This is a genomic window from Brytella acorum, from assembly GCF_029309905.1.
Taxonomy (GTDB): domain Bacteria; phylum Pseudomonadota; class Alphaproteobacteria; order Acetobacterales; family Acetobacteraceae; genus Brytella; species Brytella acorum.
Window position 1 is genome coordinate 518,389 of sequence record NZ_JARBJP010000002.1, and the last position, 56,199, is coordinate 574,587.

Below are 56,199 nucleotides of genomic sequence, written 5' to 3' on the forward strand. Positions count from 1 at the left end.
ATGGCGGCTGGGTTCAGGGGCGTGAACGTCACGATTCCTCACAAGGAAGAGGCGTTTCGCCTCGTCGATGCGCTGACCGCCGCCGCCAAGCGGGCGGGTGCCGTGAACACCATCCGTTTTGAGCCCGATGGCACGATGAGAGGGGACTGCACGGACGGCACGGGCTTCGTCGCCAATCTGGAAGCCCATGACTGCGCCATGAGCGGTCAGGCGCTGGTTCTCGGAGCGGGAGGCGCCGCGCGCGCCGTCATCGCCGCATTGCTGGATGCGGGGTGTGACGTGCTCATCGCCAACCGGACGCGCGATCGCGCTGAAAGCCTCGTCGCGGCACTTGGCGGAGGTACAGTGATCGACTGGGACCGCTGGCCGGATGCTCTGGCCCGTTGCACGTTGCTGGTCAATGCAACGTCCCTGGGACTGGCGGGCCATCAGGATCATGACTGGACCGCGCCGCTGCGGGAGGCGCCCGCCGGAATGACGGTCGCGGATATCGTCTACGTGCCGCTCGAGACGCCGTTACTGCGCGCCGCGAAGGCGCGCGGACTGAAAACGGTGGATGGTCTGGGAATGCTCATTCAACAGGCTCGTGCCGGATTCGCGGCGTGGTTCGGCACATGGCCCGACGCGGATGCCGAGACGCGGGTTTTGCTCCTGCGCGGCCTGAACGAAGGCGGGCAGGGCTAGGGCGCATGCGCGTTCTGGGCCTGACCGGAGGCATGGGCGCTGGGAAAAGCACCGTGGCGCGCCTGTTGCGTCGGGCGGGATGGCCCGTATTCGATGCGGATATGGAGGTTCATCGCATGCAGCGGCGCGGTGGGGCCGCCGTTGCGGCGATCGCGCGACTTTGGCCCGATACAGTGCTTAACGGCGCCGTGGATCGCGTCGTGCTGAGAAAGCGCGTGATCGGACATCCCGAGAATATGCGCGCTCTCGAGGGCATTATTCATCCGCTGGTCAGTCGGTCGCGCGAGCGGTTCCTGCGGCGCTGTCGGCGTCGTCATGTGCGGTGGTGCGTGCTCGACATCCCGCTTCTGTTCGAGGTCGGGGCTGATGGCGAATGTGATGTCGTCATGGTCGTAACCGCGCCTGAAGTTCTGCGCGTTCAGCGGGTCATGCGACGTCGCTTGCTGACGCGTGAGCAGGCGCTTGCGCTCATCAAACGGCAGATGCCGGATGCGGAGCGCTTGCGTCGGGCCGACGTCGTGGTACGAACCGGCCTTTCAAAAGGGAAAACCTGCGCGCAGGTTTTCCGTCTTCGCAAGCGACTGGAGGCCATGCCGTGAAAAGATCCATCCTGTTCGATACCGAGACAACAGGGTTGGATCCGGCAACGGGCGATCGCGTGATCGAAGTCGCGGCTCTCGAACTCGTCGACGATCTGCCGACGGGCGAATGCTATCATGTGCTTATTGATCCCGAGCGCGACATTCCTGAAGAGGCCTCCCGGGTTCATGGCTTCAAACGCGAGGATCTGATCGGCAAGCCGAAATTCGCGGAGGTGGCGGACGGCTTCCTGACATTCGTGGGTAATGATCCTCTGATTGCCCATAATGCGCGCTTCGATTTCAACTTCATGAACGCGGAACTGGAAGCCTGCCAACGACCGATTCTATCCGCCGCTCGCATGGTCGACACGCTGGAGATGGCCAAGAAGCGCTTTCCCGGACTGCCCAACAGTCTGGACGCACTATGTCGTCGTTTCGATATCGATCTTTCGGCGCGAACGACGCATAATGCCCTGCTGGACTGCAAGCTGCTGGCCGAGGTGTATCTGGAACTCATGGGCGGTCGTCAGCGCGGGCTCGGGCTGGTCGATCAACGCGGTGGAGGCGGCTCGGCAGTCTATCAGCGCGATCCGGCGCGCAAGCCGCGGGTCATGGCGCCACCGTCGCCGGAGGAATGCGCGGCACATGAAATTTTTGTCGACGGTCTCAAAGATCCGATCTGGCTGCGTTGAGCGCTGTGCGTATTCTTTTCATCACCGCCAATCGCCTCGGCGATGCCGTCATTTCTACCGGGCTTCTGTCCGAACTGCTTCGACGCCATCCGCAAGCCGAGGTGACCGTCGCGTGCGGTCCGGTCGCCGCGAGTCTGTTCGAACCTTGCCAGCAGGTCGTGCGCGTGATCGCATTCACCAAGCGCCGATGGGATCTTCACTGGTATGATCTATGGCGCAAGTGTGTTGGCACGCGCTGGGATCTGGCGGTCGATCTTCGAGGCTCCGGCCTGACGTTCGCACTCAGAAGCCGGGTCCGCCGCATTCTGCGTGGAGGCCGCCGCCCGGGACGCAGGCTCGGCCATGTGGCGTCGCTTTTTCATCTGCATCCGGTGCCGCTGCCCGTGACATGGAGCACGGACGCTCAGAGAAGAACGGCTCAAGGATTCCTGCCCAGGAGTTCCCGTTGGCTGGCGCTTGCTCCGACGGCGAACTGGGATGGCAAGATCTGGCCACCTGAACGCTTCGTGCGCGTTGCCCAAACGCTGGAGCGCGAGGGGCTGCGTCCCGTTCTGTTTTACGGCCCCGGTGCAGAAGAACGAAAACGGGCGCAACCGGTTCTGGACGCCCTGCCGGACGCCATCAATCTTGGCGGTGCGCGCCCGATCGGGGAAGTGGCGGCGCTCCTGGGCCAATGCGCGCTGTTTATCGGTAACGATTCCGGTCTCATGCACGTCGCGGCTGCGACTTCCATTCCGACTCTTGGCCTGTTCGGTCCCTCCAGGGCGTCGGAATATGCGCCCGGCGGTCTGAACGCCTCGTTCGTCGAGGCACCTGGCATAGAGGGTGTGGCGCCGATCGACGGATTATCGGTGGATACGGTGCTCGCGGCCGCCAGAACCCGCCTTTCCTTGCCAAGACAGTATGATTGACCGATAGACGCAGCATGTTTTCCGCGCGCCTATCAACTCCTCGGGATGGATCTCCCTTGCGGATCGCTCATGTCATGGCGGGTTCCGCGCATGGGGGGGCCGAGCTTTTTTTTGAACGTCTCTGCGCCGCGCAGGTCGAGACCGGAGAGCAGGTCACGGCGTTCATCCGCCGTGACGAGGGACGGGAGGCCCGTCTGGCGGAGAAGCATGTTCCGGTCGAGCGCTTCCGGTTCGGTGGTCGTCTGGATTTGGTGACGCCGCGTGCCCTGCGCCGGGCTCTCACGGGCTTCGCTCCCTCTGTCGCCGTCGCATGGATGAGCCGCGCCGCCCGCGCGCTTCCCAAAGGTTCGTGGGTCAATGTCGGACGACTGGGCGGGTATTACGATCTGTCCAATTATCGAACCTGTCGCCATCTGGTGGGCAATACGCGCGGACTGGCGGCATGGATGGTCGCGCAGGGCTGGCCTGCCGAACGCGTGCATTACGTGCCGAATTTCGCCGACGATCTCGCGCTCACGGCTCCGGAGCGTCCGGCCTTTCTGCGGGCGCGTCGTCCCTTCGTGCTGGCGCTGGGGCGGCTGCACCGGAACAAGGCGTTTGATGTCCTGATCCGTGCGATGGCCCATGTGCCGGATGCTGAACTGGTGATCGGGGGCGAGGGGCCGGAGCGTGACGCGCTGACGGAACTGGCGCGCAAGGAGGGGGTCAGCGACCGCGTGCACATGCCGGGCTGGATTCAGAACAGCGGGAGGCTGCTGAAGGCCTGTGACGTGCTGGTGTGCCCATCGCGCGTCGAACCGCTCGGAAATGTCGTCATCGAGGCCTTTTCCGCCGGGCGTCCCGTCATCGGGGCCGATATCCAGGGCCCCCGCGAACTGCTTGCGGGCACGCAGGACGGCCTGCTGTTTCCTTCCGAGGATCATCGTGCCCTTGCGGCAGGGATCAAGGCCGTCATCGAAGACCCTGCTCTTGCGGACGATCTGGCGCGCAACGGACGGGCGCGGTTCGAGCGCGAGTTTTCGGCCCCGACCGTCCTTGCCCGCTGGTCGCATTTCCTGCGGCGCGAGGCGGTCTGATGTGCGGGATCGCAGGGATGGCGTGTCGTCCCGGCATCCGCCCGGACGCGGCGCGGCTCGACGCCATGTCCGCGGCGCTGTGGCATCGCGGACCCGACGGCGCCGGAGCGCTGGATACGGAAAGCGTTGCGCTGCGGCACAGGCGGCTGTCGATCGTCGATCTGCAAGGCGGAGCTCAGCCTCTTCGGCTCGACTCCCGCGCCCTGGTCGCCAATGGGGAGATCTATAACGACCTGGATCTTCGCGCCTCCATGCCGGATGTCCGTTTCGGCACGGGGAGCGATTGCGAGCCACCGCTGGCGCTGTGGCCACGCGAAGGGATGCGCTATGCGGCCATGCTGCGGGGCATGTATGCGATCGCACTGACCGATATGGCGTCATCTGACGGCGAGCTCGTGCTGAGCCGCGATCCTTTCGGGATCAAGCCACTTTATCTGGCCGCGTTCGACGACGGCATTGCCTTCGCTTCCGAGGCGCGAGCTCTTCTGGCTGGCGGCTTTGGCAAACGCGAAGCGCTCCCGCAGGCGCGGGACGCCCTGCTCGCGCTCCAGTTCGTGCCTGGCGATGCGACGATCTATCCCGGCATTCGCCGTCTGCGCCCGGGAGAGACGGTGCGTATCAGTGGCGGGCGGATCGTGGACAGGCACCGTCTGCGGGCGTTTCCTGACCGGACGCCTCCTGACGGAATGTCGCACGGGATGAGCGAGACCGAGGCGCTCGCGCGTCTCGATGAGGCACTTCTCGACAGCGTTTCTGCGCATGAGCGCGCCGACGTGCCGTTCGGACTGTTTCTTTCGGGGGGCGTGGATAGCGCGTCCATCCTCGCGGCAATGAAAAAGCTGGGGCAGGATCGTCCCTGCGCCTGGACGGCCCGTTTCGATGCGGGGGCGGTCGATGAGTCGGCGGAGGCGGCCCGGCTGGCGCGGCTGGCAGGCGCGGAACATCGTGTTTTCAGCATTACGGAAGAGATGTTCTGGGCTGACCTGCCCCGGATCGTCGGCGCGATGGACGATCCCGTCGCCGATTATGCAATCGTTCCCACATGGTTTCTGGCGCGCGAGGCGGCCCGGGATGTGAAAGTCATCCTGAGCGGCGAAGGAGGCGACGAGCTGTTTGCGGGATATGGACGCTACCGACGCGCCATGCGGCCATGGTGGCGCGGGGGGCGCGCGCCTTATCGGCGTGGCGCGATGGAGCGGACGGGCCTGTCCGGCGGGGAAGCCTGGAAATCGGCCCTCCGCGTTCAGGCAACGGCGCGGGGGCCGGAGGCGCGCCTTCATGCGGTGCAGGCTTTGGATGTGGCGGAATGGCTGCCCAATGATTTGCTGATCAAGCTGGACCGATGTCTCATGGCTCATGCCGTGGAAGGGCGCACGCCCCTGCTCGATCCCGTGGTCGCGCGGATTGCGGCGAGTCTGCCGACACATATGAAAATACGCGACGGCCGTGGCAAATATCTTCTGCGGCGATGGCTTGAAGACAATCTGCCCGGCGTCGATGCTTTCGCGCCGAAGCAGGGATTTACCGTGCCGGTGGCCGCGTGGATCGCGAAACGGTCGCAGGGGCTTGCCCCTCTCATGGCGCGGACCGCCGCTCTTCAAACGGTGGGATCGCCACAAGCGATCAGCGCCGTCGTGCGGAACACGGAAAAGCGCCGTCACGGAAAAGCGGCGTGGCACCTTCTGTTTTACGCCTTGTGGCATCGAATTCATATCGAAGGTGTTGCGCCGGACGGCGACGTGTTCGAAATCCTGACGGCATGTTGAACCGCTTTTTGGCGGGCAGGGGAGGAAGAGCCTATGCATTATGATCTGATCGTTCGACATGGCACCTGCGTATTGCCATGGGGCTCGACGCAGACGGATCTCGGCGTGCGCGATGGGCGCATTGCCAGCCTCGACGTGGCCATCACCGATACGGCGGAAGAGGAAATCGACGCGCGTCACCTTCATGTCCTGCCCGGCATGATCGACAGCCACGTGCATTTCCGCGATCCGGGCGATGGCAGTGTCGAATCCATGGCGACGGGCACGCGCGGCGCGGCGCTGGGCGGGATCACGCTGACATTCGACATGCCGAACACCAGCCCCCCCGTGGTATCGGCGGAAGTCGTCGCGGAAAAGGCTTCCCGCGTAGCCACAAGCTGCCTTGTCGATATCGGGTTTTATGTCGGCGCCACGCGAGAGAACACGCCCGAACTGGGAGCGCTCGAAAAGCTGCCGGGCGTGTGCGCCATCAAGGTCTTCGCGGGATCGTCAACCGGCTCGCTGATGATTGAGGACGATGCGGGGATCGAGGCGGTGCTCCGGCATGGTCATCGTCGGGTCGCGTTTCACTCGGAAGACGAATATCGCCTGCAGGAGCGCCGCAAGCTCTTCGAGGTTGGCGAGCCCTATGAAAATCACATGAAATGGCGCGACGAGGAATGCGCTTTTCTTGGCACGCGGCGCATCGTCGCTCTCGGACACAAGACGGGTCGTCCGGTTCATATCCTGCATACCTCGACGGCCGAAGAACTCGCTTTTCTTGCGGATAACCGCGATATCGCCTCCGTCGAGGTGCTGGTGAACCACCTCACGCAGGTTGCGCCGGAATGCTATGAGACGCTGGGTGGCCTCGCGGTCATGAACCCGCCGCTGCGTGACAGAAGGCACTGGGAGGCGAGCTGGGCGGCGATCCGTGATGGGCGGGTGGATGTCGTATCCTCCGATCATGCGCCTCATCCGCTGGCGAACAAACTCAAGCCCTGGCCGACCTGCGCGGCGGGACTGACCGGCGTCCAGACCATTCTGCCGTTGATGCTCGACCATGTCGCGGCGGGGCGGCTTTCCCTCGAAAGGCTTGTGGATCTGATGTCCGCCGGTCCGGCAAGAATTTACGGACTTCTGACCAAGGGCCGGATCGCTGTGGGATTCGATGCCGATTTCACGATCGTCGATCTCAAGGCGCGGCGCGAAATCCGCAATGACTGGATCGCCAGTCCGGTCGGCTGGACTCCGTTTGACGGCCAGACGGTCACGGGCTGGCCGATGGCGACGATCGTGCGCGGACGTCAGGTCATGCGGGATGATGAAATCGTCAGTGGCCCGATCGGGCGTCTGGCCCGATTTGCGCCGTAAAGGCTGATTAGATCAGGGGCGCCAGAGCCTCGTCTGGCGCCTTCCGATGGTGAGCGTTTTTCAAGATGGCACCCATGCCCCGTTTCTCGATTTCCAGATCCATGTCTTTCACGCGGCCAGCATGGCGGCAACTCTCCGCCGCGTGTGTGGCTGTCCTTGCTGGCGGCTTCGGCACCGTCGCCCATGCCGATCCTCTGGCCCATTGCGGAAGCGAACCCGACGCCCCGGCGCTTCCTGTGGGAGATGCGGAGCATTACAACGCCAGTGTTGACCGTTTTAAGGCCTATGAAGCGGCAGCCCGCGTCTACAACAAATGCGTGAGTGCAGCGGCCAGCAAGGAGGAAGCGGCCATCAGCGACGAAGCGCGTGATCGTATCGCCAAGATTCACGCCCAGAGCGTCGCCGTCCAGAAGCGCATCGCGGCGAACTTCACCAAGGGCACCGCGACTTTGAAGGCGGGCGCTCAGAAACTGTCCCCGAAATAGCGTTTCGGTACCTGGCGGCTTACTGCCCCATTCGGGCCCTGTTCTGTTCCGGCGTCAGGGCCGTCGGTCCTTCGGCGGTCTGGCGTGCGACGTTGGGCGTGAGGTCAGGGCGTGCGTAGCAGTCGGTGCCTTCGAAGCTGGTGGTGCAGTAGGGCTGCGGGGGAGGCGGCCCCTTGGGCTGGGCGCAAAAATCTTCCTCGTCATACAGATAGGCCGAGTTGCAATCCCGTCCTGTGATGGCGGATGCGATCTGGTCAGGCGCGCAGGCCGTCAGCATGGCAGGAAAGGCCATCAGGCACAGGCCGAGACCAAGGCGTATCCGCACGGTTTTTCTCCGGTTCATCTGCCGGATCTATGCCTGAAAACCGTAAACAGACGGTTAGCGAAATGGGCAGCGATGTCGGATGCTTAAAAACACCGATAAGCCCGTTTGCCGCGAAACGCGCGCGCCTGTATGTTCTGCGCGATTGACACGCGAGAGGGGCAGAGTGGCGGACGACATTTTCAGTGAGGCGCGCGCCGAATACCGGGCCCAGAGGGGTCGCGCGATGGTGCGGCGTTACGGCGCGGCGGTTGGCGGTGTTCTGGCCATCGCCGCAATCGGCGTGAGTGTCTGGCAATGGCAGGCCTACGATCATCGCAAGGCGCAGGCGGCAGCTTCCGGACGCTATTTCGAGGCGGTTCATGCGCTCGAGGTCGCGGGTCCGGGGGGCGACGCGAAAGGCCTGACGGCTCCCCAAAAGGCCGTGGAGGCCACGTTTGCCGATCTGGCCACGCATGCGCCGCGTAACACGCGTGGGCTGGCGGCTCTGCGCCTTGCGACCTTGCGGCTGGCCGATCATGACGAGGCTGGCGCCATCAGCGCCTGGGACGGCCTGATCGGCGATCCCGACGCCGATCCGGACCTGCGCTCCATGGCGCGGATCCTGAAGCTGAACGCGACGATGTCTTCCGCGGAACCGGCCGCGCTGCGCAAGGGTTATGAAACGCTGGCAAGCAGCGCGGGTCCATGGCGCGCTCTGGCGCAGGAGGGACTCGTGGCTCTCGATCTGCGTGACGGTGCGACCGCGGACCAGCAGAAAGAGGCGAGGAGGCTTCTCAAGCAGCTTTCCGTCTCGGGCGAAGCTCCTGAAGGTGTGCGTCAGCGCGCTTCCATTCTCTTGCAGACCTATGGCGGAGCAGGCTGATGAAGCCGAATTTACGAACGAACGGTGCTTCTCCCCTGGGAGGGCCTGTGTTTGGCCGTCGCATGTTTCTCGGCGGCACACTCGCCTGTGCGACGGCGCTGACGGCCTGCGACGATGACAAGAAGGTCATTCTGGCCGGGCGTCGCGTCGATGTGCTGTCCACCGGCGCAGGGCTGACGGTCGATCCTGACGACAAGACGCCGATCACGCTTCCAGCGCCGCAGACGGTCGCGGAATGGCCAATGGCCGGGCGCGTGCGGGACCATGTCTCGGTCAACGCTCAGTGGGAGGGCGCGCATCTTCGTTGGGACCGCTCGATCGGCGCCGGGGTTTCCGAGCCCAGCTTTCTCTCGTATGCCGCGCTTGGCTCCAATGGACGTGGTGCCATCCAGGGCACACCGATCATTGCTGACGGCCGCGCGTTCACGCGAGACGCCCAAGGGCTTGTTCGCGCCTGGACATGGCCAGCCATGGGCAGTCTGTGGAGTTTTGTCCCCAAGCCGAAAAAATCGCGCTCGACCGATATCGGCGGGGGGCTCGCGGTGCAGGGTGATGTCCTGTACATCGTGGACGGCGTGGCGGAAACGCTGGCTGTCGATGTCTCGACCGGCCATGTCCGCTGGCGTGTCGATATCGGCACGCCGGGTCGTTCCGCGCCGACCGTGTCCGATGGGAAAGTGTTCTTCACCACCATCGAAGGACGGCTTTTCGCGCTCGATGCCGCGACCGGCAACCAGCTCTGGACGTATTCTTCCAGCGATGCCGATACGGTTCTGTTCGGGCAACCCGCTCCCGCCGTGGTGGATGGCGTCGTCGTCGCCGGTTTCGGGAGCGGCGACCTTGTCGCCCTGCGCGGAACGTCGGGCGAAATGGTCTGGAGCGACAGCCTCGGCGGGTCGAATGGTCGAGGCGCCATGCTCGACCTCTCCTGCATTCGTGGCGCCCCTGTCATTCAGGGCGGTACGGTCTACGCCGTCAGCATGTCGTCAGTTCTCGTCGCGATCGATCTCCGCTCGGGACGGCGGCTTTGGGAACGGGAAGTTGGCGGCCAGAACATGCCCGTCATCTGCGACGACTGGATGTTCATCATTTCCGCCGATCAGCAGCTCGCCTGTCTCGATCGTCTGTCTGGCCATGTCCGCTGGATCACGCAGCTGCGCCGCTTCGTGCGTGAGGTGAAGCAGAAAGACGCCATCGTCTGGACCGGCCCTGTGCTGGCGGGCGGTAAGCTCGTCTGCCTGTCAACGTTCCCGGCAGAGGGCATGCGGATTGTCGACGCCATCACCGGCGAAATCGAGGGCATGGTCAAGACGCGCTCTCCCTGCGTCATCCCCCCCATTGTCTGTGACGGGAATGTCCTTGTCCTTTCCAACGACGGACATCTCAGCGCTTATGGATGATCATGATCTCCCGCGGGATCTTCCCGTGGTCGTCATTGCGGGACGTCCGAACGTCGGCAAGTCGACGCTGTTCAACCGGCTTGTCGGGCGCCGTCAGGCGATCGTCTCGGATATGCCGGGCGTTACCCGCGACCGCAAGGAGGGCGAGGCGCTCCTGCGGGGGCGGCGCGTCCGCCTGATCGATACGGCGGGGCTTGAAGAAGCAGCCCCGGACACCTTGTTCGGACGCATGCGCGCATCCTCCGAGCACGCGGTCGGCATGGCGGACCTGGTATTGTTCTGCATCGACGCCCGTGCGGGCGTGACGCCAGCGGATGCGCATTTCTCGGCCTGGCTGCGCAAGCAGAACAAGCCGGTTCTTCTGATCGCGAACAAGGCGGAAGGCGCGGCCGCGACAGCGGAGGCTCTGGAAGCTTTCTCACTGGGTCTGGGGACGCCCCTGGCCCTGTCCGCGGAACATGGCGAGGGTATCGCGCATCTCATGGGCGAGATCGCGGACCGGCTGCCGCCCGCGGAGGTTCGACGCGTTCATGCGGACGCGGACGAGCAGAGCGGTGAAGACGAGGGGCGTCCCGCCGGTCCCCTGCGCCTAGCGATTGTGGGTCGTCCGAATGCGGGCAAGTCAACGCTCCTGAACTGCCTGCTGGGCGAGGAACGGATGATCACCGGCCCCGAGCCGGGGCTGACGCGAGACTCCATTGCCGTCATGCTTCATGACGAACATGGACCCATTCAGGTTGTCGACACGGCCGGGTTGCGTCGCAAGGCGCGGATTGAGGCACATCTCGAAAAGGTCTCGACCTCGGCTTCGATCGAAGCGCTTAAAATGGCGGAGGTCGTCGTTCTGACGCTGGACGCCACGCTGGGCGTTCATGAGCAGGACCTCCAGATTGCCAGGCTCATCGAGCGTGAAGGACGCGCTTGTGTTCTCGCGCTCAACAAGTGGGACGCGGTCGAGGATCGCACGGCGACGCGCAAGGCGATTTCCGACCGTATCGAGACGTCCATGGCGCAGATGCGCGGACTTCCCGTCGTGACATTCTCGGCGCTTACGGGGGCCGGGATCAACAAGCTGCTCCCGGCGGTGCGCCACGCGCATGAGGTATGGAACAGTCGCGTTACGACCGGCGAACTGAACCGCTGGTTCGAGGAAGCGATGGAGCGGCACGCGCCGCCGCTCGTCAATGGCAAGCGCCTGAAGCTGCGTTACATGACCCAGGCCAAGGCGCGGCCGCCGACCTTCATCCTGTTTGGCACGCGGGCCGAGATGTTGCCCGAAGCCTATAGCCGATATCTGGTGAATGGCCTTCGGGAAACGTTCCATCTGCCGGGGACACCGATCCGTCTGCAGACCCGCGGCACCAAGAATCCCTATGCGGAGAAGAAGTCATGAACGCGATCGCCGCGTCCGAAACGGCTCTCGTCCTGATCGAATATCAGAACGACTTCATGTCCGAGGGGGGTGTTCTGCATGAAGGCGTTCGCGGCGAGATGGCCCGTACAAAGATGCTGCCACACACCAAGACGCTTGTGGAAAAAGTGCGGACGCTGGGCATCAAGGTTGTCTGGGTGCCGATTTCCTTTGCTCCCGGTCATCCGGAACTGGGTGCGTCGCCTTACGGTATTCTTGGCAACGTGAAGGCGGCGAATGCCTTTGTGGCTGGAGAGTGGGGTTCGGCCATCGTCGATGAACTTACGCCTCATGAGAGCGATCTGATCGTTGCTGGCAAGCGCGGGCTTTGCGGGTTTGCCAGCACGAACCTTGATTTCATTCTGCGTCATAATGGCGTCAAGCGCATTGCGCTGGGTGGTTTCCTGACCAATTGCTGCGTCGAGTCCACGATGCGGACGGCGTATGAATATGGATATGACGTCATCACGCTGACGGACTGTACGGCCACGTTGAGCGAGACCCAGCACGAAGCCGCCGTGAAGTTTACCTATCCGATGTTCTCGACGCCTCTGGATCACGAGGCGTTCCTCGCGCTCTATCGGGCATAGGGCGATAGAGCGCGCCTTCTTCTATCCGTGAATGAAGACGGAGGCGAGGAGGACGAAGCCGAGACCCAGAAAAGCGATCAGTGTCTCGACGACAGACCAGGTTTTCAATGTTTGTGGCACAGTCAGGCCAAGATATTCCTTGATCTGCCAGAAGCCGGCGTCGTTCATGGGGCCGAAGGCGACGGACCCGGCGCCGGTCACGATAACCATGAGTTCGGGGGATACCCCGTGGGAATGGGCCAGGATGGGGCCCGCTATTCCCGAGGCCGTGCTCATGGCAACGGTCGCCGATCCGGACGCGATCCGGACGATTACGGCCATAAGCCATCCCAGCACCAGAAGCGGTACATGAGCGCTCAGAGCCGCGTCGGTGATGGCCTTGGATGCTCCGCTGTCCACCAGTTCCCGCCCGAAGCCGCCGCCCGCACCGACGAGCAGCATGATGAGCGCTGTCGGACCGAGGCATTCATTCGAGAAACGCAGGATCGTCTCGCGGGAGAAGCCTCTGGCCAGACCGAGAACGTAGAATGACATGATGACGGCGATGACGAGGGCGATGTCCGTGTTGCCGACGAAATGCAGGAACTGGTTCAAGGGGCTGCCGGAGTGGGAAATTGTGTCCGCCATGGATCCGATCAGCATGATCACGACAGGCGAAAGGATCGTTGCGACGGTAATCCAGAAACCGGGCAGATTCTCGGGGATGTCACGGTTCACGAACTGTGCGGCGAGGGGGTTTTCACCCTCGATCCGAATGCGTGGCGTTATGAAACGCGCGTAAAGAGGCCCGGCGATCATCGCGATCGGCGTACCGATCATGATTCCGTAGAGAATCGTGCGACCCGTATCGGCATGGTAGGCGGAAAGTGCCAGTAAGGTGGCCGGATGGGGCGGAAGAACTGCATGGGTGACGGAAAGGGCTGCCCCCATGGGAAGTGCGACGCGCAGCAGAGGCACGTCCGCGCGCGCGGCAAGGACGAAGGCCAGCGGGATGAGCAGGACGAATCCGACTTCGAAAAAGACCGGCAGCCCGACGAGCAGGCCGATCACCATCATGGCCCAGTCCACACGTTTCTTTCCGGCCACGCTGGCGACCGTCAGGGCGATACGGTCGGCTCCGCCCGACTCGGCCAGCATTTTGCCGAGCATGGTGCCGAGCGCGATGACGATGCCGACATGCCCCAGAACATGCCCGGCGCCATTTTCGAAGGATGCGACCACACGGTCCGGCGGCATGCCCGATGCCAGCGCGAGCGCGAGAGATACGACGAACAGCACGATGAACGGGTTCAGTTTGAACCGTGCGATCAGAATGATGATGGCAAGGATCGCGGTTGAGGCCAGTGCCAGGGCGAAAGCTGTGCTCATGACGCTCCGTTAACTCGACGCTGCGGCCGGTTTGACTGTGACCGTACGAAACACGGCCGTGTGAGATGTCTCTTGTTCATATCGCGGGTTATGTTCACTGCAAAAGCGCAGACGTCATCACGAAAGGGAAAGACGGTGCTGATCCGGACAGACGAACATCACGATCTTGAAACCGAAACCGGCCCGATGCGGGTCCATCTGGCGAGGCCCGTGCGGGATGGCCTGTTTCCCGCCGTCATTCTCTATTCGGAAATCTATCAGGTGACCGCGCCGATCGAGCGACTGGCGGCCATGATCGCGGGGCAGGGGTATCTGGTGGCGATCCCGGAGGTCTATCACGAATATGAGCCGGCCGGGCGCGTGCTCGCCTATGACAAGGAGGGCACGGATCGCGGCAATCATCTCAAATATACGAAACCTCTTTCCGCTTTCGATGGCGATGCCGCCGCCACGATCGAATGGCTGAAAACCCATCCTGCCAGCAGCGGAGATATCGGGGCGTTCGGCGTCTGCCTGGGCGGACATCTCGCTTACCGCGCGGCGCTGCATCCGGCCGTGAAAGCGACCGCCTGTTTCTATGCGACCGATATCCATACCGGCACGCTCGGAGAAGGCCGACACGACGATTCTCTCCTTCGCGCCGGTGAGATCAGAGGGGAACTCATGATGGTGTGGGGACGTCACGATCCGCATGTTCCCTATGAGGGAAGGCGCGCCATTCGTGATGCTCTCGAAGCGGCCGGAACGGCGCTGGAATGGCACGAGGTCGATGGACAGCATGCGTTTCTGCGGGATGGCGCGCCGCGATTCGATGCGGCCCTGTTTCTTCAGGCGATGTCGTGGACCAACGCGCTTTTCCAGCGCAGTTTTATCGCGCGCCCATGAGCGCGCGCCCGATAGAGGACGACACGCCCCCGCCGCCTTTGCCCCCCCATTCAGGTCTGCATGGCGCGAGGCGGGCGCAGGCCATGGCGGCCGTGGCCCTGTCCGTTCTGCTCTCGGTGCTCGATTACGCGGTCGCGAATGTCGCGCTGCCGGGGATCGCAAGAGACCTTCACGCTACATCCTCCCAATCGATCTGGGTCATCAACGCCTATCAGCTGGCCTCGCTGTCGATGCTTCTGCCTCTGGCCTCGCTGGGCACACGGATCGGTTTCGATCGCATGTGCCGTATCGGCATCGGTGTTTTCCTGTTTGCGTCCGTCTGCTGCGCGTTATCGCATTCGTTGCTGGAACTGGCTCTGGCGCGGGCGCTTCAGGGTGCGGGTGGCGCCTGTATCATGAGCGTCAATATCGCGCTGATCCGCTTCATCTACCCCAGAGAAGAGCTTGGACGCGGGATCGCACTCAATGGTCTGGTCATAGGAACGGGCGTGGCTCTGGGGCCGACCGTCGGTTCCATCGTCCTGTCATTCGCGAACTGGCCATGGATCTTCTGGGTCAATCTTCCGCTGGGATTGGCGGCGTTTGCGCTGGCGACGCTGGCGCTGCCCGCGACGCCGCGTTCTCCTGTCCCCGTGGATCGGGTGGGGGCGGCTCTGACCATCCTGGCCTTCAGCACGACGGTCATCGGCGCCGATGACCTGGTGCATGGCGGGGGCGTGCTCGGCGCGTCGGCCTTTGTTTTCGGCATATTGTGCTGGGTCGGTCTTCTACGTTACCAGCGCAATCTGCATCATCCCATCGTGCCCGTGGATCTCCTGGGGCGCGGCGAATTTCTCGTCGCGTTTCTGATCGGCATGCTTGGTTTCATCGCTTCCAATTTCTTCATCATTGCCATGCCCTTCACGCTCGAGTCCCTGTTTCATCGCCCTGAAACGGTCACGGGTTATCTGATCACGCCCTGGGCCGCCGGTGTGGCGATATTCTCATATGCCGTGGGTAAATTCGCGGATCGCGTTCCCGCCGCCATCCTGTCGAGCGCCGGTCTGTTCATGACGACGATCGGCTTTGTCCTTCTCTGGCGGCTTCCTCTGGATGCGACGAACTTCGATATCGTGTGGCGTACCGGGCTTGCGGGGGCGGGTTTCGGTGTGTTCCAGCCGCCGAACAACCGCGCGATGATGCTGAGCGCGCCGCGCGGACGCGAAGGCGGGGCGAGCGGTCTCGTTTCCGTCGCCCGTCTCGGCGGACAGACGCTGGGCGCTCTGCTGGTCGCGTCGGTCTTCGTTTATAGCGCCAACGCCTCACGTCTGTGTCTGTTTTTGGCCGCATGTGTCGCCATGACCGGTGTGGTTCTGAGCGCGACGCGCCTGCTGGAGGGACGTGTGGCCTCGCGATAAAATATGGTATACGCTCTCATTCGTTGCGTTAAAGAAATTAAAAGGCAAGGGGGCGGCATGAAGATCAGAAGATTGTCACGATGGGCTTTCGTCGTGGCGTTTGGCGCTCATGCCGGTTTCGCTCTAGCTGCGGCGCCGATGGCCGAGCATCCCCAGGCGGAAACGCAAACTCTTGATCTTGCCAAGCGTGCGATCGCCCTGCGCTCGGTCGCGGGTCCGGGGGACGAAACGCCTAAAGTCGCGGCTCTTTTCGCTGATGCGCTCGTCAAAGGCGGATTCCGGGCGAAGGATGTACAGATCATCCGCGCCGGGAGCACGGCCTATCTGATTGCACGCTGGCCCGGCACCGATCCGACACTCAAGCCCGTCGTCCTTCTCGGCCATATGGATGTCGTTGAGGCGCAGTCCAAGGACTGGCAGCGCGATCCGTTCACGCCCGTCGTGGAGAATGGCTATCTTTTCGGCCGGGGTTCGACCGACATGAAGCTCGACGACACGCTGGCTATCGCAACGCTTTCGGAGCTTCGGCGGCAGGGCTTCAAACCACGTCGCGGCATTGTCGTGGCTTTCTCAGGCGATGAGGAAACCACGATGAAGACCGGCGCGCTCATCGCGGATCGGCTGCGTGATGCCGAACTCGTTCTGAACGTGGATGGCGCCAATGGCGTGCTCGATGAGCGGACCGGAAAGCCTGCCTATTTCACATGGGAAGGCGCGGAGAAAACCTACGCAGATTTCGAGATGACCGTCACCAATCCCGGTGGTCATTCGTCCGAACCGCGCGCGGTCAACGCCATTGACGAGCTCGCCTCAGCGTTGCTGCGTCTTCAGGCGTATCGGTTCAAGCCGGAACTCAACGCCCTGACCCGCACCTACTTCGAACACGCGGCGCAATGGGAAAAGCCGGAAACCGGAGCAGCCATGCGGGCTTTTGCCGCCGATCCCGGCAATCAGAAAGCGATAGATGTTCTGTCCGCGGACCCGTCGATGATCGGCAAGATCGGCACAACCTGCGTCGTGACGATGATCCGGGGCGGCCATGCCTTCAATGCTTTGCCGCAGCGGGCAACAGCCAACATCAACTGTCGGATTTTTCCGGGTCATCCGCGTCTGGCCATCATGCGGGAACTCTCGGACGCGGCGAAGGACCCGCAGATCCAGTTCCGGGATGCAACCGAAGGATCCGTGGCGACGGACGCGTCTCCGATCCGTCCGGATGTCATGAACGCCCTGCGCATGGCGGTCGAGGGCGTGTATCCGGGATTGCCCGTGGTGGCCGCCATGTCCTCGGGAGCGAGCGACAGCATGTGGTTTCGGGCGTTGGGCGTGCCGAGCTACGGGATCAGTCCGATCTTCATCAAAAATTCGGACGAATTCGCCCACGGCCTGAACGAGCGTACGCCCGTTATGACGATCCGCCCATCGCTCGACATCCTTCTTTCGACCATATCGTCGCTGACGCGGTGAGCACGGTCAGGAAAAGAGTTCCGTAAGCTTCTGCATCATGGTGCCGCCCAGTTCTTCGGCGTTGTTGATGGTCACGCTGCTGCGGTAGTAGCGCGTGACGTCATGTCCGATGCCGATGGCGACGAGTTCCGTGTCGCGGGAAGCTTCGATCTTTCCGATCACCTGACGGAGATGATCCTCCAGATAGGATGCCGGATTGGCCGAAAACGTGCTGTCATCGACGGGCGCGCCATCGGAAATCACCATGAGAATGCGTCGATGTTCCGGGCGTCGGCGCAGACGCTTCCAGGCCCAGAGCAGCGCCTCGCCGTCGATATTCTCCTTGAGCAACCCTTCGCGCAGCATCAGGCCGAGATTGCGGCGCGAGCGTCTCCACGGGGCGTCCGCGGCCTTGTAGACGATGTGTCGCAGGTCATTGAGCCGTCCGGGGTTTTCCGGTCGTCCGGTCGCGACCCAGCGTTCACGACTCATGCCGCCTTTCCAGGCGCGTGTCGTAAAACCGAGAACCTCGACCTTCACCGAACAACGCTCCAGCGTCCGCGCGAGGATATCGCCGCACATCGCTGCAACCGTGATGGGTCGGCCTCGCATCGAGCCGGAATTGTCGATCAGCAGGGTGACGACGGTGTCACGAAACTCGGCCTCGCGTTCCAGCTTGTAGGAAAGCGGAAGCGTCGGATTGACGATAATGCGCGCCAGACGTGCGGCATCGAGAATGCCTTCTTCCTGGTCGAACTCCCATGCACGGCGCTGCTGTGCCATCAGGCGGCGCTGGAGACGATTGGCGAGACGCGACACCAGGCCATGCAGGCTGAGAAGCTGCTGATCGAGTTGTTGGCGAAGACGGGTCAGTTCCTCGGCGTCACACAGTTCCTCGGCTTCCGCTTCCTCGTCGAACGCGGTTGTGAAAGCCTTGTAGCCGGATGCATCGCCCTCTGCTCCGGCGTGTTCTCCATCGGGGGAGGATTCTCCGGCGGCCTCTTCGGCACCACCATTATCCTGTTCCTGCTCGCTTTCACTGTCGGCAACATCCGCGGAAGCGCTCTGTTCCATCTGGTAGCCGGAGTTCTCGTCGGGCTCGCTCTCCTGAGGCGCTTCGGGCGAATCCTCTTCGTTCTCTCCGGGAGGCGTCTCGTCCTCGGGGGCTTCCTGGCTGGATTCGCCGTCGTCACTGCTCTCTTCATCCGGTTGCTCGGCCTCGATGAGATTGCAGGCGCCCAGAAATTTCTGCACGGCCCGCGAAAACGCCTTCTGGTCGTCCTGATGGGCGGCCATGTCCGCAAGCGCCTGTTGCGCCTGAGGTGTGAGCGCGCGCCTCCACTCTTCGAGAGCCGGTCCGGCCTGTCGGGGCGACGGACGACCCGACATGGCCTCACGCGCCAGAAGCCCGAGCGCGACCGGTGCCGGCATGTCGTCCTGCTTGCGCATGCGTCCGCAGCCGAGTTCCTGGCAGTTCTGGATCACATGCTGATCGAGATTGGCGCGCATGCCCGCCATGTGGCGCGAACCATAAATCTCGCAGCGGACCTGTTCCACGGCGTCATAGACTTCACGGGCCGTTTCGTCCGTCGGCGTCAAGCGCGCGTGAAGATCCGCGTCATGATAACGGATGCGCAGCGCGGCCGCGTCGGCCGCACCACGTACGCGATCTTTCTCGCTCTCATGCAGGATGCGCGAGACATAGGGGAGACGCACGGTCGGCGCGCCAGCCGCATTGTGCGAGGCGGCGGGACCTGACGGGTTCGCGAAGGTCGCTTCGGCGTCGACGCGGCCGCCAACCGCGCGAAGCGTCGCCAGCGTGATGCGTCGGAAGCGCTCGCCGCGTTCCAGATCTGGCGCGTCGTCGTCCTTGGGGCCTGCCATGGCGACTATGTCCTCAGGCTTTCAGCGGATTCTTGTCGAAGCAGCGCTGATAATATTCGGCGACGATCGGGCGTTCCGCTTCGTCGCATTTGTTGAGAAAGGTCAGACGGAAGGCGAGGGCGAGATCGCCGAAGATCTTCTCGTTCTCACCCCAGGCGATTACCGATCGAGGCGACATCAGGGTAGAGAGATCGCCGCTCATGAAGCCCGCGCGCGTCAAATTTGCGAGCGCCACCATGCTGTCGAGTTTCTTGCGTTCTTCCGGATTGGCGGCATCGACCGCGAGCTTGGCGGCAACGATCCCGACTTCCTGTTCATGAGGCAGGTAGTTCAGGGACACGACGACGTTCCAGCGATCCATCTGTCCCTGATTGATCTGCTGGGTGCCGTGATACAGGCCGGTCGTATCGCCGAGGCCGACCGTATTCGCCGTCGCGAAGAGCCGGAAAGAAGGATTGGGGCGGATGACACGGTTCTGATCGAGCAGTGTCAGATGGCCTTCGGTTTCGAGAACGCGCTGGATGACGAACATCACGTCCGGACGACCGGCATCATACTCGTCGAAAACCAGAGCGCAGGGATGTTGCAGACACCATGGAAGGAGACCTTCGCGGAATTCCGTGACCTGCTTGCCGTCACGCAGGACGATGGCGTCCTTTCCGATGAGATCGACGCGGGAAATATGACTGTCGAGATTGATGCGCACGCTCGGCCAGTTCAGGCGAGCGGCGACCTGCTCGATATGGGATGATTTCCCTGTGCCGTGAAAACCCTGGATCAGCACGCGCCGGTTGAAAGCGAAACCGGCCAGGATGGCCAGGGTGGTGTCATGGTCGAAGCGATAGGCCGTGTCGATGGCAGGAACGTGTTCCGTGCGATCGGAGAAGGCGGGGACTTTCATATCGGAGTCGATTCCAAACACCTCGCGGGCCGAAACCATCCGGTCCGGTGCGCCGAGGATGCTCGTCGGCGGTGCGTCCTGCGTGGCACCTCCGAGGGCGGCAATCGGTGCAGAGGCGCCGTCGGTCTTGAAGCTGCTCATGATGTGTCCGGTTTCCTGTGACTGTTGGCCGCGTCTTCGACGCTCCCTTCGCAAACATCGAAGATAGGCATGCATTGCCCATGCGGCTAGAGGCGCCGTGAAGCATACGGGGAGCGAAAGGCGTAATAACCCGCCGGATGTGCACTCTCAGCCGGCTTTGACGGCGTCGAGGTCGGCGCTTTGTTCGAGATGGACGCGCACAATCGTGTAGGCCGCCACGACCGCCTTGAAGCGCTCCTCGGCCGCGCTGTCACCACCATTGGCATCAGGGTGATGTTGGCGTGCGAGGCTTTTGTAACGCGCTTTCAGCTCTTCCATCGCAACGGGCCAGTCCAGTCCGAGCGTTGAGAGCGGGGTGCGCAGAACGTCGGGTGTCGCGGACCGCGCCTGGGGCCGGCTTCGCCGCCGTTCGGCGCGCTTGCGGCGCTCGGCGCCGAGGAGATCGAGCGGATCAAGCACCTCTTCCTCGTTGAAAACCTGACCGCCGCGTGTTCCGAGCTTCCAGGACGGACGTTGCCATGAGACGTCCGCCCGTAGATGGTTTTCGATCTGACCGGGCGTCATGCCCTTATAAAAGTCCCAGTTGGCGTTGTACTGGCGGACATGTTCGAGACAGAACCAGAAGTAGCTGCGCAGCGTATCGCGGCTGCGCGGAGCCCGATATCCGGCGTTCGCGGTGCAACCTGGCATGTCGCAATACGTCTGGGGAGCTTCGGGATCCGGATCAAATGCCCGGTGGCGGGTGGATTTGCGCTGCATGATCGGTTTTATGTGCTTCACGCATGCCGCGTTGCAAGGAGTGATACCAAAATGACGCAAACCCTCGGCGCGACGGAGGCGCTGGCCCCGCGCGCGCAGCGAATCGTCAACATCCTGCGTGAGAAGCTCTCGCCATCGGTTCTGGAACTGAAGGACGACAGCAAAAAACATGCCCATCATCATGCGCGCATCGAGGCGGGAGAAGATGGCGAGACGCATTTCGTGATCCGGCTGCGGAGCGCGAAATTCAACGGGATCACGCGCGTTGCACGTCACCGGCTGGTCAACGAGTTGCTGGCAGATGAGTTTCGGTCCGGGCTACACTCGGCTTCCTTCATCCTTCAGGACGAGAAGAGCGCATGAATGCGCTCTTTGGCAGAGCACGTCTTTCTGCGGCGGTGACCGTCTTCCTGCTGCTTGCCGGATGCGCCACAAGCGGCACGAGCGGTCTTTCCGTCTCGGAACGCTCGGATGCCGCGCGCATCGCCGGATATCTGAACCGGACCACTTCCCTGCAAGGAGGCTTCACCCAGACCGGACCGCAGGCCGGAAGTGAAAGTTCCGGGCGGTTCGTCTATGCTCCGGGCGAGTTGCGCCTTGATTACGACGAGCCGCACGTGATGCACCTGATGGCAGGGGGCACGAAAATCGTGCTCAGGGATGAGGCGAACGGTTCCGTCACGCGCCTTTCGCTGGCGCGGAACCCTCTGGGCCTTTTGCTGCGAACGCCCGTGAGTTTCGATGCTCCGGTCAAGGTGACGTCCGTGCGACGCCTCCAAGGGGTTCTACAGCTTTCGGCGGCGGAGGCCGACAACCCTTCCCAGGGGTTGCTGACCCTCCAGTTCGCCGATGATGGACAGGCCCTCCGCCTGATCGGCCTCGACGGTGTCGATGCTCGCGCTCATCACATCGTGCTGCGCTTCTACGATCTTGCGGATGGCGCATCGGAGCCTGTCGGTCAGCCTTCCCGGCGTTGAGTGCCGGGAAGGGGAACGCTCAAAAACTTCGATCCGGGACAATCGGCCGGAGCGGCATTTCAAACACGGACTCCCATGCGCGGGCGAGGGCCTCGTCAGCTTCCTCGATCGTGATTCCCGGGTGAAAACGTGACAGGCTCGTCACACCATATTCCGTAATGCCGCAGGGTACGATGCCATTGAAGTCATCGAGATCCGGGTCGACGTTCAGAGAAATTCCGTGCCAGCTGACCCATCGGCTGATGCGAATGCCGATGGCCGCGATCTTGGCTTCCTTTTTCGTGTGGGGATCCAAAACCCACACCCCGACCCGGTCCGGATAGGTGGCGCCAGCAATGCCGAACGCGGCGAGGGCGGTCATGATCCACTGCTCAAGCCCTGTTACGAACGCCCTGAGATCGCGCGGTGGAATATGTCCATGCGCGCGTGTCAGATCGAGCATGAGATAAATGATTCTCTGTCCGGGGCCGTGATAGGTCCATTGACCGCCGCGCCCTGCTTCATAGGTCGGAAGGCCCAGCGGATTGATCAGATGTTCCGGTTTCGCGGATGTGCCTGCCGTAAAAAGACGCGGGTGTTCGAGGCTCCATATCAGCTCGGCGGCGCTGCCGTCGCGTATGGATCGGACATATTTTTCCATAAAACCAATGGCTTCAGGATATGAGATCAGAGCTTTCGATCTCCGCCATAGAATATTCCCGGTTTTTTCGGGTGTGGTGATTGCGTGTGGTTCGTCCATCGGCTATAGCCCCTCTCGTCCGAGCGGTAATGCCCAAAAGCAGACCGCTTGTCACGGTGCGGCCGTGGCGGAATGGTAGACGCGCAAGCTTGAGGTGCTTGTGGGGGAAACCCTGTGGAAGTTCGAGTCTTCTCGGCCGCACCAGTTTCTTCTGAAAAAATGAGAAGAATAAAGCCTCCCTCTCGTTGTGGGAGGCTTTCGGCGTTTGCGGCGCGGATGGCGGAACCCTCTCGCGGCATGGAACGTTGTTCGGCCATCCTGTTGCCAGATTCATGGGCTGTGTTAAGGGTCAATGGCCGGTTTCGATTGCAGATCGGGTCCGTTCTCTGAACGACCAGGATCTTTGGGCCATAGAGGTAAAACGTCCGCCGGATTTGTGAGGCTTTGCGCTGTCCGGCTTCCAAACGAGGTGAAGTCTTGTGATCAAGCCACTTAAAAAAGCTGTTCTGCCCGTAGCGGGTCTGGGGACGCGTTTTCTTCCCGCGACCAAGGCCATGCCAAAGGAGATGCTGCCGGTCGTCGATCGTCCGCTGATCCAGTACGCGATCGATGAGGCGCGTGAGGCCGGGATCGAGCAGTTCTGCCTGATCACCGGGCGCGGCAAGGATAGTCTGATCGATTATTTTGACGTCGCATTCGAGCTTGAGACCACTTTGCGCGAGCGCGGCAAGCAGGCCGCGCTGGACGCTCTGGCCCCTTCCGCGATCGAGGCCGGGTCTCTGGTGGCCGTGCGTCAGCAGGAGCCTATGGGTCTTGGCCATGCGATCTGGTGCGCACGTGCGTTTATCGGCGACGATCCGTTTGCGATTTTGCTTCCGGACGATATCGTCAAGAGCAATCGCGGATGTATTGCTCAGTTGGTCGATGCGTACAACACCACGGGTGGCAACGTCGTTGCGGTCACGGAAGTGCCCAATGAACACACCAACCGCTACGGCATCCTCGAAGTCGGCCATGATGATGGACGGATGGTCGAAGTCAAGGGGCTTGTGGAGAAACCAGACCCTAAAGACGCCCCTTCGAATCTTTCGATCATCGGACGTTATGTCCTCACCTCGGGCGTGATGAAACACCTCGCAAAGCTCGAGCGCGGTGCGGGCGGCGAGGTTCAGCTGACCGATGCCATGGCCAAATTGATCGGGCATGAACCGTTCCATGGCCTGCGTTACGAAGGCACAAGGTATGATTGTGGCGATAAGGCGGGCTTTCTGGAGGCCCAGATTGCGTTTTCAATAGATCGTCCAGATCTTGGTCCGGCAGTGAAAGAATTCATTAAGAAATATGTCTGAAGTCATTTGGTGACGGGACGTATGGTCCAGTAGAGTCCTGGACTGATAAATGTGTTCAAGGCGTCGCGCCCGAGAATAAATCAGGGCGCGACGGCTGCATCTCAAGCCGTGATCGTCTGAAAAAAAAGAAGCTCCCGACGATTTATCGGCGAGGTGTCTGGTCGGATCAGGGTGTTTTCAGGTGTCAACGACGCAGCGCGATTATCCCTTCAATGCGTTTCTGGAGCCCGGGCAGATCGTCATGCATCCGGAGCATGACGAATGGGGGAAAGGGCAGGTCCAGTCGGTGATCGGGGCACGTGTGACAGTTAACTTTGCGGATGTCGGCAAAGTCCTCATCGATGCGTCTCGGGTGACGCTGACCGTCATCGGTTAATGGGGTCGGTCGTGTCATTGCTTGCCCCGCGACGCCTGGCTTCTATGACATTCGATTTCATTCTGCCGCCCGTCTGCCATTGTTGTGGCGCGGAGACCTCCGGTTCCGGCGCGTTTTGCGCGGAGTGTTTCATGCATCTCCGGATCATCGGGCGGCCCTGTTGTGTTTCCTGTGCGGTACCGGTGCCCGAGAAGGCGTTTCTGGGTCACTCGGGGCGTTGTGCGGTATGCGAAGCATGCCTACCCCCCTGGAGACAGGCGCGCGCCGCTTTCGTTTATGATGAGTGGTCAAGAAAGCTGATCTTGCCGCTGAAATATGCGGACCGGACGGAAAACGCGCGCCTCCTCGCGTCGTTCATGAAGCGCGCGGGCAGTGATCTGCTGATCGGGAACGACCTTCTGATCCCGGTTCCGCTGCATTGGACGCGCCTTCTGCGAAGGCGATATAATCAGGCCGCCCTGCTGGCGCGTGCTCTGGCGCGGGGCAAGGGGATGCCAACATGCATCCCTGACGTATTGAAACGGGCCGTCATGACGCAATCTCTCGCGCGGCTTCCGTCGCGGGAAAGGGCTCGAGAAGTTCAAAAGGCGATCGTGGTAAGGCGTCAGTTTGTACCGGCAGTCGAAGGCAAGCGTGTTCTTTTGATCGATGATGTCCTCACGACGGGGGCGACGGCTCGGGTTTGTACTCTTGCCCTCCTTGACGCGGGCGCCACATCCGTTGATCTGCTTGTCGCCGCGCGTACAGAACGGTTCGCGTCGGAAAGCGAAGGGGAAGATGGCCAGAGTTGAAATCTATACGCAGCCGGGTTGCCCCTACTGCGTCCACGCGGTGGATATCCTGCGCGATAAAAACGTCGCCTTTACCGAAATCAACGCGCCACGAGGGACCCACGAACGAGACGATGCGATTCGTCGTTCCGGTGGCGGCACGACGGTTCCGCAGATTTTCATCGATGAAAAAGCCATCGGTGGCTGTACTGATTTGATGGCGCTCGACCGATCCGGGCTTCTGAACGAGATGCTGGGCATTGCATGATTCGGTTTCAGCTTCGATGTGGATCCGGCCATGAGTTTGATGGGTGGTTTCGGACTGGAGCTGATTTCGATTCTCAGGCGGAAAAACTCCTGATCGAATGTCCATGCTGCGGAACGACCCGTGTCGAGAAAGCCTTGATGGCACCGGCGCTGGGTCGCTCTCATGGACCGGCCGCTCAGGCCGCGCCGCAGGACATGGCGCATGCGCTCCTTCGACATATGCGAAGATATGTCGAGACGCAGTGCGATAATGTGGGCGAGCGTTTTGCCGATGAGGCGATCGCGCGGCGAGATCTTGTCGACGGTGGCGAAGAATTGCCCGCGAAGGGTATCTACGGCACTCTGAATGACGAAGGTCGGGAACGGCTTAACGATGAGGGAATCGATTATGTGGCCTTGCCGTGGGGTAAGCGGTCGGATGCTTGAGTTTGCGTCGAGACGCTCGAAAGGGCTGTGCCATATCTTCCTTGCGATGCTCTTCATGGCCGGATGCGGGCTGACACCACGATCGGCCTGTGCGCAGACACGGGGTAATCCAGTGCTCGACGTAGAAGGCTACTGGCTGGCCCAGGACCACGATGGGGTGTTCCTCATCGGACATTGCGGCGGAGAACTCTGCGGCAAGCTGGTTGGCATGCAGTACGAAGGGGAGATGCCCAAGGACGTGAACGGGCGTCCGCAATGCGGACTCATGATGTTGACGGGTTTCAGAGCGGAGGAACATGGACACTGGGGCGGCCATATTCTCGACCCACAGACCGGCAAAGTTTATGACTCCAAAATCTGGTCTCCCCAACCGGACGTTCTGAAGCTGCGCGGTTACATCCTTGGCATTACACTTTTCGGCGAGACCCAGACGTGGACGCGTTATCGTGGTACGATTGGGGAAGCCTGCAAAATGCCAGCCTGATTTCACTGCCGGCGATGCCGAGAAAAGACGGACGGGCAGGGGCGTTATCGAGGAAGTCCAACATGCATTCTGCCCATTTGACGCGTCGACTGATGATCGCGGGAACGTTTGGCCTGGTCTGCGCACGCAAGGGCGTTGCGCAGACGACATCGGACAGCATTCCGTCTTCGCTCCCCGCAAAGGCGTCCCGCACAATCTGCTTCGTCGGTGGTTATACCAAACACTGCCCTCCAGGTGTGGAAGGGAATGGCGAGGGCATCGCCGTTTTTGAAATGGATCGACAGACCGGCGTTCTGACGCCGGTGACGACCTTTACCGATATTGCCAGTCCGTCGTTCATCGTGCTTTCGCAGGATCATCGCTTCCTCTACGCGCTCAGCGAAATCAGCGATTACAACAAGGCCGGACACGGTGCGGTCACCGCCTTCGCCGTGGACCGGAGCGATGGTTCGCTCAAAAAGCTCAATACCGTCAGTTCCGGCGGCGCCGGACCGGCTCATCTGAGCGTTCATCATTCCGGTCGCTATGTCCTGGTCGCGAATTATAATGGCGGCTGCGTCGCGGTTCTGCCCATTCGTCCCGACGGCTCTCTGGGAGAGGTGACAGACGTCGTGCATAACTCGGGGCCGCGACAGCCGGAGAGGGCTGCCGATAATCCGCAGGGAAATTTTGCTGTCTCGGATCATTCCGGGTCTCATCCCCATATGATCTCCAGCGATCCGAGTGGCCACTTCGTACTGGCGGACGATGCCGGACTGGATAGAATCTATGTGTGGCATCTGAATCTGGCGACCGGCAAGCTCGAACCCGCAGCGAAGCCCTATTATGACATGACGCCGGGCTCGGCTCCCCGTCACTTCGTTTTTTCGCCGAACGGCAAGCTGATTTACAATCTGTGCGAGCAGGACTCGAAGGTGATCGTATCGAGCTTCGATCCGGCGACGGGGGCGATATCGAATCTTCAGTCGGTCAGCACCGTGACGTCGCATTTCCGCGGAAGCACGCTCGCGGCGGAGATCATCATTTCCGCGAACGGGAAATTTCTCTACGCATCCAATCGCCTGGGCGATTCTCTGGCGGTTTTCACCATCGCGGAAGACGGCACGCTCAAGCTTCAGGACGAAGCCTGGATGCATGCCGATTATGGCCGGGCCATGATGTTGGATCCGTCCGGTTCTTTCATCTTCTGCGCCAACCAGCGCAGCGACACCGTGACGTCTTTCAAGGTCGATCCGCATACAGGTGAAATCGCTTTTACCGGACAGTTTACACCGGTCGGCAGTCCGACGACCTTTGCGTTTCTGGACACGGTGGGCTGATCTCGCGGAAGTTCCTGCGGAGCGCATGCCCGCAGGAACGCGTTCGTCGAGGTCTCAGCCGCGTGTGAACATCGCGATATAATTGATCGACGTGTCGCGCGTCGTCCGCCACATCGTCGGCGTGAAGCTCATGCCCGCGATATCGGTCATGCGCAGTCCCGCCGCACGTCCCATGGCGGCGAGTTCGTCGGGCTTGATGAACTTCTTCCAGTCATGCGTGCCTTTGGGCAGGAGGCGTGCGATGTATTCGGCGCCGATCTTGGCGACGGCCAACGCGCGCAACGTGCGGTTCATGGTCGATACGCAGACCATGCCGCCGGGGCGGGTCAGGCTCGCCAGCAGATGCATGAACTGTTGCGGGTCCGTGACATGCTCGATGACTTCGAGAGCCGTCACGACGTCAAATGTCTGCTTCTCGGCACAAAGCTCTTCCGCACTCCCGCAGCGATAAGACAGGTCTCCCGCACCGGCTGGCAGAGGGTAGGTGGCGACATGCGCGCGGGCGGCCTCGATCCCGTCGGGAGATGCATCGAGCCCGCAGACCTCAAATCCGAATTTCGCGAAGGCTTCGCTCGCCAGTCCCGCGCCACATCCGATATCGAGCAGTCGAAGCGATTTGTGTCCGACGTCTTGCAGGGGCCGGACGCGTTCTTCCACCCAGCGCGTCCGCAGCGGGTTCATGTCATGGAGCGGACGCATGGGCCCTTGGGGGTCCCACCAGTCGCGCGCGAGCTGTCCGAAGCGTGCGATTTCCTGTTCCGAGACCGAGGACGATGTAGTTTGTGACATTGTGTAACCTTGTTGACATGTCTGCCATATGCGCTCCGCACTGGACGAGATGCCTTGAAATCGGTAATGGACCCGGCCTTTCCCTGCCTTCATTGTCAGATCCGGCGAGCAGAGTCCGGGTATGGCGAAAAGACCCTGTCCGTTTCGTATCGGAGCCAAGTGCACGATGTCTACGCCCCGCACCCGGATCGTCATGAAGTTCGGGGGTACTTCCGTTGCTGATCTCGATCGTATTCGCGCTGTGGCCGAGCGCGTAAAGCACGCTTATGACCAGGGCCATCAGGTTGCCGTCGTCGTGTCGGCGATGGCGGGCGTGACCAATCGCATGGTCGGTTACTGTGAAAGCCTCGATCCTCTCTTCGACCCTCGTGAATATGATGCCGTCGTCGCGAGTGGCGAGCAGGTGACAAGTGGTCTGACGGCGATCGCGCTGCAAAAGCTGGGCGTTCCAGCGCGCTCATGGCTCGGGTGGCAGATTCCCTTGCGCACGGATGAGGCGCATGGGAAAGCGCGCATCGAGGGGGTCAACGGCGCCGCTCTGCTGGCCAGCATGGCGTCCGGCGAAGTGCCGGTCATTGCCGGATTTCAGGGCATCGGTCCGGACGGACGCATCGCGACGCTGGGGCGCGGCGGCTCCGACACATCGGCCGTGGCCGTGGCGGCGGCCATCAATGCGGATCGATGCGACATCTATACCGATGTGGACGGCATCTACACGACCGATCCGCGGATCGTGAAGAAAGCCCGCAAGCTGGAACGCGTCTCCTTCGAGGAAATGCTCGAGCTGGCGTCCGTCGGGGCCAAGGTTCTTCAGACACGCAGCGTTGGCCTGGCGATGAAGGAAAAGGTACGGGTGAGGGTGCTCTCCAGCTTTGAACCTCCGTGTGACGATGCGGGCTCGCTGGTGGTGGACGAGGACGAGATTATGGAAAAGCAGGTTGTTACGGGCATCGCCTATTCGCGCGATGAGGCCAAGATCTCGATCCGGCGTATTCCGGACCGTCCTGGCATCGCCGCTGCGATCTTCACGCCGCTGGCGCGCAATGGCGTGAATGTCGACATGATCGTCCAGAGCACGGGCGCCGATGGCATGACCAACCTGACGTTCACGGTTGGGAAGGCCGACGAGGCCCGGGCGCTCGAAGTTCTCGAGGGCTGTCGCGCCGATATTTCCTATGGCGAGCTGGCGCGTGACAGCGATGTCGTGAAGATCAGCGTCGTGGGCATGGGAATGCGCTCGCATGCGGGTATTGCCAGCACGATGTTTCAGACGCTCGCGGATCGCGGCATCAATGTTCAGGTCATTTCGACCAGCGAAATCAAGATTTCCGTGCTGATCGGCGCGGAATACACGGAACTTGCCGTTCGCACGCTCCATACGGCCTTCGGCCTGGATGCGCAGTAAAATGGAAAACGCCGTGAACGATGTGAATCGCCGCGCGATCGCCCGCCGCCAGCTTCAGGACCTGTGGCAGGCCGGATGCGATTTTCTGGGTAGCGAGGTCTCCATCCTCGGCGGAGCGATGTCCTGGGTCAGTGAACGTCATCTCGTTTCCGCGATTTCCAACGCGGGTGGTTTCGGGGTGATTGCCTGTGGCGCCATGCAGCCGGAACGCCTGGCCGAGGAGATCTCGGCCACGAGGGCGCTGACGGATCGACCTTTTGGCGTGAACCTGATCACCATGCATCCTGAGCTGGAGAAGCTCGTCGCTGTCTGTCTTGAGCATGAGGTTACGCATGTGGTTCTCGCCGGTGGCGTGCCTTCGGGCGCGACGATCAGGCAGGTCCGTGACGGTGGCGCGCGGGCCATCGCGTTCGCGCCCGCGCTGGCATTGGGCAAGAGGCTCGTAAAGCTTGGCATCGAAGCACTCGTGATCGAGGGGTCGGAGGCTGGCGGTCATGTCGGTCCCGTTTCGCTCAATGTCCTTGTCCAGGAAATTTTGCCCTATGTCAGTGACGTGCCGGTGTTTGTGGCTGGTGGTCTTGGCCGTGGTGATGCCATCCTGAGCTATCTGGAGCGAGGCGCGGCAGGTGCTCAGCTCGGAACCCTGTTCGCAGCCTCCGCCGAGAGCATCGCCCATGAGCATTTCAAGAAAGCCTTTATTCGTGCCAGCGCACGGGACGCCATAACCTCCAGTCAGCTCGACGAGCGTTTCCCGGTGATCCCTGTTCGTGGCTTGACGAACAGCGGAACCCGTCGCTTCATGGCGCATCAGGCCGACGTTCTGGGCCGCTTCCAGAAAGGCGAAGTGTCCCGTGAGGATGCACAGCTTGAAATTGAACATTTCTGGGCGGGCGCCCTGCGACGCGCCGTGATCGAAGGGGACGTCGAGGAAGGTTCCGTGATGGCGGGGCAGAGTGTTGGCATGGTAAAAACGATCCGTCCCGTGCGCGACATCATCGATTCGCTTGTCGAACAGGCGGTTGACGCCCTGATTCTTCGCGATGAGCGGATGTCGGCGCGCCGGGTGCCTGAACTTGCGGCTGGATGACGCCGACGGACGCCAGCCCGAACCGGCTCCCAGGCCGTAAGGGGGACGATGTGCATCAGGAGAATGATCCGGACTCCCTGGGCGCCGTTCTGCGTGCCAGACGCGAAGAGCTTGGCCTGTCGCTGACCCAGGTCGAAGCGTGGCTTCGTATTCGCGTCGTCTATATCGAGGCGCTCGAGAGCGGCAAGATCGCGACGCTTCCGGGTACGGCATACGCGGTCGGTTTTCTGCGCACCTACGCGGATGCTCTCGGTCTCGACGGTGCCGCGATGGTTTCCAGGTTCCGTCAGGGCAGTCCAGCGAGCATGGAGCGCGTCCCTCCGCTGAGCTTCCCGCAGCCAGTCAGCGACCGGACCATACCATTGGGCCTGTGGGTCGGAATTGGTCTGGTTGCCGTGGTGGCGGCCTATGCGGGTTACTATCACTTTTCAGCGGTCCCAGTCGAAACCGCGCGTTATGTTCCGCCCGCGAACGAGCTTATGCCGGGCGTTACGGAAAAAGGTACGACGTCTCCGCAGATTGCGTCGGTACTGCCCGAACGCGGTGAAGCTCCGACTCCACGGAGCGCACCGACGACAGCCGCCGCAGTTCCGGGCACCCCGGTTTCAGGTGCCACGGCTCCAGATCCGGGCCCGTCCACACCGGAAACGGCATCCTCGCCGTCCGCACCGGCGACGGGTGTGCCGCCATCGGTTGCTCCTGCCGTGAACTCTGTCCCGGCGGTCATGCCGCAGGAAGCGGCGTCTTCACCCGTGACATCGACCCTTTCGCCGGATGCGATTGTCGTCGAGGCTTCGGCCGACTCCTGGGTGCAAATCAAGGATCATAATGGCGGCGTCGTCCTGAACCGGGTCCTGAAGGCTGGAGAAAACTGGCAGGCGGATGGTTCGGGCGCGCCCTATCGTATGACGGTCGGCAACGCCGGCGGCATCACGCTTCGCGCCGGTAACGTGACGACGGGACCGCTCGGTCGGGCTGGTGCGGTTTTGCGAGGCGTGCCCGTCTCCGCTTATGATATCGTTGGCGGCAAATTCGCCGGGGCGACGCCGGACACGACGTCTGTCCCTGCCCGTCCGGTCGCCGCCGAAAATACCGTCCCCCGGAGCCGTCCGGCACCAGCGGCGACTCCCGCCACGAATTCAAGCGAAACCGACCGCCTGAATGCGGGGCAACTGGAACATTTGGCGCAACCGCGCTAGAGCATCGTCCGAACTGCCGCGAATGGCACATCTCTCGCTCTGGCCCTGGGCCGGATCGCCCGTCTGGAAGGACAGATCATGAGCAGCTATCGCCCGTATCAGCACATTGAACGTCGCAAATCTCGCCAGATCCACGTCGGCAAGGTCGCTGTGGGCGGAGATGCGCCCGTCTCGGTCCAGACGATGACCAACACCCTGACGTCTGATGCCCAGGCGACGATCGAACAGATCCGTCGTTCGGAACTGGCCGGGGTCGATATCGTGCGCGTGTCCTGCCCGGATCAGGACAGCACGGCGGCGCTCGCGGAGATCGTGCGCGAAGTGAACGTGCCGATCGTGGCCGACATCCACTTCCACTACAAGCGCGCCATCGAGGCCGCGAAGGCCGGTGCGGCCTGCCTGCGGATCAATCCCGGCAATATCGGCAGTCCCGAGCGCGTTCGTGAAGTCGTCAACGCGGCGCGCGATTACAACTGCTCGATCCGTATTGGCGTCAATGCGGGGTCGCTGGAAAAGCACCTGCTTGAAAAATATGGCGAGCCTAACCCCGAGGCGCTCGTTGAAAGCGCGCTCGAACACGCGAAAATCCTTCAGGACCACGACTTTCACGAGTTCAAGATCAGCGTGAAAGCCTCGGATGTGTTTATGGCGGTGACAGCTTATCAGCAGCTTGCCGATGCATGCGATCATCCGCTGCATATCGGCATTACCGAGGCCGGGTCGAAGCGTGCCGGCACGGTCAAGTCGTCGATAGGTCTTGGCAACCTGCTCTGGGCCGGAATCGGCGATACCATGCGTGTTTCGCTTTCCGCGGCGCCCGAAGAGGAAGTGCTGGTCGGCTGGGATATCCTGAAGTCGCTCGGCCTGCGTCATCGAGGCGTGAAAATCATTTCATGTCCGTCCTGCGCGCGTCAGGGCTTCAATGTCGTGGAGACGGTGCAGACGCTTGAAGACCGTCTGGCGCATATCAAGACACCGCTGACCCTTTCGATCATCGGCTGTGTCGTCAATGGTCCGGGTGAGGCGCTCATGACGGATATCGGCGTGACGGGCGGCGGATCGGGGCGGCACATGGTGTATTCCGCCGGCAAGCAGGACCATACGATGGATGCCAATGGCATGATCGAGCATATCGTCGAACTGGTCGAGCAGCGCGTCTCCGATATCGAGGCTGGCAAGGTCGCGGATACCACGGCCAAACAGATGGACCCGGTTGCCTGATCGATGAGTGGACTTCAGCCCGCTCGCGGCACACATGATCTGATCGGTGAAGAAGCGCGTCGTCATGCCCATGTGGTCGATACGGCGCGACGCGTGACGGCGACTTACGGCTACGAAGAATGGGCCACGCCCATCTTCGAGGACACGCGCGTGTTTTCCCGCACGCTGGGCGACACTTCGGACGTGGTCACGAAGGAAATGTATACCTTCGAAGATCGCGGCGGCGAGAGCCTGACGCTGCGTCCGGAAGGCACGGCGGCCATCTGTCGTGCACTCGTCACGAATGGCCTGACGCAGACATTGCCGCAGAAAGTTTTTTATAACGGCCCGATGTTTCGCTACGAGCGCCCGCAAAAGGGGCGCTTCCGGCAGTTTCATCAGATCGGCGCGGAGTATCTGGGGACTTCGGACCCGACGTCAGATGCCGAAACGATCGCTATGGGTTACGCGATCCTTCGTGCTCTGGGACTTACGGATTCCGTGACGCTCGAAATCAACACGCTTGGCGATGTCGAAAGTCGTACGGTCTGGCGCGAGGCGCTGGTCGGTTACTTCCGCGCGCATAGAGACGCTCTTTCTTCTGAAAGCCGCGACAGGCTGGAAGCCAATCCGTTGCGCATCCTGGACAGCAAATCCGAGCAGGACCGCGCGCTTCTCGAGGATGCTCCCGCGTTCGGTGATTATCTGAATGGCGAATCCAAACGGTTCTGGGACGGGCTACGACGCGGACTCGCTGCTTTTGGGGTGCCGTTCGTCGAAAATCCCCGGATTGTTCGCGGTCTGGATTATTATAGCCACACGGCCTTTGAGTTCACGACCGACAAGCTTGGCGCGCAGGGTACGGTTCTGGCCGGAGGCCGATATGAAGGGCTCGTCTCGGAGATGGGTGGTCCGGCGACACCGGCCATCGGCTGGGCTGGCGGCATCGAACGTCTCGCGCTTCTTCTCGACGAGACACCCGCGCAAGACCACGGGATCATCGTGATCCCGATGGGCGACGACATGCTGAATGCCGCGATCCGCGTGGCGCAGTCCCTGCGGGAAGTCGGGCTTCGCGTCGAGATGGAAATGCGTGGCTCGGTCAAGAAGCGTATGGAACGCGCTGTGAAGTCGGGCGCCTCGTATGTTGTTCTGCTTGGGGATGATGAGCTTGCCCGCGGCAACGTGCAGCTTCGAGAACTTGCGACACGAGCCCAGCGCGAAGTGGCGATTCCTGAACTGCCGCGCGTCCTGACGTCAGGGATCTAGTCCGTGGCATTTGACGAGCGTCTTCAGCGCATCGTTGCGCGCTATGACGAGTTGCAGGCGCTGATGGCCGATGCGAGCACGGGCGAGGCGTTCGTCCAGGCATCTCGCGAATTTTCGGAACTCGAGCCTGTCGTGCAGGCCATTCACGCATGTCAGGATGCGGAGGCTGAACTTCGGGAGACCCAGGGTCTTCTGGAAGATCCTGAGATGCGGGCGCTGGCCCAGTCCGAGATCGCGGGTCTGGAGGACCGGCTTCCGTCCCTTCGCCAGCAGGTCCGACTAGCCCTGCTTCCACGTGACGAGGCCAACGAGCGCAGCGCCATTCTCGAAATCCGTCCCGCAGCCGGTGGCGATGAGGCCGCGTTGTTCGCGGCAGAACTGTTCGGAGCCTATAAACGGTTTTCAGATCTGCATGGCTGGCGTTTCGAGACGATGGAATATGCCGAAAGCGATCTCGGTGGTTTGCGCGAAGGCATCGCGACGATTTCGGGACGGTCGGTTTTCGCGCGCCTCAAATACGAATCCGGCGTTCATCGCGTGCAGCGCGTGCCCGCGACCGAGAGTCAGGGCCGTATCCATACCTCGACCGTGACGGTGGCTGTTCTTCCCGAGGCGGAGGAGGTTGACGTTGCCATCGACGAAGGCGATCTGCGCATCGACGTCTACCGAGCCTCGGGCGCGGGCGGTCAGCACGTCAACAAGACGGAGAGCGCTGTACGCATCACGCATCTTCCGACCGGCGTCGTCGTGGCCATGCAGGAGGAGAAAAGTCAGCACAAGAACCGTGCGAAAGCCATGAAGATCCTTCGGGCCCGCCTTTATGAACGGGAGCGCGCCCATGCCCATGCCAGCCGTGCGGCCGATCGGAAATCGCAGGTTGGCACCGGAGACCGTTCGGAGCGTATTCGCACCTATAATTTCCCGCAGGGGCGGGTGACGGATCATCGTATCAATCTGACGCTCCACAAGATCGATCGCGTCATGATGGGGGAGTTTGACGAAATCGTGGATGCCTTGACGCAGGATGAGCAGGCCGCGCTGCTCGCCGATCAGGGCATCTGATCCTCTTCTTTCAACTGACCGTCGCCTTCAGCTGATCGGCGCCGCGCAGACTTTCGTGGCGCCCGCGTGATGGGTCACGGCATTGGGGTCATTAGGGTCGAGCAGATAGAAATCCGTGAAGTTGTTCGTGCCGTACGCCATGAAGACGCGCCCGTCCGGATTGTTGAGGACGCCTTCGCTGCTGACGCGATGGGTTTCTTTCTCGCCGCGATCGTTCGTAATCGTGATCTCGCCGCACAAAGCATAATCGTGATTCAATCGTCCAACCGGCGTCATGACTTTCTTGACGATACGATCGCTTTTTTCGTCGAGGCGAAAAACCGCGGCCAGATTGCCGTCGATGTAAAGGCGGGAAACTTCGGAGATTTCGACATCGGCCCGATCGTCAATCACCGTGAACTCTCCTGCATGCGCGGCTTGTGTGGCACAAAGCACGATGAGAGCGGAAAAAATCGATTTCATGCCGCCTCTTATAGCGCGTAAGCATGAGAGAATGAGCCTGAAAAAATTTAATCTGAGGGATTTGATTGCTGATGCCGCCGACCTTCTGCGTCAGGCGGGTATCGAGGATTCGCGTCGCGAGGCCCGCTTTCTGGCCGCCTGGGCTTTGCAAATCGATCTCACAGCCCTTCTGACGCGTGACGTCATGTCCGAAGACGCCGCAAAGCGCTTTCAACAGGCCGTGGATCGTCGCCGCATGCGCGAGCCCATGGCGCTCATTACCGGACGGACAGGGTTCTGGACGCTTGATCTTGCCGTTTCCCCGGCCACTCTGGTGCCTCGCGGCGATTCCGAAACCTTGATCGAGGCCTTGCTGGAGGCCCGTCCGGAACGCCAATCGCGTTTGCGTATTCTTGATCTGGGGACGGGCACCGGATGCCTTCTTCTTGCGGCGCTGGCAGAGTATCCGAATGCGTTCGGTGTTGGTGTGGATCTGTCGGCGGACGCGGCGGTTCTGGCATCTCGCAATGCGGCAGGGAACGGATTGCGGGAGCGCAGCGCTTTTCTATGTGGTCATTGGGCGGATGCACTACAGGGACGTTTTGACGTGGTTCTGAGCAATCCGCCTTATATCGAAACAGACGTCATTTCGTCTCTCATGCCGGAAGTGCGAATCTTTGAACCAGCCAGTGCGCTCGACGGGGGAACGGATGGTCTGGATGCGTACCGGCTGCTGATTGGGGCTTTGGGACGCCTTCTGACAGATGACGGGCTCGCGATTTTCGAACTCGGTCAGGGTCAGGACGAGGACGTCGCGCGCCTTGCCCTCGACATGGAACTGAGGGTTAGAGGTGTGCGCAAAGACCTTGGCGGAATTGGCCGCGCCCTTCTGATTGAAAGGACTGCTGGACCGGCGGTCGAATTTAAATAACGGTTGTCAAAAAGGCATGTTCCTGTTAGACGCGTGAAGAACGGAGTGTCTGGTGAGCGCGGCTTGGTCGCAGATCCTGGTTCCCGTTCGGTTTGCGTCAGGGCGGTCTGAAAAATCGTTTTCTCTCGGCAAATCATAAGGTCCGGCTTGGTGCCCGACCTCTCAGGTTTACAAACCAGGGTCGTTAATTCCCGGCAGTGCCGTCGTCGGTTTTCATGCCTGATTGAACGTAACTGCGAAAACGAAAGTGCTTCGGCAGATTCATGAACATGAAACGTATGAGAAGGCCCCATCACCGTCCAAGCGGCGGGGGCGGTGGGTCACGTCAGAGTAACGGGCAGACGCCTCTCAACAGAAACCATGTTTTCGATAGTAATGGTCCCGACCTCCGCGTTCGTGGAACGGCGCAGCAACTATTCGAGAAATATCTTCAGCTTGGGCGGGATGCGACCGGTACAGGCGACCGTATTCTCGCTGAAGCCTATTTTCAGCATGCCGAGCATTATTTTCGCATTCTCAACGCGATGAATCAGGCTGCCCAGCAAAGTCAGGTCGAGCGTCAGGAACGTCATGCGGCGCGCCAGCGTGCGTATTCTGAGCAGCCAGGCGACCGCCGTGGCCCGGACGGTGAAGAACAGCCATCCAATCATGTTCCCGAGGAAGAAGAGGCTGTTTCCGAGGCAACGGCGGACTGATTTTCACAATAAACTGCGTTGTAAACATCCGCCTTGTCTTGCCATTCGGTACGGCAAGGCGGATGTTTACGTTTGAGGGACTTTCTATCGCCGCTCTTCAGAAGCGTCCTCTGAAGCGGCCCGGAAGCGCCCAGAGTGCGTCGCCACTCAAATGAAGATCGAGTTTGTAGCGGTCTGCCGCGCGATCTCTCGTGCTGGAGAGCAGCCTATCCCGCCAGTGACGGAGATCCCCGCAGTCTGTAGTGAGAGACACGTCCGTATTTTGTGGAAGTCCCGCCATGCCACCAAGCATGGATGACCACTCCATATCCGGCATGCGCTGATGGGCGCCAGCGTTCTCGTACGCCCAGGGTTGCGTTCGGGTGCGCTGGAGACGCCTTATGCCGGCGTCATGGTCCGCATAGCGGAGATGAAACAGAAAGAGGGGTGCGTTGAAGTGGGGCAGGATGTTCGCATTGTGAAATCCCGGAGCCCAGACAACGGGCTGGCGAATAAGAACGCATTTGCACATCGCACTTGAGAAGCGAAGCCAGCGGCGTTGGAGTGATACGAGTCGGCTCCAATCGATGGGCGTTTCTTCGGTGTCCACGTGGATCACATCGAAACCTGTCGCTGTGGCGATCGGTTCGGGCCAGCATGCGGCGAAAGTTACGAGATCGGGAAAGAGAGCGGGGTCGGCGACGAGTAGTTCGTCCACATCGACATAGATGACGGCGTCGTACCACTGGAGAAGCGCTGCACAGTAAAGAGAAATGGCCGTCGCGCGTCGGTCATCATCCTGCGGCGATCTTGGTATTCTAAGCACATTGATTCTGCCAAGATCGTGCGTCGATCCATCGTCGGAACCATGATCGATCACATGGCACGCGCTTTCGCCGACCTGGGCCGCATAATGACTCCGCCAGACGGGCAGAAGCTCGGCTTCGTTATAGGTCATTGTGACGACGGCGAGGGGCGCTTTCATGGCGGGAATGTACGGCGTCGCGCCATGCCATGATAGCGTTGCGGCGTTATTTTTTCGGTATTTGAAAAGAGAAGGACCGGCCGGATGGTAGCGGCGGACGGATTTGAACCGCCGACCAAGGGATTATGATTCCCCTGCTCTACCGCTGAGCTACGCCGCCATCGCGACCGGTGGCAGGGAATTAGATGGCGAGAGGTTTGATGTCAACCGCTCACGCCGAACTTTTGAAACGGGAATTTTCAATGCGTGAAAATGGCTCTGAAAGTGAGCCATTTCGAAGGGTTGCGGGGGGCTGTGCGACCGCGCGGGTCTTTGGTCTGCCTCAGGGATCTGCTGAAAGGTGGCGGAGGTCAGTCCGCCAGCTTTCCCATTTTGGAATGTCGACGACCATAGCCAAGATAGACCGCGATGCCGACGCCGACATAAGTCATGAGGAGCCCCGCGGGGACCGGATTGCCTTTGAACAGGGCGTTGAATACGTCGACGAACAGGGGAACGGTCATCACAAGCGCGAAGAATATCCCAAGCGCGGGGGCGGTTCCAATCCAGATTCCACCGATGGTGATCCCGCCCAGAGGTACGGTGAACGGACGGTCCATGTCGGGACGGGCATTCCGCTGCCAGATTACGGTGAAACACACGATCCCGAAAGCGGATGCGGTTCCGAGACTTACGAGATCACTGATGATGTCTATTGGCAGGACGGCGGAAGCGAACGCGACCATGCAGGCGACGAGAATGGTGCCGATCACGGGCGTCTGGAAGCGCGGATGTACACGTCCGAACAGCGGGGATACGAGCCCGTCATGCGACATCGTAAAGAAGATGCGAATCTGACCATACATCAGCCCCATCAGAACCGAGCACAGACCGACGGTCGCGCCAATGTTGACGAGTAGGGCAAGCCATGGCTGGTGCATGGCCCGCACCGCCACGGCCAGGGGATCGGCCACGTTGAGGTCTCTGTACGGAACGACACCAATCAATACGGACGCGACAGAGATATAGACCAGCGTGCAGATGAGCAGACTGCCGATAATGCCGATCGGTACGTCCCGTGTCGGATTGCGCGCTTCCGACGCCGCGGTCGAGACCGCTTCGAAGCCGACATAGGCAAAGAATATGACGGAGGCGCCGCGAAAGATGCCGGGAATGCCGAACCGGAAACCGCCTTCCGAAGGGGGGATGAACGGGTGCCAGTATTCAGGGTGAAGGGCGAATAGGCCAAAGCCCATGAAGACGAAGAGAACGCCGACCTTGACACAGACGATAATCGTGTTGATCCGGGCGGATTCCTGCACGCCCTTCGCAAGGAAAGCTGCGACGAGGGCGATCGCGAAGACCGCAACGAAATCGAGCCTCCAGCCGGCTCCGATGGCCTCGCCATTACTACCGGGGAGCGTCTGGAGCGTCGCCTGGCTCAGAGCCGCCGGAACATGCAATCCGAATCCGGACAACAGGCTGGTCGCATAGCCTGAAAGTCCCGACGCGACTGCCGCGCAGGAAATTCCGTATTCCAGAAGAAGCAGCCATCCTACTGTCCACGCCGCCCGTTCGCCCATGGAGACGTAAGCATAGGAATAGGCGGAGCCGGATACCGGCATGCATGACGCGAGTTCACCGTAAGAAAAAGCCGTGAAGAGGCATGCGAGCGCCGCCACGATGAAGGAGAGCAGGATCGACGGCCCGGCATACTGGGCGGCCGCCGTGCCCGTCATGACGTAGATACCCGCCCCGATCGTGGACCCGACCCCGAGCAGGACCAGTTGCGTTGCGGTCAGGGAACGTTTCAGACCGTGCGTCTGAAACTCGGTCATGATCTGTTCGAGAGGTTTGCGACGCGCGGATTCCGGCCGCGCCGAGGGGTGGGGTGCCATAAGGGTCAGGCCTGTCGCAAATCTGTCATGGGCCTAACATGCCGCAACGTTGCGGCGAGGGAAACAGAGACTCGCGTCAGAACACGAGTAATACGATCGAAATGAAACCTGCGCCCAGGCAATAGAATGCGAAGGGCGTCAGCGCCCAGCGATCGTGACCCCGGAAATACCGCAGAAGGGTCAATGTACTGATCACGGCCGTGACACCGGCCACGATCGCCGCCAGACAGGACTGGATCATGACGTCATGGGGTATGGTTACATGCCGAAGCTTGAACGCCTGATGAACCGTCGCGGCCAGAATGGCCGGCTGTGCGAGCAGGAAGGAAAATTTGGCTGCGGTCTCGTGATCGAGGCCGCGCAGCAGACCGCCGTTCATGGTCACGCCGGAGCGTGAAATTCCCGGGAAGAGCGCGAGACATTGCCACAGGCCGATCGTCAGGGCGTCTCCAGCCGACATATCGGAAATCGCGCGCTGGGGCTGACGGCCTTTCAAGCTTCTGAGCCATTCCGTTGCAAATAGCAGGAAGCCGTTCACCATCAGGAAAACGGCAACGATGAGCGGTGCGCCGAAAAAAGAGCGCAGCCTGTGCTCAAATACGCCTCCGACCACGACGAGAGGCAGAGTGCCTACGACCAGCAGGACCAGAATCCGGATCGACTGCTCCCGTCGCGCCTGGCCGTGACGTCCCAGCGCACCACCGATGATCGCAATCCAGTCGCTGGCGAAAACCAGCAGGAGGGCGACCAGCGTTCCGAAATGCAGCATCGTCAGGAACGGCAGGAAAAGGGGATCGTTTTCATCGATATGCCAGTGGAGAAGGGCAGGGATGAGAACGGCGTGACCAAGGCTGCTGATCGGGAAGAGTTCGGTAACACCCTGCAGAACGGCGAGAAAAAGGGCCTGGGCAAGTGTCATGGCGATCCGTTTGGTTCAGGGGCCCGGATGGCGGGCCATGCGTCGGACATGATACCGACGGATGCGCTCTCTCGTGCACCACGCACGCGAATGCTGCAACCCCGCTTGACCGTCCGATGCGGGCACGCGAAGACCCATGAAGATTGATTGCGCGAGGAGACGAGGCAAATGGCTGCTGGAAAGCGGGGCGGGGCGATTCTCGCGAGTGCTCTCGTGCTCGGGGTTGCGTGCGGCTTCAGTATTTATGCGGACGCGCAGAAACACGGTCGCATTGCGGGGGGGACGGAGCTGCATGCCCGTTTCAACTCGGCTAATGGGCTGCACGCTGGCGCCAAGGTTCTTCTGGCGGGGGTTGAGGTCGGGCGGGTCCGTGACATCACCCTCGATCCGGCGACCCAGCTTGCCGATGTCGCCTTCGTGGTCGATTCCCGGCTTCACCTGCCGAAGGATAGCGTTCTTGGAATCGTCGCACCGACGATGACGTCCGATAACGCTCTGGAGATCACGCCGGGCAAAGCCGTTGAATCGCTGGCGGCGGGTGCGGTCATATCGGACACGCGCGATCAGCTTTCGCTGGAGCAGCAGGTCAGCAATTATATTTTCGGAGGCGCGCTGGGCGGGGGTTGAACGCGGTCAATCGTTCAGCGGGTAGGAGGCGAGCATCCGGCGCTGCTTGCGCCAGGCCCGCAACATCGTGAACGCGCCGCATGTTTTCCAACCTCGCGCGCGGTTCGCGGCGCCGATGCGGAATGTGGCGCTGTAGTGCTCGAACTGCGCGCGATAAGCTTCCCACAGGGTCGTTCTGCGGTCCCATATATGGGTCGCCTCCGACCCGACTCCGTTGATCTCTATAATCTCGAAGTCTTCTCCCCTTTTCAGCGCATCGATCGAATCGGCTTTGACATCGATGCGGCCGAAGTGGAAATCCGGAATGTCCTTGATCAGGGCGTCCAAGCGCGCGGTCAATTCCGGCGTGGTATCGGCGCGGCCGTCGCGAAATACGGATCCCTTGCAGTGGTTGCCGGTAAAGACGAGTTCGACTCTCTGCCCGGGAGCCGGAACGTGATGGCGCCGGTCGCCGAGGCGCGGAAGGTAAATTTCGGGAACGAGGCTCATCCGGCGATCGCGCATGATGAGTTGCTCGATGGATGAAACGCCATCTCCCATGACGTGGGGAACGTCCTTGTAGGTGATGGACGTAATGCGTCCGTTCGCTTCATCGGGGTGCCGGATGTAGAAAATGCCGGCTTCGATCGGGCGATCGATAAGCTTCTGAAGCACGATCCGCACGCTGCCGGGGTATTGCGCCAGAACCGATGCAAGATCTTCAGGGTGACGGACGAGTTTCACGCCGGTGCCATTGCAGCCGATATCCGGCTTGACGACGACGGGGAAACCAATCCCGGCGTCTTTCATCGCGGTGCGCGCGCGCACCTCATCCTGCTCGCGATGGCGTTTGTCGAGCGTGATCGCGATGTAAGGAGCGATCCACTGCCGGGCCAGGGGACCCGCGAGGTCGAGAATGTCGGTCTTGCGTTCACCGCACAGTCCCCCGGTTTCGATGTGGGGATTGGCGGCGCTGGGGATGCTGAAATCACCATATCGGATGCCCATCGCAATCCAGTAAAGTACGATGGGTGTGTAGAACACGGAACCGGGCCAGAACTCGAAAAGCGAAAGCGGATGGGCCGTCGCGTCCGCGTCTGGCTCTGGCGCGTTCAGGTCCTCGGTGGTGTCATAAATCTGTAGCATCGCCCCATCAGTCGCTGAAACTTTGAAGCCGCGCAATCAGCCGACTCACAAAAATGATCGTTATGACGAAACCAGCCATTCCCACCCAACGCCAGCCTTGCAAGTGGGCTTCCATCCAGTTGCCGACATGTTCTGATACGGTGAAAAGGATGGATGTCCAGACCAGCGTGGCTCCGACGGCACTGAGCGCGAAGCGCCCCAGTGGCGCCCGGAAGAACCCACAGGCCGTGTAAAGGGGCAGTCTGGCGCCCGGAATGAAGCGGCTGACAATGACGGTCTTGACCACGTGACGGGAGAACCATTCGTGGCCTCGGTCATGTTTGGGCAACGTAATCCAACGTTGGAACGGCGTCCATTTCGCCCCCAGGGCGCCCAGACCGTAAAGCAGGACATCGCCGAACGCGACGCCGATATACAGTGAAATCAGCGCGATCGGACGCTCAAGCTTGCCATCTTCGCACGCCATCGCCGCGAGAATGGTCGTTGCGTCCTCGAGGATGAACGTCCCGATGATGATCGTAAGCCCCTTGGCCCACCATGTCGCGAGCCAGGATCCCTGAGCCGTCTGTGTCAGAACCATCCAGAACGTATTCACTGCGCGCGAAACCTCCCGCATGCGGGGCCCTGAGAGAGAGAGCGCGTGGCGCAGGCCGGTTCATGGAAGGGAGACGAGATGCTCATGACCGGGCGGGTTTGACATGCAACTCGCAAAACGCAAGTGCCGTCAGATTTCAAAGCGATAAGGAATGCAGGCGCGGCGGACGGAGGCGGACGTGATTGCCTATGGTGTCTCAGGCCCTTGCGCCGTAGGCTGCGCAGAGCGGCCAGACCGCGCCATCCCTTTTGCATGGACATGCACACGATCATGCTCAACCGTCGCGCGTTCGTCGCGTCCTGTTCCGTTGTGGCTCCGACCATCGGTGTCGTTTCGAGTGCTCGTGGCCTCGCCGCTCCGGCGATCCCGGGTCGTTATGAGAACTTTCTCGCATCCATTCGCCGACAGGCCCTGGCCGATGGGCTGAACGCCCAGATCGTCGGGCGCGCGCTCGCCATGACTCAAGCGCCCAATGCGCATGTTCTGAAACTCGATCGTCACCAGCCGGAGTTCACCCTGACCTGGGCGCAGTATCGGCAGCGGGTCATCAGCCCGTCGCGTATTACCGAGGGGCAGGCCGCTTTTCGGGCGCGCGACTCGCTTCTTGCCCGGATCGAGCGTCAATACGGCGTGGACGCCCGTGTCATCGTCGGTATCTGGGGGCTCGAATCCGGTTTTGGTCGGAAAATCGGCACTTTCTCGGTCATCGATGCCCTGGCGACGCTGGCCTATGACGGTCGTCGCGCCAGTTTTTTTCGCAGTGAACTGCTCAAGGCCCTGCGGATTCTCAATGACCGGGACATCACGCCGGAGGGCATGATGGGGTCTTATGCCGGCGCCATGGGGCAGCCGCAATTCATGCCAAGCGCCTATCTCAGCTATGCGGTGGATGGCGATGGCGACGGGCGACGCGACATCTGGAAAAGCGAAGCCGACGTGTTCGCGTCCATCGCCAATTATCTGAAACGATGCGGCTGGGTCGCCGGTGCGCCCTGGGGACAGCCGGTGACGCTTACCCGCGACATCGCGCAGACGATCACGGGGCGAGGGAATGTTCAGTCTCTGGCCCAGTGGGCCGCGCTCGGCGTGCGTCGTGCCGATGGTTCGGCGTTCTCAAGGCCGGACGTTCAGGGGGCGCTTCTCCGGCCCGACGGCGCAGGTGGGGAGGCGTTCATCGTGTACAAAAACTTCAACGTGATCCGACGCTATAATCCCTCGGATTTCTATGCGCTGGGTGTGGGGCTGCTTGGCTATGCGGTGGCGTAACCTTCGACTGACCGGCGTCCTGGCTGTTCTTTCCGTATTCACGGCATGCCAGCGTTCCGCACCACTTCTGGTCAGTCATCCTCATTACGTGATCGGAAAGGGGTGGCAGGGGCAGGACGGCTGGTTCTACCCGGCGGAATCGTTCGAGCTTCGTCAGACGGGGCTCGCGATTCGCGAAACCGATACGACGCCCCATTTGACGGCCGATGGGGAGATCTGGAACGCCGGGTCGATGACGGGCGCACACCAGACCCTGCAACTGCCTGCCGTCGTGACGTTGCGGAACATCTCCAATGGTCGCACCGTACGGATCCGCCTGAATGAACGCGGGCCGCGATCGAGCGGTCGTCTGGTCGCGGTGACGCCGAAAGTGGCCGAACTGCTGGGTATTATGAGTCAGCAACCGGCTCCGGTGGAACTGATCGTCGACGAACCTGCGAGCCGGGCGATGGCCGAGGCGAGCCCCGACGCGCCGAAGCTGGATATCGCATCAGCGCCGCGCGGCGACGTGGTGGCAGAGTCTCTCGACGGGAAAGGCGGCGCGGCGCGTAGCGTCGGTTCGCACGAATCGGCATGGGGGCGTTCGTCCGGCGGGCTGGTTCTGGAGAATCTGCCGGTGCAGGTGATGGCGGGATATGCGCAGCCGGTATCGTATGCCATCCAGTTCGGAAGCTTTGCCGGACGGGCGGCCGCGACACAGGTGGCGCTGCGCTGCGGCGCGGCCGTGACGACATCGGCTGAAGCCGGACGCGGACTGAACTGGCTGGTTGTGAAAGGACCGCTTGCAACTGTGGCCGAAGCGGATAATGCCTTGGCGCAGGCCCATGGCTGTGGCATCGCCGGAGCGCGGATCGTGGTCGAATAAGGTGAAACGTGCAGACTAGACGCTATCTTCTCAGTGGCGCGGCGGGGCTCGTCGCATTTTCCGGTCTGGCGTTCGCGCGCCCACACCACGCTCATTCGGCGGGACGCGCGAAAGCAGCGGCCAGTGCGGACGGCGCCAGCCCGCCGCCCGCCGCTGGAGGACCGCCCGCGAACACGCCGATCGGTCCTGTCGATACGGTCGCGCGGTGGGCCTGTATCGTCGATTACAATACGGGCGCGGTCCTGCTGGAAAAGGCGGCCGATGAGCGCATGGCGCCGTCCTCGCTGACGAAGCTGATGACGGCCTATATCGTGTTCGGCATGCTGAAGAGCGGTCGTCTGAGCGCCGATCAGAGCCTGCCGGTCAGCGAGAAGGCCTGGCGCATGCAGGGCTCGAAGATGTTCGTGCCGCTGGGACAGGCCGTACCCGTTTCAGCGCTGATCGAAGGTATGGTGATTCAGTCGGGCAATGACGCCTGTATCGTTCTGGCGGAAGGTATTGCCGGATCGGAGGAGCAGTTCGCCACGCTCATGAATGACACGGCGGCCAAGATCGGTCTGACGAACTCGCATTTTCTGAACTGCACGGGCTGGCCCGAGGACAATCACTATATGACGGCGCGCGATGTTACGACGCTCGCCATTCACCTGATCCGTGATTATCCCGAATACTATCATTATTTTTCCGCCAGCGATTTCACCTACAACAACATCAAGCAGGGCAATCGCAACGTTCTCGTGGACAAGGGCCTCGCGGATGGTCTGAAGACCGGCCACACGGATGCCGGTGGTTATGGATTGTGCGCGAGCTCGGATCGCAACGGCAATCGTATCGTCATGACGATCAACGGAACGTCGTCGATGAATGAGCGTGCTCATGAAGGCGAGCGTCTGCTCGGCTGGGCTTTCGCCAATTTCGAGAACGTCACGCTTTTCCGCAAGGGACAGGAAGTCGATCGCGTCCCCGTCTGGATGGGTGAGAAAGCGGATGTCGGACTGGTGACGACGCGCGATGTCGTCATGACGCTGCCTCATGGCTGGCAGCAGCGCAGCCATCTGGGTGTTGATTACCAGTCGCCCGTCATGGCCCCTGTCCAGCATGGCCAGACGCTCGGAGCGCTCGTGCTGAAGAATCCCGGCATGACGGATGTGCGGGTGGATCTGGTGGCGAGTGCGAGTATTCCGCAGCTTGGCGTTGTAGGGCGTGCGCTGGCGCGTCTTGGCCACGCGCCGACAGCGCATGGTTAAGCCCGGGCGTGTCTGACGGGTTGTTCATCACATTCGAAGGCGGGGAAGGCGCGGGAAAAACGACGCAGTCCCGCCTTCTGGCCGAGAGGCTCCGGCAGGCCGGACATGAAGTTGTCCTGACGCGTGAACCGGGTGGCACGCCTGGTGCCGAAGCCCTGCGTGAAGTGCTGCTGTTCGGTGCGGCGCCGTTATCATGGAAAGCGCAGGTGCTCGGCCATATGGCCGCGCGCGCCGACCATATCGACAATCTGATCCGTCCGGCCATCGAGCGGGGCGCCGTCGTCGTATGCGATCGCTTCCATGACTCAACGGTGACCTATCAGGGCTACGGGGTTGGACGCGCAGAGCAGGCAATTCTGTCGTTCATCGCGGATATTCGCCGATTGCTGGCGTTTGAGCCGGACCTCACCTTCCTTCTCACGGTGCCGCTGGAGACCGGTATGGACCGGCTGGCCGCGCGTGGGGGACGCACGGATCGCTATGAGGCGGAAAGCGTCGCTTTTCATGAACGTGTGGAAGCGGGTTTTGCGGCCATCGCCGCCGCCGAGCCCGTACGTATGCGAGTTGTGAACGGTGTCCGCGCTCCGGACGAGGTCGCGCAAACGATTTATGATTGTGCGACGGCGTGCCTGGAGGCGCGCCTGAAGGGATGAGCATGTCGGGATCGCTCTCGCCCCGCGAGACGTTCACCGTGCGCGGCCATGAGGCCGCGGTGCAGCTTTTCCTCGACGCCCTGGCATCGGGACGCCTTCACCATGCGTGGCTTCTGCACGGCCCGGCTGGCATCGGCAAGGCGACGCTGGCCTTTCATCTCGCGCGCGTCCTGCTGAAAGCGACGGACTCCGGCAGTCCCGCGGGCCGTCGGGTCACGGCGGGGACGCATGCGGATCTGATGGTCATCGGACGTGGGGTTGATGAACGTAAGGGACGGCTTCGTCCCGAAATCGTCGCCGACGACGTGCGACCGATCCAGTCCTTCCTGCATCGCACCGCGGCCGAAGGCGGCTGGCGGGTCGTGATCGTGGATGGCGCGGAATTCATGAACCGGCACGCGGCCAATGGTTTGCTCAAGCTTCTTGAAGAACCGCCCGCGCAGGTCGCGTTTTTTCTGGTGACGGCGTCGCCCGGCGGTTTATTGCCGACGATCCGAAGTCGCTGCCGCGGCCTGGCGCTTCAACCCCTGGCGGACGTGGATATGCGCGCGGTCCTGCAGACGATGGGTTATGATGCGCAGGATATGCCCCGATTGCTCGCAACGGCTCACGGTGCGCCTGGGCGGGCTGCATTTCTCGCGCTGGATCGCGATGGGGCGATCCAGCGCCAGGTGGCCGAGTGGCTGGGTCGAGACGCTCCCCGGGTCACGGTGGAGCAGGCGGAAGCGATCGCGCGTCAGGACGATGGTTTTGCGCTGCTCTGTGATCTGCTAGGAGACGCGATGACGAGGCGCGCGCGCGAGATGGCTCTGGGAGATCGAACCACGGAAGCCGCGCGCATGGCGGCGGGTTATGCTGCTCTTTCGGCCCTGCGCCGGGAAACCGGGCGCTTCAATCTGGACAAGACACAGGCCGTTCTGCAGGCGGCCGCAATTGTGAGTGAGTTATGACCGCGCGCTATTACGTCACCACCCCGATCTATTACGTCAACGGTGCGCCGCATATCGGTCATGCCTACACCTCGGTTGCCGCGGATGTGCTCGCGCGGTTCCATCGCCTCGACGGTCGCGACGTCCTCTTCCTTACGGGGACGGACGAGCACGGGCAGAAAGTCGAACAGGCCGCGCAGGCAGCGGGCGTCGATACGCAAGCCTTCACGGACCGGATTTCAGGCGATTTCCGTGCTATGGCCGACGCGATGAACATTTCTTACGACGATTATATCCGCACGACGGAGCCGCGCCATAAGCAAGCGGCGCAGTCCCTGTGGGAGAAAGTCGCGGCAAACGGGCATATCTATCTGGATGCCTATGAAGGCTGGTACGCACTGCGCGACGAGTGCTTTTACAGCGAGGACGAACTCGTCACCCGACCGGACGGCACGAAGGTCGCGCCGACGGGAGCGCCGGTCGAATGGCTGCGCGAGCCGTCCTATTTCTTCCGTCTCTCGGCGTTTCAGGACAGGCTGCTCGAATATTACGAGAGCCATCCGCATTTCATTGGCCCGGAAGCACGGCGTCGCGAAATCACCAGCTTCGTCAAGCAGGGGCTGCGCGATCTTTCCGTCAGCCGGACGAGCTTCAAATGGGGCATCCCCGTTCCGAACGATCCGGACCACGTCATGTATGTCTGGTTCGATGCCCTGGCGAACTATCTTTCGGCTCTTGGCTATCCCGACATGGCCGCGCCCAAAATGGCTTACTGGCCCGCGAACGTGCATCTCGTCGGCAAGGATATCATCCGGTTTCATGCGGTCTACTGGCCAGCCTTCCTGATGGCGGCGGGCATCGAGCTTCCGCATGCGATCATGTCCAATGGCTGGTGGACGATCGAAGGCGAGAAGATGAGCAAGTCGCTCGGAAACGTGGTGGACCCGCGCGATCTGGTCGCCGAATTCGGCCTGGACCCCGTCCGCTTCTTCCTGCTGCGCGAAGTCCCGTTCGGGGGTGACTCCGACCTGAACCGACGCTCGCTCATCAATCGCCTCAATGTGGAACTGGCCAATGATCTTGGCAATTTGGCACAACGCACCCTGAGCCAGATTGCCCGCAATCTGGGCGGTGTCCTGCCCGAACGCCCCATATTGACCGAAGACGACGCCGGGCTTCTGGCGCAGGCCTCCCTGCTGCCGGACCTGCTGCGCAGCCAGATGAGCCGTTTTGCCCTGACGGATGGGCTCGAGGAGGTCTGGAAAGTCGTTCGAGCCTGCAATTCCTATATCGACCGTCAGGCGCCCTGGACGCTGCGCAAGACGGACCCCGAGCGCATGGCGGCCGTTCTCAGGGTTCTGCATGATGCGATCCGCGCCATCGCGACCGTTCTTCAGCCTTACATGCCCGACAGCATGGGCAAGCTGCTCACGCAGTTGAGCGTGAACGACGACGAGCGGAGCTTCCTCGCGCTGGACACCGCGCTGCCGGGGGGGCGTGTTCTGCCCGCGCCTCAGGGGCTTTTTCCGCGTTATGTCGCGCCGGAGAGTTCCGAATGACGGGACTGATTGACAGTCATTGCCATCTCGATCGCTTCGAGGATGTCCCGGCGGCCCTAGCGGTCGCACAAGACGCGGGGCTGAGCGGGATGGTGACGATCGGCACGCGTCTTTCGCATGCGCCGACGCAGATCGGCCTGACGCGTTTCGATCGGCCCGAATTGCGGATATGGTGCGCGATCGGAACGCATCCGGATCATGCGCACGAGGAAGAGCTTGTCAGCGCCGACGACATCGCGGCTCTGGCCGCGCCGGACTGCGTCGTGGGGATTGGCGAGTCCGGTCTGGACTATTTTCATGGCACTCCGGCACACCGGCCACGTCAGGCGGAGAGTTTTCGTGCCCATATCGGCGCGGCTCGAAAGACGGGTCTGCCGCTCGTCATTCATGCGCGCGAAGCGGATGACGATGTGATCGCGATTTTGCGCGACGAGCATCAGACGAAGGGCGCGTTTCCTTTCCTGCTGCACTGTTTCGCCTCCGGCCCCGCTCTGGCCGAGGCCGCGATCGCGCTCGGAGGGTATGTCAGTTTTTCCGGCCTGCTGACATTTCCCAAATGTGACACGATCCGCGAGGTGGCCCGCACCGTTCCCGCCGAACGTCTGCTCGTCGAGACGGATGCGCCCTTTCTGGCGCCGGTTCCCAAGCGCGGCAAGCCGAATACACCGGGTTTCGTCGCCTATACGGCCGCCCGGCTCGCGCAGGAAAGGGGGCTTTCCATCGAAGCCTTGAGCGCCCTGACGACCGCCAATTTTTACCGGCTGTTTCAGCGCGCCCGATGAAAATTACACTCCTCGGATGCGGTGGCTCGGCCGGCGTGCCGATGGTCGGCGGCGATGATGGAGCAGGGGTTTGGGGGCAGTGCGACCCTTCGGAACCACGGAACATCCGCAGCCGCTCTTCCATCGTCATCGAGGGGGATGACGGGCGTCGTCTGCTGGTCGATACCGGGCCGGATCTGCGTTCGCAGCTTTTGAGCGCGCGTATTTCGGCCGTTCATGGCGTTTTTTACACGCATCCCCATAGTGATCATGTGGCGGGTCTGGATGAATTGCGGGCCATCAACCGGGTGATCGACGCGCCTTTGCCGATCGCGGCCAATGCGGAAACCATGGCTGAACTGCAATCGCGTTTTGCCTATGTTTTTCAGCCATGGAACGGGGAGGGCTTTTATCGTCCGGTGGTGGAACCCCAAATTGTGGCGGAGCGCCAATTCGTCGCGATGTGCGGATTAGGCTTCTCGGTACTGGGGCAGCGTCATGGGCGTATTCGCTCTCTGGGTCTGCGATGCGGTGACTTCGCGTACTCGACCGATGTCGATTTTTTCGATGATGGGACGCTGGACGCTCTCGCAAATCTCGATACCTGGGTCGTCGGCTGTTTCCAGCATGACCCACATCCCGCCCATGCATGGATCGATCTCGTGCTCGAATGGAGGGCCCGCATCCGGCCACGCCGGATGGTTCTGACGCATATGGGGCCCGACATGGACTATCGGACGCTGTGTGACGAACTGCCCGAGGGCGTCGAGCCGGGGTTTGACGGCATGGTGCTGGAAAGTCACTGAGACAGCGAATCTTCGCCGCCGTCGTTTTCTTGTTGAATCCCGGCTCTTCATGGGCATAGCCTGAACGAATCGGGTGTTCCCGACACGGTCGCCGTTGCGAGATGCGCGATCCTGCTGAAATCGGCGGACTTCAGGAGCCTTTGAGTTTCCTGAAAGTGCCATGTCAAGAAAGGGAGTTTGCCGACCCTTTTCACGTGTTCCTGAAAATTGTTCCTGCCGGATTTCGGCATGTGCCGATCCGTGGTGACAGATAAGACGTGTCTGATGTTTTCCATCGGAACATCATTTTCGAATGTCCGATGAGCCGACATCTGACCTTCTGCATAGGGAGAGTTCAGTTCATGGGTTCGTTGTCTGACGTCTTCTCTTTGGCTTCCACGATGCGCGATGAGCGACGCGAAACAGAGATGACGCTCTCTGCTTTCCTTGATCTGTGTCGCGAGGACAGCGCCTGCTACGCAAGTGCTGCGGAGCGGATGCTCAAGGCCATCGGAGAGCCGGTGATGGTCGATACCTCACGCGATCCGCGTCTTGGCCGCATTTTCATGAACCGCACGATGCGCACCTATCCCGCGTTTTCAGATTTTTATGGCATGGAAGAAATCGTCGAGCAGATTGTCGGCTTCTTCCGGCACGCGGCCCAGGGTCTCGAGGAGCGCAAGCAGATCCTCTATCTGCTGGGGCCTGTGGGCGGCGGAAAATCGTCCCTGGGCGAGCGTCTCAAGTCGCTCATGGAGCATGAGCCGATCTACGTGCTCAAGGCGGGGCGTCATATGAGCCCCATCTTCGAAAGTCCGTTCGGCCTGTTCGATCCTGTCCGTATGGGGCCTGCGCTCGAAGCGCAATATGGCATACCAGCGCGGATCCTGACGGGGATCGCAAGTCCCTGGGCGCTGAAGCGGCTGGAGGAATTCGACGGCGATATCTCGCGTTTCACGGTGACGAAGATTTTTCCGTCGCGTCTTAGGCAAATTGCCATTGCCAAGACGGAGCCGGGAGATGACAACAATCAGGATGTCTCGGCGCTGGTGGGCAAGGTGGACATCCGCCAGCTCGAGCATTTCAGTCAGAATGATGCCGATGCCTACAGTTTCTCGGGGGGGCTGAACCGCGCGAACCAGGGGATTCTCGAATTCGTCGAGATGTTCAAGGCGCCCATCAAGATGTTGCACCCGTTGCTCACGGCAACGCAGGAAGGCAATTACGTGGGAACCGAGAATATCGGCGCGATCCCTTTCTCGGGCGTCATTCTTGCCCATTCCAATGAAGCGGAATGGCAGAGTTTCCGTAACAACCGCACGAACGAGGCGTTTCTCGACCGCGTCTGCGTCATCAAGGTGCCCTACTGCCTCCGGGTCACGGAGGAAGCCAAAATCTACGAGAAGCTCATCCAGTCTTCGGCGCTTGGCGGTGCGCCCTGCGCGCCCAACACGCTGGATATGCTGGCGCGCTTCGCCGTCCTGTCGCGCATCAAGCCGCATCCGAACTCGTCGCAATATGCGAAGATGCGGGTCTATGACGGCGAGAACATCCGCGAGACCGACCCCAAGGCGCGGGCCATGCAGGAATACAAGGATGCGGCCGGTGTCGATGAAGGCATGGACGGCGTCTCGACGCGCTTTGCTTACAAGGTTCTTTCCGCGACGTTCAATCACGATCCCAACGAGATCTCCGCCGATCCCGTGCACCTGATGTACGTGCTCGAGCAGGCGGTCCGTCGGGAACAGTTTCCTGCGGATATCGAAGCGAATTATCTCGCTGTCCTCAAATCCGAACTGGCCCGTCGTTACGCTGATTTCCTTGGACACGAGATCCAGAAAGCCTATCTCGAAAGCTATCACGACTATGGGCAGAACCTGTTCGACCGCTATCTGGATTACGCCGATGCCTGGATCGAAGACCAGGATTTCAAGGACCCGGATACCGGACAACTGCTCAACCGGGAGCTGCTGAACGCGGAGTTGACGAAGACCGAGAAGCCAGCGGGGATCGCCAATCCCAAGGATTTCCGCAATGAGGTCGTGAAGTTTTCTCTCAGGGCGCGGGCGAATCATGGGGGGCGCAATCCCTCATGGACGAGTTATGAAAAAATCCGTGACGTCATCGAAAAGCGGATGTTCAGTCAGGTCGAGGATCTTCTGCCCGTCATCAGCTTCGGTTCCAAAAAGGATGGAGAGACCGAACGCAAGCATGGTGAATTCGTCGAGCGGATGGTGGCCCGGGGCTATACGGAACGACAGGTCCGTCGGTTGGTCGAATGGTATATGCGCGTGAAGCAATCGGCCTGATCGCGCGTTATCACCGATAACGGAGCAGAATCGATGGATATTCTCGATCGGCGACCAAACCCGCGCGGTAAAAATACGGAGAACCGACGGCGCGTTCTTCAGCGTGCCCGCACGGCCGTTCAGAGTGCAGTGCGCGACGCGGTGGCGCAGGGACGTATTCGCGACAGCGGGCAGGGCAGTACGGTCTCGATTCCGGCGGACGTGCTGCACGAGCCGCGTTTTCATCGCGTTTTCAGTGAAGGTGTGCGGCAGTTCGTTCTGCCGGGCAATCGTGAATTCGTGCCGGGAGACAAGCTGCGTCGACCGCCGGGCGGCGCGGGAGGCGGGCAGGGCGGTGGTGGCTCGGGAGAGGCCAGTGAAGACGGTGGAGGCGAGGACAGCTACCGTTTCGTGTTGTCGCGCGAGGAGTTTCTGGACCTCTTTTTCGACGATCTCGAACTTCCGGATCTGGTGAAGCGCGAACTCGCGGAAACGACGATGATCGCGAACAGCCGGGCGGGCCATAGTTCCGAAGGCGCGCCGTCCCAACTCGATATGGGCCGGACGATGCGACGTTCCATCGCACGCCGACTGGGCCTGCGGCGTCCCAAGCCCGAGGGGCTCGAAGAAATCGAACGCGAGATCGACGTTCTGGAAGCAGAGCGTCCTCTTTCCAACGAGCGCTATGAGCGGCTTCAGTTCCTGCGAGAGCAGCGCCTGGCCCAGTCTCAGCGCATGCGGCGTATTCCCTGGGTCGATCCGGTGGATCTGCGATATCGTCGTTTCACGCCGGTGCCCAAGCCAACGACGCAGGCTGTGATGTTCTGCATCATGGATGTCTCGGGCTCGATGACCGAGAAGATGAAAGAACTGGGCAAGCAGTTCTTCATGTTGCTGCACGTCTTTCTGGAGCGTCGTTACGAAAAGCTCGACATTGTCTTTATCCGCCATGCCGAAACGGCGGAAGAAGTCGATGAGGAGACATTTTTTACCGACCCCAAAACGGGAGGCACAGTCGTCTCTACGGCGCTCGAGCAGATGCTCGCCATTCAGAAAGCCCGTTATCCGGTCGACCGATGGAATATCTACGTCGCGCAGACCTCCGACGGGGACAACATCTCCTCCGATACACCCAGGGTCGTGCAGCTTCTGACGGAAGCGATTCTTCCGCTCTCCCAGTACTACGCCTATATCGAGGTCGCAGGTTCCGGCGCCATCATACGCAGCGATAGCGATCTGTGGGGAGCCTATCGAACCCTTGCGGAAAGCCAGCCGCAGCTGGCCATTCGCAAGGTACGCGACCGGACTGAAATTTTTCCCGTTTTCCGCGAACTGTTCGCTCGACGCGAAGCAGAAACGTGAAGGTGATGCCTCATGCTTTATACGGGAACTGACTGGAATTTCGACATTCTTCGAAACTGCTATGACGCCATCGAACAGATCGCCGTTGATGAACTCGGGCTGGAAGTCTACCCGAACCGCATCGAGATCATCACGTCCGAACAGATGCTGGACGTCTACACGTCGCACGGGATGCCCGTGAGTTATGCTCACTGGTCCGCCGGAAAGCGCTTCGTGACCCATGAAAATGCCTATCGGCGGGGGTTGATGGGCCTTGCCTACGAGGTCGTGATCAATTCCAGCCCCTGCATCAGCTATCTGATGGAGGAGAATTCCGCCACGATGCAGGCGTTGGTCATCGCGCATGCGGCGTTCGGGCATAACCATTTTTTCCGTAATAACAGGCTGTTCCGCGACTGGACGGACCCGACGCAGATCCTCGATTATCTCGAATTCGCGCGCTCCTATATCGCGCGCTGTGAAGATCGATATGGCGTAAAAGCGGTCGAGCGCATTCTCGATGCTGCCCATGCCCTGCAAGGGCAGGGGGTGGATCGTCACCTTGGCAACAAGCGTGTGGATCTTCGCGCCGAGGCGGATCGCGCGCGGGAGCGGCGGGAATACGAAGACCAGCGTTTCAACGATCTGTGGCGTACGGTCCCCAAAGCCGAGCTTGTGACACCGAACAGGGAGAGTTCTTCGGCGCAGGATGGCGCTCAAGGCATGCCGGAGGAAAATCTTCTCTATTTTCTGGAG

General features: G+C 61.3%; 57 protein-coding genes, 2 tRNA genes and 1 pseudogene (2 of these 60 cut by a window edge). 46 read left to right on the plus strand and 14 right to left on the minus strand.

What is annotated here, in order from left to right; genetic code table 11:
- The 8 genes from PWM43_RS05685 to PWM43_RS05720 all read left to right on the plus strand — a co-directional run.
- On the plus strand, positions 1–684 hold the 3' portion of the coding sequence (locus PWM43_RS05685) for a shikimate dehydrogenase (protein ID WP_289841585.1). 168 nt of this gene lie to the left of the window's left edge; only the last 684 of its 852 coding nucleotides appear in the window; its start codon lies off the left edge, out of view; its stop codon occupies positions 682–684.
- A 5-nt stretch (positions 685–689) separates the two neighbouring features.
- Entirely contained in the window at positions 690–1,283 is a 594-nt protein-coding gene (gene coaE / locus PWM43_RS05690) for a dephospho-CoA kinase (RefSeq protein ID WP_289841586.1), read from the plus strand.
- Complete coding sequence (gene dnaQ / locus PWM43_RS05695; RefSeq protein ID WP_289841587.1) at positions 1,280–1,957, plus strand: DNA polymerase III subunit epsilon; 678 nt, start codon at positions 1,280–1,282, stop codon at positions 1,955–1,957. The genes coaE and dnaQ overlap by 4 nt, the downstream gene beginning before the upstream one ends.
- 5 nt (positions 1,958–1,962) lie before the next feature.
- Positions 1,963–2,868 carry a glycosyltransferase family 9 protein gene (locus PWM43_RS05700; protein ID WP_289841751.1) on the plus strand — a complete coding sequence of 302 codons (906 nt, stop codon included), beginning with the start codon at positions 1,963–1,965 and terminating at the stop codon, positions 2,866–2,868.
- Positions 2,869–2,882: 14 nt separating this feature from the next.
- Complete coding sequence (locus PWM43_RS05705) at positions 2,883–3,944, plus strand: glycosyltransferase (protein WP_289841752.1); 1,062 nt, start codon at positions 2,883–2,885, stop codon at positions 3,942–3,944.
- Entirely contained in the window at positions 3,944–5,710 is a 1,767-nt protein-coding gene (gene asnB, locus PWM43_RS05710; RefSeq protein WP_289841588.1) for an asparagine synthase (glutamine-hydrolyzing), read from the plus strand. Before PWM43_RS05705 ends, asnB begins: the two co-directional genes overlap by 1 nt.
- A 33-nt stretch (positions 5,711–5,743) precedes the next feature.
- Positions 5,744–7,063 (plus strand): dihydroorotase, encoded by a 1,320-nt coding sequence (locus tag PWM43_RS05715; RefSeq protein WP_289841589.1) that lies wholly within the window; start codon positions 5,744–5,746, stop codon positions 7,061–7,063.
- Between the two features lie 101 nt (positions 7,064–7,164).
- Complete coding sequence (locus PWM43_RS05720; RefSeq protein WP_289841590.1) at positions 7,165–7,548, plus strand: hypothetical protein; 384 nt, start codon at positions 7,165–7,167, stop codon at positions 7,546–7,548.
- A gap of 19 nt (positions 7,549–7,567) precedes the next feature.
- On the opposite strand, the gene PWM43_RS05725 is transcribed toward PWM43_RS05720, so the two are convergent.
- Positions 7,568–7,873: a hypothetical protein gene (locus PWM43_RS05725; protein ID WP_289841591.1), complete on the minus strand. Its 306-nt coding sequence runs from the start codon at positions 7,871–7,873 to the stop codon at positions 7,568–7,570.
- 163 nt (positions 7,874–8,036) lie between these two features.
- Between PWM43_RS05725 and PWM43_RS05730 the strand changes: the two genes are divergently transcribed.
- The 4 genes from PWM43_RS05730 to PWM43_RS05745 all read left to right on the plus strand — a co-directional run bounded on the left by PWM43_RS05730 (position 8,037) and on the right by PWM43_RS05745 (position 12,136).
- Positions 8,037–8,735 carry a hypothetical protein gene (locus PWM43_RS05730; RefSeq protein ID WP_289841592.1) on the plus strand — a complete coding sequence of 233 codons (699 nt, stop codon included), beginning with the start codon at positions 8,037–8,039 and terminating at the stop codon, positions 8,733–8,735.
- Between the two features lie 62 nt (positions 8,736–8,797).
- Complete coding sequence (locus PWM43_RS05735) at positions 8,798–10,135, plus strand: PQQ-like beta-propeller repeat protein (protein WP_289841753.1); 1,338 nt, start codon at positions 8,798–8,800, stop codon at positions 10,133–10,135.
- Positions 10,128–11,528 (plus strand): ribosome biogenesis GTPase Der, encoded by a 1,401-nt coding sequence (gene der / locus PWM43_RS05740; protein WP_289841593.1) that lies wholly within the window; start codon positions 10,128–10,130, stop codon positions 11,526–11,528. The genes PWM43_RS05735 and der overlap by 8 nt, the downstream gene beginning before the upstream one ends.
- Positions 11,525–12,136, plus strand: coding sequence for a cysteine hydrolase (locus tag PWM43_RS05745; RefSeq protein WP_289841594.1), 612 nt, complete (start codon positions 11,525–11,527; stop codon positions 12,134–12,136). Before der ends, PWM43_RS05745 begins: the two co-directional genes overlap by 4 nt.
- A gap of 21 nt (positions 12,137–12,157) precedes the next feature.
- Here the strand turns inward: PWM43_RS05745 and PWM43_RS05750 are convergent, their stop codons facing one another.
- Positions 12,158–13,504, minus strand: coding sequence for a GntT/GntP/DsdX family permease (locus PWM43_RS05750; protein WP_289841595.1), 1,347 nt, complete (start codon positions 13,502–13,504; stop codon positions 12,158–12,160).
- A 135-nt stretch (positions 13,505–13,639) separates the two neighbouring features.
- Between PWM43_RS05750 and PWM43_RS05755 the strand changes: the two genes are divergently transcribed.
- Genes PWM43_RS05755 through PWM43_RS05765 form a run of 3 tightly spaced genes read left to right on the plus strand, consistent with a single transcriptional unit; the run spans position 13,640 to position 17,253 of the window.
- Positions 13,640–14,389 carry a dienelactone hydrolase family protein gene (locus PWM43_RS05755; protein WP_289841596.1) on the plus strand — a complete coding sequence of 250 codons (750 nt, stop codon included), beginning with the start codon at positions 13,640–13,642 and terminating at the stop codon, positions 14,387–14,389.
- Positions 14,386–15,786 (plus strand): MFS transporter, encoded by a 1,401-nt coding sequence (locus PWM43_RS05760; protein ID WP_289841754.1) that lies wholly within the window; start codon positions 14,386–14,388, stop codon positions 15,784–15,786. Before PWM43_RS05755 ends, PWM43_RS05760 begins: the two co-directional genes overlap by 4 nt.
- 57 nt (positions 15,787–15,843) lie before the next feature.
- On the plus strand, positions 15,844–17,253 hold the full coding sequence (locus tag PWM43_RS05765; RefSeq protein WP_289841597.1) for a M20/M25/M40 family metallo-hydrolase: 1,410 nt from the start codon (positions 15,844–15,846) through the stop codon (positions 17,251–17,253).
- 6 nt (positions 17,254–17,259) lie between these two features.
- On the opposite strand, the gene PWM43_RS05770 is transcribed toward PWM43_RS05765, so the two are convergent.
- The 3 genes from PWM43_RS05770 to PWM43_RS05780 form a co-directional block, all read right to left on the minus strand.
- Positions 17,260–19,116, minus strand: a complete 1,857-nt coding sequence (locus PWM43_RS05770) for a cobaltochelatase CobT-related protein (protein WP_289841598.1) — start codon at positions 19,114–19,116, stop codon at positions 17,260–17,262.
- Positions 19,117–19,129: 13 nt separating this feature from the next.
- Entirely contained in the window at positions 19,130–20,158 is a 1,029-nt protein-coding gene (locus PWM43_RS05775) for an AAA family ATPase (RefSeq protein ID WP_289841599.1), read from the minus strand.
- A gap of 147 nt (positions 20,159–20,305) precedes the next feature.
- A complete protein-coding gene (locus PWM43_RS05780) occupies positions 20,306–20,920 on the minus strand; it encodes a J domain-containing protein (protein WP_289841755.1) in 615 nt (204 codons plus the stop codon).
- A 48-nt stretch (positions 20,921–20,968) separates the two neighbouring features.
- Here PWM43_RS05780 and PWM43_RS05785 point away from each other — a divergent pair, with 48 nt between their 5' ends.
- Positions 20,969–21,280, plus strand: coding sequence for a BolA family protein (locus PWM43_RS05785; RefSeq protein WP_289841600.1), 312 nt, complete (start codon positions 20,969–20,971; stop codon positions 21,278–21,280).
- The gene (locus tag PWM43_RS05790; RefSeq protein WP_289841601.1) at positions 21,277–21,894 is read left to right on the plus strand and encodes a LolA family protein; all 618 of its coding nucleotides are present in this window, start codon (positions 21,277–21,279) and stop codon (positions 21,892–21,894) included. Before PWM43_RS05785 ends, PWM43_RS05790 begins: the two co-directional genes overlap by 4 nt.
- A gap of 19 nt (positions 21,895–21,913) precedes the next feature.
- Here the strand turns inward: PWM43_RS05790 and lipB are convergent, their stop codons facing one another.
- Positions 21,914–22,633, minus strand: coding sequence for a lipoyl(octanoyl) transferase LipB (gene lipB / locus PWM43_RS05795; RefSeq protein ID WP_289841602.1), 720 nt, complete (start codon positions 22,631–22,633; stop codon positions 21,914–21,916).
- Positions 22,634–22,691: 58 nt separating this feature from the next.
- Here lipB and PWM43_RS05800 point away from each other — a divergent pair.
- The 9 genes and pseudogenes from PWM43_RS05800 (at position 22,692) to PWM43_RS05835 (ending at position 27,564) form a co-directional block, all read left to right on the plus strand.
- A tRNA-Leu gene (locus PWM43_RS05800) sits at positions 22,692–22,777 on the plus strand.
- A gap of 275 nt (positions 22,778–23,052) precedes the next feature.
- The gene (gene galU, locus PWM43_RS05805; protein WP_289841603.1) at positions 23,053–23,922 is read left to right on the plus strand and encodes a UTP--glucose-1-phosphate uridylyltransferase GalU; all 870 of its coding nucleotides are present in this window, start codon (positions 23,053–23,055) and stop codon (positions 23,920–23,922) included.
- A gap of 181 nt (positions 23,923–24,103) precedes the next feature.
- A complete protein-coding gene (locus tag PWM43_RS05810; RefSeq protein WP_289841604.1) occupies positions 24,104–24,298 on the plus strand; it encodes a DUF3553 domain-containing protein in 195 nt (64 codons plus the stop codon).
- A gap of 44 nt (positions 24,299–24,342) precedes the next feature.
- Positions 24,343–24,525 (plus strand): annotated as a pseudogene (locus PWM43_RS15350) (double zinc ribbon domain-containing protein); the annotation flags it as partial.
- A 75-nt stretch (positions 24,526–24,600) separates the two neighbouring features.
- The gene (locus tag PWM43_RS15355; protein ID WP_317134982.1) at positions 24,601–25,089 is read left to right on the plus strand and encodes a ComF family protein; all 489 of its coding nucleotides are present in this window, start codon (positions 24,601–24,603) and stop codon (positions 25,087–25,089) included.
- Positions 25,076–25,336 (plus strand): glutaredoxin 3, encoded by a 261-nt coding sequence (gene grxC / locus PWM43_RS05820; RefSeq protein WP_289841606.1) that lies wholly within the window; start codon positions 25,076–25,078, stop codon positions 25,334–25,336. The genes PWM43_RS15355 and grxC overlap by 14 nt, the downstream gene beginning before the upstream one ends.
- Entirely contained in the window at positions 25,333–25,761 is a 429-nt protein-coding gene (locus PWM43_RS05825) for a DUF1178 family protein (RefSeq protein ID WP_289841607.1), read from the plus strand. Before grxC ends, PWM43_RS05825 begins: the two co-directional genes overlap by 4 nt.
- Positions 25,754–26,245: a DUF2147 domain-containing protein gene (locus PWM43_RS05830; protein WP_289841608.1), complete on the plus strand. Its 492-nt coding sequence runs from the start codon at positions 25,754–25,756 to the stop codon at positions 26,243–26,245. The genes PWM43_RS05825 and PWM43_RS05830 overlap by 8 nt, the downstream gene beginning before the upstream one ends.
- 62 nt (positions 26,246–26,307) lie before the next feature.
- The gene (locus PWM43_RS05835) at positions 26,308–27,564 is read left to right on the plus strand and encodes a lactonase family protein (protein ID WP_289841609.1); all 1,257 of its coding nucleotides are present in this window, start codon (positions 26,308–26,310) and stop codon (positions 27,562–27,564) included.
- Positions 27,565–27,618: 54 nt separating this feature from the next.
- Here PWM43_RS05835 and ubiG read toward each other — a convergent pair whose 3' ends face one another.
- Entirely contained in the window at positions 27,619–28,353 is a 735-nt protein-coding gene (ubiG, locus tag PWM43_RS05840; protein ID WP_289841610.1) for a bifunctional 2-polyprenyl-6-hydroxyphenol methylase/3-demethylubiquinol 3-O-methyltransferase UbiG, read from the minus strand.
- A 166-nt stretch (positions 28,354–28,519) separates the two neighbouring features.
- Between ubiG and PWM43_RS05845 the strand changes: the two genes are divergently transcribed.
- The 6 genes from PWM43_RS05845 (at position 28,520) to prfA (ending at position 35,575) form a co-directional block, all read left to right on the plus strand.
- On the plus strand, positions 28,520–29,758 hold the full coding sequence (locus tag PWM43_RS05845) for an aspartate kinase (protein ID WP_289841611.1): 1,239 nt from the start codon (positions 28,520–28,522) through the stop codon (positions 29,756–29,758).
- Position 29,759: 1 nt separating this feature from the next.
- The gene (locus PWM43_RS05850; protein ID WP_289841612.1) at positions 29,760–30,845 is read left to right on the plus strand and encodes an NAD(P)H-dependent flavin oxidoreductase; all 1,086 of its coding nucleotides are present in this window, start codon (positions 29,760–29,762) and stop codon (positions 30,843–30,845) included.
- Positions 30,842–32,044: a helix-turn-helix domain-containing protein gene (locus PWM43_RS05855; RefSeq protein WP_289841613.1), complete on the plus strand. Its 1,203-nt coding sequence runs from the start codon at positions 30,842–30,844 to the stop codon at positions 32,042–32,044. Before PWM43_RS05850 ends, PWM43_RS05855 begins: the two co-directional genes overlap by 4 nt.
- A gap of 78 nt (positions 32,045–32,122) precedes the next feature.
- Positions 32,123–33,265: a flavodoxin-dependent (E)-4-hydroxy-3-methylbut-2-enyl-diphosphate synthase gene (ispG, locus tag PWM43_RS05860; protein ID WP_289841614.1), complete on the plus strand. Its 1,143-nt coding sequence runs from the start codon at positions 32,123–32,125 to the stop codon at positions 33,263–33,265.
- A 3-nt stretch (positions 33,266–33,268) separates the two neighbouring features.
- Positions 33,269–34,513 (plus strand): histidine--tRNA ligase, encoded by a 1,245-nt coding sequence (gene hisS, locus PWM43_RS05865; RefSeq protein WP_289841615.1) that lies wholly within the window; start codon positions 33,269–33,271, stop codon positions 34,511–34,513.
- Positions 34,514–34,516: 3 nt separating this feature from the next.
- Positions 34,517–35,575 carry a peptide chain release factor 1 gene (gene prfA, locus PWM43_RS05870; protein WP_289841616.1) on the plus strand — a complete coding sequence of 353 codons (1,059 nt, stop codon included), beginning with the start codon at positions 34,517–34,519 and terminating at the stop codon, positions 35,573–35,575.
- 27 nt (positions 35,576–35,602) lie between these two features.
- On the opposite strand, the gene PWM43_RS05875 is transcribed toward prfA, so the two are convergent.
- Positions 35,603–36,037 carry a hypothetical protein gene (locus PWM43_RS05875; protein ID WP_289841617.1) on the minus strand — a complete coding sequence of 145 codons (435 nt, stop codon included), beginning with the start codon at positions 36,035–36,037 and terminating at the stop codon, positions 35,603–35,605.
- 31 nt (positions 36,038–36,068) lie between these two features.
- Between PWM43_RS05875 and prmC the strand changes: the two genes are divergently transcribed.
- Together prmC and PWM43_RS05885 are read left to right on the plus strand one after the other, a co-directional pair.
- Positions 36,069–36,947, plus strand: a complete 879-nt coding sequence (gene prmC / locus PWM43_RS05880; RefSeq protein ID WP_289841618.1) for a peptide chain release factor N(5)-glutamine methyltransferase — start codon at positions 36,069–36,071, stop codon at positions 36,945–36,947.
- Positions 36,948–37,216: 269 nt separating this feature from the next.
- The gene (locus PWM43_RS05885) at positions 37,217–37,642 is read left to right on the plus strand and encodes a DUF4167 domain-containing protein (RefSeq protein ID WP_289841619.1); all 426 of its coding nucleotides are present in this window, start codon (positions 37,217–37,219) and stop codon (positions 37,640–37,642) included.
- A gap of 97 nt (positions 37,643–37,739) precedes the next feature.
- Here PWM43_RS05885 and PWM43_RS05890 read toward each other — a convergent pair whose 3' ends face one another.
- The 4 genes from PWM43_RS05890 to PWM43_RS05905 form a co-directional block, all read right to left on the minus strand.
- Positions 37,740–38,606 (minus strand): glycosyltransferase family 2 protein, encoded by an 867-nt coding sequence (locus PWM43_RS05890; RefSeq protein ID WP_289841620.1) that lies wholly within the window; start codon positions 38,604–38,606, stop codon positions 37,740–37,742.
- 85 nt (positions 38,607–38,691) lie between these two features.
- Positions 38,692–38,766 (minus strand) — tRNA-Met (locus tag PWM43_RS05895).
- Positions 38,767–38,956: 190 nt separating this feature from the next.
- On the minus strand, positions 38,957–40,423 hold the full coding sequence (locus PWM43_RS05900) for an APC family permease (protein ID WP_289841621.1): 1,467 nt from the start codon (positions 40,421–40,423) through the stop codon (positions 38,957–38,959).
- Positions 40,424–40,559: 136 nt separating this feature from the next.
- The gene (locus PWM43_RS05905; RefSeq protein WP_289841622.1) at positions 40,560–41,402 is read right to left on the minus strand and encodes an undecaprenyl-diphosphate phosphatase; all 843 of its coding nucleotides are present in this window, start codon (positions 41,400–41,402) and stop codon (positions 40,560–40,562) included.
- 168 nt (positions 41,403–41,570) lie between these two features.
- On the opposite strand from PWM43_RS05905, the gene PWM43_RS05910 reads away from it, so the two are divergent.
- Positions 41,571–42,029: an MlaD family protein gene (locus PWM43_RS05910; protein ID WP_289841623.1), complete on the plus strand. Its 459-nt coding sequence runs from the start codon at positions 41,571–41,573 to the stop codon at positions 42,027–42,029.
- Between the two features lie 6 nt (positions 42,030–42,035).
- Here the strand turns inward: PWM43_RS05910 and PWM43_RS05915 are convergent, their stop codons facing one another.
- A complete protein-coding gene (locus PWM43_RS05915; RefSeq protein WP_289841624.1) occupies positions 42,036–43,154 on the minus strand; it encodes an ATP-grasp domain-containing protein in 1,119 nt (372 codons plus the stop codon).
- A gap of 7 nt (positions 43,155–43,161) precedes the next feature.
- Positions 43,162–43,734: a DedA family protein gene (locus tag PWM43_RS05920; protein WP_289841756.1), complete on the minus strand. Its 573-nt coding sequence runs from the start codon at positions 43,732–43,734 to the stop codon at positions 43,162–43,164.
- 285 nt (positions 43,735–44,019) lie between these two features.
- Here PWM43_RS05920 and PWM43_RS05925 point away from each other — a divergent pair, with 285 nt between their 5' ends.
- The 11 genes from PWM43_RS05925 to PWM43_RS05975 all read left to right on the plus strand — a co-directional run.
- Entirely contained in the window at positions 44,020–45,015 is a 996-nt protein-coding gene (locus PWM43_RS05925; RefSeq protein WP_289841625.1) for a lytic murein transglycosylase, read from the plus strand.
- Positions 45,002–45,880 carry a septal ring lytic transglycosylase RlpA family protein gene (locus PWM43_RS05930; RefSeq protein WP_289841626.1) on the plus strand — a complete coding sequence of 293 codons (879 nt, stop codon included), beginning with the start codon at positions 45,002–45,004 and terminating at the stop codon, positions 45,878–45,880. The genes PWM43_RS05925 and PWM43_RS05930 overlap by 14 nt, the downstream gene beginning before the upstream one ends.
- 8 nt (positions 45,881–45,888) lie before the next feature.
- On the plus strand, positions 45,889–47,127 hold the full coding sequence (locus tag PWM43_RS05935) for a D-alanyl-D-alanine carboxypeptidase family protein (RefSeq protein WP_289841627.1): 1,239 nt from the start codon (positions 45,889–45,891) through the stop codon (positions 47,125–47,127).
- An 8-nt stretch (positions 47,128–47,135) separates the two neighbouring features.
- A complete protein-coding gene (tmk, locus tag PWM43_RS05940) occupies positions 47,136–47,780 on the plus strand; it encodes a dTMP kinase (RefSeq protein ID WP_289841628.1) in 645 nt (214 codons plus the stop codon).
- Between the two features lie 2 nt (positions 47,781–47,782).
- The gene (locus PWM43_RS05945; protein WP_394356038.1) at positions 47,783–48,730 is read left to right on the plus strand and encodes a DNA polymerase III subunit delta'; all 948 of its coding nucleotides are present in this window, start codon (positions 47,783–47,785) and stop codon (positions 48,728–48,730) included.
- On the plus strand, positions 48,727–50,268 hold the full coding sequence (gene metG, locus PWM43_RS05950; protein WP_289841630.1) for a methionine--tRNA ligase: 1,542 nt from the start codon (positions 48,727–48,729) through the stop codon (positions 50,266–50,268). The genes PWM43_RS05945 and metG overlap by 4 nt, the downstream gene beginning before the upstream one ends.
- The gene (locus tag PWM43_RS05955; RefSeq protein WP_289841631.1) at positions 50,265–51,050 is read left to right on the plus strand and encodes a TatD family hydrolase; all 786 of its coding nucleotides are present in this window, start codon (positions 50,265–50,267) and stop codon (positions 51,048–51,050) included. The genes metG and PWM43_RS05955 overlap by 4 nt, the downstream gene beginning before the upstream one ends.
- Complete coding sequence (locus tag PWM43_RS05960) at positions 51,047–51,835, plus strand: MBL fold metallo-hydrolase (protein WP_289841632.1); 789 nt, start codon at positions 51,047–51,049, stop codon at positions 51,833–51,835. The genes PWM43_RS05955 and PWM43_RS05960 overlap by 4 nt, the downstream gene beginning before the upstream one ends.
- Positions 51,836–52,176: 341 nt before the next feature.
- On the plus strand, positions 52,177–54,123 hold the full coding sequence (locus PWM43_RS05965; protein WP_289841633.1) for a PrkA family serine protein kinase: 1,947 nt from the start codon (positions 52,177–52,179) through the stop codon (positions 54,121–54,123).
- Positions 54,124–54,156: 33 nt separating this feature from the next.
- A complete protein-coding gene (locus PWM43_RS05970) occupies positions 54,157–55,464 on the plus strand; it encodes a YeaH/YhbH family protein (protein ID WP_289841634.1) in 1,308 nt (435 codons plus the stop codon).
- Between the two features lie 12 nt (positions 55,465–55,476).
- Positions 55,477–56,199 carry the beginning of a SpoVR family protein gene (locus PWM43_RS05975; protein ID WP_289841635.1) on the plus strand. The gene runs 780 nt beyond the window's last position, so 723 of the gene's 1,503 nt are visible here — the first part of the coding sequence; the start codon lies at positions 55,477–55,479; the stop codon falls past the right edge of the window.

What these genes read in the sequence shown, in the direction of transcription:
- coaE (WP_289841586.1), top strand. Translation starts at nt 690, where the DNA reads ATGCGCGTTCTGGGCCTGACCGGAGGCATGGGCGCTGGGAAAAGCACC.
- PWM43_RS05705 (WP_289841752.1), top strand. Translation starts at nt 2,883, where the DNA reads ATGTTTTCCGCGCGCCTATCAACTCCTCGGGATGGATCTCCCTTGCGG.
- asnB (WP_289841588.1), top strand. Translation starts at nt 3,944, where the DNA reads ATGTGCGGGATCGCAGGGATGGCGTGTCGTCCCGGCATCCGCCCGGAC.
- PWM43_RS05715 (WP_289841589.1), top strand. Translation starts at nt 5,744, where the DNA reads ATGCATTATGATCTGATCGTTCGACATGGCACCTGCGTATTGCCATGG.
- PWM43_RS05720 (WP_289841590.1), top strand. Translation starts at nt 7,165, where the DNA reads ATGTCTTTCACGCGGCCAGCATGGCGGCAACTCTCCGCCGCGTGTGTG.
- PWM43_RS05735 (WP_289841753.1), top strand. Translation starts at nt 8,798, where the DNA reads ATGTTTCTCGGCGGCACACTCGCCTGTGCGACGGCGCTGACGGCCTGC.
- der (WP_289841593.1), top strand. Translation starts at nt 10,128, where the DNA reads ATGGATGATCATGATCTCCCGCGGGATCTTCCCGTGGTCGTCATTGCG.
- PWM43_RS05745 (WP_289841594.1), top strand. Translation starts at nt 11,525, where the DNA reads ATGAACGCGATCGCCGCGTCCGAAACGGCTCTCGTCCTGATCGAATAT.
- PWM43_RS05750 (WP_289841595.1), bottom strand. Translation starts at nt 13,504, where the DNA reads ATGAGCACAGCTTTCGCCCTGGCACTGGCCTCAACCGCGATCCTTGCC.
- PWM43_RS05760 (WP_289841754.1), top strand. Translation starts at nt 14,386, where the DNA reads ATGAGCGCGCGCCCGATAGAGGACGACACGCCCCCGCCGCCTTTGCCC.
- PWM43_RS05765 (WP_289841597.1), top strand. Translation starts at nt 15,844, where the DNA reads ATGAAGATCAGAAGATTGTCACGATGGGCTTTCGTCGTGGCGTTTGGC.
- PWM43_RS05770 (WP_289841598.1), bottom strand. Translation starts at nt 19,116, where the DNA reads ATGGCAGGCCCCAAGGACGACGACGCGCCAGATCTGGAACGCGGCGAG.
- PWM43_RS05775 (WP_289841599.1), bottom strand. Translation starts at nt 20,158, where the DNA reads ATGAGCAGCTTCAAGACCGACGGCGCCTCTGCACCGATTGCCGCCCTC.
- PWM43_RS05785 (WP_289841600.1), top strand. Translation starts at nt 20,969, where the DNA reads ATGACGCAAACCCTCGGCGCGACGGAGGCGCTGGCCCCGCGCGCGCAG.
- PWM43_RS05790 (WP_289841601.1), top strand. Translation starts at nt 21,277, where the DNA reads ATGAATGCGCTCTTTGGCAGAGCACGTCTTTCTGCGGCGGTGACCGTC.
- lipB (WP_289841602.1), bottom strand. Translation starts at nt 22,633, where the DNA reads ATGGACGAACCACACGCAATCACCACACCCGAAAAAACCGGGAATATT.
- grxC (WP_289841606.1), top strand. Translation starts at nt 25,076, where the DNA reads ATGGCCAGAGTTGAAATCTATACGCAGCCGGGTTGCCCCTACTGCGTC.
- PWM43_RS05825 (WP_289841607.1), top strand. Translation starts at nt 25,333, where the DNA reads ATGATTCGGTTTCAGCTTCGATGTGGATCCGGCCATGAGTTTGATGGG.
- PWM43_RS05830 (WP_289841608.1), top strand. Translation starts at nt 25,754, where the DNA reads ATGCTTGAGTTTGCGTCGAGACGCTCGAAAGGGCTGTGCCATATCTTC.
- PWM43_RS05835 (WP_289841609.1), top strand. Translation starts at nt 26,308, where the DNA reads ATGCATTCTGCCCATTTGACGCGTCGACTGATGATCGCGGGAACGTTT.
- ubiG (WP_289841610.1), bottom strand. Translation starts at nt 28,353, where the DNA reads ATGTCACAAACTACATCGTCCTCGGTCTCGGAACAGGAAATCGCACGC.
- PWM43_RS05845 (WP_289841611.1), top strand. Translation starts at nt 28,520, where the DNA reads ATGTCTACGCCCCGCACCCGGATCGTCATGAAGTTCGGGGGTACTTCC.
- PWM43_RS05850 (WP_289841612.1), top strand. Translation starts at nt 29,760, where the DNA reads ATGGAAAACGCCGTGAACGATGTGAATCGCCGCGCGATCGCCCGCCGC.
- PWM43_RS05855 (WP_289841613.1), top strand. Translation starts at nt 30,842, where the DNA reads ATGACGCCGACGGACGCCAGCCCGAACCGGCTCCCAGGCCGTAAGGGG.
- ispG (WP_289841614.1), top strand. Translation starts at nt 32,123, where the DNA reads ATGAGCAGCTATCGCCCGTATCAGCACATTGAACGTCGCAAATCTCGC.
- hisS (WP_289841615.1), top strand. Translation starts at nt 33,269, where the DNA reads ATGAGTGGACTTCAGCCCGCTCGCGGCACACATGATCTGATCGGTGAA.
- PWM43_RS05875 (WP_289841617.1), bottom strand. Translation starts at nt 36,037, where the DNA reads ATGAAATCGATTTTTTCCGCTCTCATCGTGCTTTGTGCCACACAAGCC.
- prmC (WP_289841618.1), top strand. Translation starts at nt 36,069, where the DNA reads ATGAGCCTGAAAAAATTTAATCTGAGGGATTTGATTGCTGATGCCGCC.
- PWM43_RS05885 (WP_289841619.1), top strand. Translation starts at nt 37,217, where the DNA reads ATGAAACGTATGAGAAGGCCCCATCACCGTCCAAGCGGCGGGGGCGGT.
- PWM43_RS05890 (WP_289841620.1), bottom strand. Translation starts at nt 38,606, where the DNA reads ATGAAAGCGCCCCTCGCCGTCGTCACAATGACCTATAACGAAGCCGAG.
- PWM43_RS05900 (WP_289841621.1), bottom strand. Translation starts at nt 40,423, where the DNA reads ATGACCGAGTTTCAGACGCACGGTCTGAAACGTTCCCTGACCGCAACG.
- PWM43_RS05905 (WP_289841622.1), bottom strand. Translation starts at nt 41,402, where the DNA reads ATGACACTTGCCCAGGCCCTTTTTCTCGCCGTTCTGCAGGGTGTTACC.
- PWM43_RS05910 (WP_289841623.1), top strand. Translation starts at nt 41,571, where the DNA reads ATGGCTGCTGGAAAGCGGGGCGGGGCGATTCTCGCGAGTGCTCTCGTG.
- PWM43_RS05915 (WP_289841624.1), bottom strand. Translation starts at nt 43,154, where the DNA reads ATGCTACAGATTTATGACACCACCGAGGACCTGAACGCGCCAGAGCCA.
- PWM43_RS05920 (WP_289841756.1), bottom strand. Translation starts at nt 43,734, where the DNA reads ATGGTTCTGACACAGACGGCTCAGGGATCCTGGCTCGCGACATGGTGG.
- PWM43_RS05925 (WP_289841625.1), top strand. Translation starts at nt 44,020, where the DNA reads ATGCTCAACCGTCGCGCGTTCGTCGCGTCCTGTTCCGTTGTGGCTCCG.
- PWM43_RS05930 (WP_289841626.1), top strand. Translation starts at nt 45,002, where the DNA reads ATGCGGTGGCGTAACCTTCGACTGACCGGCGTCCTGGCTGTTCTTTCC.
- PWM43_RS05945 (WP_394356038.1), top strand. Translation starts at nt 47,783, where the DNA reads ATGTCGGGATCGCTCTCGCCCCGCGAGACGTTCACCGTGCGCGGCCAT.
- metG (WP_289841630.1), top strand. Translation starts at nt 48,727, where the DNA reads ATGACCGCGCGCTATTACGTCACCACCCCGATCTATTACGTCAACGGT.
- PWM43_RS05955 (WP_289841631.1), top strand. Translation starts at nt 50,265, where the DNA reads ATGACGGGACTGATTGACAGTCATTGCCATCTCGATCGCTTCGAGGAT.
- PWM43_RS05960 (WP_289841632.1), top strand. Translation starts at nt 51,047, where the DNA reads ATGAAAATTACACTCCTCGGATGCGGTGGCTCGGCCGGCGTGCCGATG.
- PWM43_RS05965 (WP_289841633.1), top strand. Translation starts at nt 52,177, where the DNA reads ATGGGTTCGTTGTCTGACGTCTTCTCTTTGGCTTCCACGATGCGCGAT.
- PWM43_RS05970 (WP_289841634.1), top strand. Translation starts at nt 54,157, where the DNA reads ATGGATATTCTCGATCGGCGACCAAACCCGCGCGGTAAAAATACGGAG.